The organism is Leeuwenhoekiella sp. H156 (assembly GCF_052218455.1).
Lineage (GTDB): Bacteria > Bacteroidota > Bacteroidia > Flavobacteriales > Flavobacteriaceae > Leeuwenhoekiella > Leeuwenhoekiella parthenopeia.
This window is the reverse complement of record NZ_CP197499.1, coordinates 2982318-3032500: the sequence shown is the minus strand read 5'-3', so window position 1 is coordinate 3032500 and position 50183 is coordinate 2982318. Positions and strand designations below refer to the sequence as shown.

Here is a 50183-nt window from a genome sequence, read left to right as displayed (position 1 = left end):
GGTTTGGGCTAATCCGAGTTCGCTCGCCGCTACTATCGGAATCACTTTTGTTTTCTCTTCCTCCGGGTACTTAGATGTTTCAGTTCCCCGGGTTTGCCTCCTTGCGGATACTATACCTTCAGTATAGTGGGTTGCCCCATTCGGATATCTGCGGATCAATTTGTATGTGCCAATCCCCGCAGCTTTTCGCAGCTTATCACGTCCTTCTTCGCCTCTGAGAGCCTAGGCATTCCCCATACGCCCTTATTTAGCTTATTGTACTTCTTGCTCTTATAAGGACTATAGTATTGCTACTAAGCCTTTTATTATTGTATTCTAATGAGTTCTATCTATAATATATAATTAACTATCGCTAGCTAACTAAAAATTTGTTTCTCTCGTATTCTTATTATTTCCCAATATGTCAATGAACGTTCTGCCCCCTAGCCCCCAAAGGGGGAACTAAGCTTTAAACCCTCCCCCTTCGGGGGTCGGGGGGCTTTTGTGGAGAATATCGGAGTCGAACCGATGACCTCCTGCGTGCAAGGCAGGCGCTCTAGCCAGCTGAGCTAATCCCCCATTTCTTATAGCCGGCAGTTTCAGTATTCAGTACACAGTCTATGATTACTGCTAACTGTTGCTGCTTACTGCAAACTGGGTTACCCAACTTCTAAAATTTCCTTCAATCTGTGTGTATGAACTTCCTCTAAAACCAAAGTCTGTGACTTTAATCTTAAAGATATCCGCCTGCGCGGATATACTTCGTACCTTCGGTACTCAGTAGTCTCAGGCAGACTCGAACTGCCGACCTCTACATTATCAGTGTAGCGCTCTAACCAGCTGAGCTATGAGACTGTCCTATTGATCAATTGAATGATCCCGATTTGTATCGGGACCATCAACTGAAAAATATCTTGAATTGACAACTAAAACCAAAACGAGTCCTTTCCTTATAGTCGTGTCTTTGTCTGCTAAGCAGCAAAGCTCTAGAAAGGAGGTGTTCCAGCCGCACCTTCCGGTACGGCTACCTTGTTACGACTTAGCCCCAGTTACCGGTCTTACCCTAGGCCGCTCCTTGCGGTGACGGACTTCAGGTACCCCCAGCTTCCATGGCTTGACGGGCGGTGTGTACAAGGCCCGGGAACGTATTCACCGCATCATGGCTGATATGCGATTACTAGCGATTCCAGCTTCACGGGGTCGAGTTGCAGACCCCGATCCGAACTGTGATAGGTTTTATAGATTCGCTCCCCCTTGCGAGGTGGCTGCTCTCTGTACCTACCATTGTAGCACGTGTGTGGCCCAGGACGTAAGGGCCGTGATGATTTGACGTCATCCCCACCTTCCTCACAGTTTGCACTGGCAGTCTGGCTAGAGTTCCCGACTTGACTCGCTGGCAACTAACCACAGGGGTTGCGCTCGTTATAGGACTTAACCTGACACCTCACGGCACGAGCTGACGACAACCATGCAGCACCTTGTAATCTGTCCGAAGAAAAAGGTGTTTCCACCCCTGTCAGACTACATTTAAGCCCTGGTAAGGTTCCTCGCGTATCATCGAATTAAACCACATGCTCCACCGCTTGTGCGGGCCCCCGTCAATTCCTTTGAGTTTCATTCTTGCGAACGTACTCCCCAGGTGGGTTACTTATCACTTTCGCTTGGCCACCCAGCTCTCAATTGAGCCGGACAGCTAGTAACCATCGTTTACGGCGTGGACTACCAGGGTATCTAATCCTGTTCGCTCCCCACGCTTTCGTCCATCAGTGTCAATATATTGTTAGTAACCTGCCTTCGCAATCGGTATTCTATGTAATATCTATGCATTTCACCGCTACACTACATATTCTAGTTACTTCACAACAATTCAAGACTAACAGTATCAATGGCAATTCTACAGTTAAGCTGCAGACTTTCACCACTGACTTATTAGTCCACCTACGGACCCTTTAAACCCAATGATTCCGGATAACGCTTGCACCCTCCGTATTACCGCGGCTGCTGGCACGGAGTTAGCCGGTGCTTATTCTTACGGTACCGTCATCGTGCTATACATAACACTTATTCTTCCCGTATAAAAGCAGTTTACAACCCATAGGGCCGTCTTCCTGCACGCGGCATGGCTGGATCAGGCTTTCGCCCATTGTCCAATATTCCTCACTGCTGCCTCCCGTAGGAGTCTGGTCCGTGTCTCAGTACCAGTGTGGGGGATCTCCCTCTCAGGACCCCTACCTATCGTTGCCTAGGTGTGCCGTTACCACACCTACTAGCTAATAGGACGCATGCTCATCTTGTACCGTAACCTTTACTATATAAATGATGCCATCAATATAGACTATGGAGGATTAATCCAAGTTTCCCTGGGCTATACTCCAGTACAAGGCAGATTGCATACGCGTTACGCACCCGTGCGCCACTCGTCAGCAGAAAAGCAAGCTTTTCCCTGTTACCGTTCGACTTGCATGTGTTAGGCCTGCCGCTAGCGTTCATCCTGAGCCAGGATCAAACTCTTCATCGTAGTGTCTTATATAATATCCCACGATATAAGGAAATTTAATCACCTTCTTATTCCTAAGAAAGCTCAAAATGGTCGTTCTAGTTTTAATTCAATCCCGATATAAAATCGGGACGCGTTGTCAATTCAATATGTCAAATAACTTTTCTCCTAATATCTCAAGAAGAAATTTTCTCGCTAAGTGTCAGGGAATCGAACCCCATTTCTAAATCACCAAATCACTCTATTTCATCGTGCGTTGCTCTCTGCGAAAGCGGCTGCAAATATACAACCTTTTTTTTGATTAACAAAGAAACTTTTTTAAAAATATTTTTTCTTTTGTTTGACAACTCTTTTAAGGAACGTAAACCGCTTTTTTATCAGCGATTTTGGAGCGGCAAATATAGAACGAATATCCAACCCTGCAAGGGCTTTTTCAAAACTTTTTTACCACCATTCAACTAAAGCCTTATTACCAAATACTTAGGCCCTGAAATAATTTTAAAATTTTCTAAAATCTAAGCTCTATAAGAGTATCTGCTAAATCTACCAACATCCTAAAATCTGCAAATACCCTGATATTCCCTCAAAAAAACGTCAAAATGCAATTCGCCATTTTAAGACTCAAGATTTACTTAATTACCTATAAAGTTTACAAACAGCAGCCGGCATCTTTCTAAAAGACGTCAACAACAGACAAAAGCCTACTAAAAAACAATGCATCATCTTAAACTCATCTATCTGCAATACGGCTTAGCGATGGAGCGGCATGTGTGAGCTCTTTTTTACGACCGAAGGGAAGTGAAAAAAGCGAGTAGCGACAGCGCGGTGATTGCCCAAAGCAATCAAAGCCCCACGAAAAGCTAAGAAAGCAACAACTCACACCTTATATATGACAATTGAGCACAATAAAGTTTCCGGTTAGATTTAATGCGGTTAGTTTAGCATTCAAATAAACTTAAACACTATTATCATGAAGACTCTTATTACTATTTGTTTAATTGCTTTGAGCCTTAATGCGTTTTCTCAGGAACCGGTAAAACTTGAGGTAAAGGTTACAAACGCCACGACTGATGAAGGTACCGTCCAATTTGGCCTGTACACCCAGGATAACTTTATGAAAGCTCCCCCATTAAAAAGTGCAGGCAGCCTTATTAAAGACGGAAAAGCTTCTGTGGTATTTGAAAATCTGGAACCCGGTATTTATGCGGTCATTTCATTTCACGATGCCAACGCCAACAATAAGATGGATTTTGAAGCAAACGGGATGCCTAAGGAATCCTACGGCACTTCAAATAATAGTATGACAATGGGCCCGCCAAGCTGGGAGGATAGTAAATTTGAGATCGGTAACGAATCTGTTTCAATTGAGATCCGGTTTTAGGCTGAGTACGTTGATGGGAAAATTTAAAAAAAGCCGGGGGTTTAATTTCCCTTTGTTTTTCATTAAAAAACCAAATGGTCACTCTATTTTTGAAGTATAATATATAAGTATGACCATTACACAACTGAAATACGTTTTAGCTGTTGCCGAAAATCAAAATTTTACCAAAGCCGCCGAAAAGACTTTTGTAACCCAGCCTACTTTAAGTATGCAAATACAAAAACTGGAAGACGAACTGGATATTTTGATCTTTGACCGAAGCAAAAAGCCTATAGAACTCACCGATGTGGGGCGAAAGATTGTTCAGCAGGCGCGAAATATCGTTAATGAAGCAAACCGTATCAGCGATATTGTTGATCAGCAAAAGGGTTATATAGGCGGAGAGTTTAAACTGGGTGTCATCCCCACCGTGATGCCCACCCTGCTCCCCATGTTTTTGCGAAATTTCATCAAGAAGTATCCCAAAGTAAAGCTTAAGATTGAAGAGTTGCCAACCGAAACCATTATTGAGCGACTGGAAGAAGGACATTTGGATGCTGCGATTGCCGCGACGCCTCTGCACTTAGAAAACATCAAAGAACGCCCGCTGTACTACGAACCTTTTGTAGCCTACATACCCGAAAATCAAAATCTTCAGGTAAACGAAAAGATCGATGTTGCCAGTCTGAACCTGGATCATATGCTGCTTCTGGAGGATGGACATTGCTTTAGAGACGGGGTTATTAATCTATGCAAGGCCAATAGAAATTATGAGGAGGAAACCTTTTCGCTGGAAAGCGGAAGTTTTGAAACCCTCGTCAAACTTGCGAACGAAGGCCTTGGCATGACCTTATTACCTTACCTGCACACGCTGGAAATAAAAAGTGAGGAGCAAAAGTACCTGCACCATTTTAAGGATCCCGCGCCTGCCCGGGAAGTGAGCCTGCTGTATCATAAAAGCGAACTTAAAATGCAGATTATTGAAGCCCTGCGCAATACCATCGCCGGGGTGGTCAAAGGAGCCATTACCTTTCAAAATGTGCAAATCATTAGTCCGTTGCCACAGGGCAAACCTATCAAAAATTAAAAAAGGCTTCTCGATCGAGAAGCCTTTTTATTTTTTTAGTTAAGATAAATGATACATTGATTTAATTCAGGATTTGCTTTGGTAAGGTCCTGAATCCAAACCCGTAGTTCCTCAATTTCATAAGGAAGTAAACGTTTTGCAGCCTTTTGTAATTCTTTGCAAAAAAGCACACTATCAAAACTCACTTTTTTTAAGACAGTTTTGGTGTACTCAAACATTGCTCTTGCCATCTTTGAATAGTTTTTGGTTAAAGTATTGTTTAAGTAGTTTTGGGTCTAATAGGCTATAGGATTTCTTAATTCCTCTTAAAAATAACACTTTAAACCTTAAATAATTGTTAACAGTTTAAAATCCTATTAACTAAATCGGATTAGTTGTAAACTTTAAAGATTCCACTTCAACTAAACAGTTAAGTTTCAGAGCGCTGTTAAAAGTTAAGACGAAAAACTAGAAAAATAGCTTCGAAATCCGTTCTGGAAATACCTATAATTCCAAAACTTAATTCCGTATAATTTCATTAAAAACGATTATCGCCATCGAGCAAATCGCCAAGTCCTCCCAGAATACTGCCTTCCCCTTTATCTTTACCACCTCCCTGCGGTGCTGCTGCCCAAACGCGTTTAGCCAGACGACTAAACGGAAGAGATTGCACGTAAACCGTTCCGGGACCGGTAAGGGTTGCAAAGAAAACTCCTTCACCACCGAAGAGTGTATTTTTAATACCGCCTACAAACTCAATATCGTAATTGACCGTATGGTCAAAACCTATAATACAGCCGGTATCTACTTTAAGCTTTTCGCCGGGATGCAATTCTTTTTTAAAGGTTGTACCGCCGGCGTGCACAAAGGCCATCCCGTCGCCATCAAGCCGTTGCATAATAAAACCTTCACCGCCAAAAAGTCCGCGGCCCAGTTTTCTGGAAAACTCGATTCCTATTGATACACCTTTAGCTGCGCAGAGAAAAGCATCCTTTTGACAAATAAAACGGCCTCCGTTTTTAGAAAGGTCAATGGGAATAATTTTACCGGGATAGGGAGAGGCAAAGCTTACGCGCTTTTTGCCCATTACGGTATTGTAATAGACCGTCATAAACATGCTTTCACCCGTAAGCAACCGCTTTCCGGCACCAAAGATCTTATTTAATAAGCCAGTATCGTTTTTAGAACCGTCGCCAAAGATGGTTTCCATCCTGATCCCGTCTTCCATCATCATAAAAGTTCCGGCTTCGGCAATAACGCCTTCCTGAGGATCGAGTTCGATCTCTACATATTGCATTTCTTCACCAAAAATCTGGTAGTCTATTTCGTGTGCTTCCATAGTATATTCGTTTTTGATTGGATTGATTTACCAAATAGGTAGCGCGAAATTTGATTTTGTTACAATGGCTTTTTCAATACAATCGGAAAAATCCAGAAAAAAAAAAAGGGAGACACAATCAGATGGATGAAAAATTCCGGATTAAAGTTCTCGACCTCGAATTGAATTTTGAGCTTTAAACTCTGAATTCTTAATTCTTAACCCGTACGGTCCACTCAAAATCAAAGGTGCTTACCACTACCCCATCTTTATTTGTGCCAACACTTTGCATCCAGAAGGTTTGGCCTTCTCCGGTTTCTAGCGTGGCACGAATAGCTTTTTCGATCTTATCCCCGTCTTTACAAACAAAGGTGATTTTACCGGTTGCTTTCTTGGTAAACGAAGCCTTGTTGTTGGCGACCAGCATCGAAATTTTATGACCGCTGTTGCGTATCTGATCAATAACCATAGTCCCGGTGCTTAATTCTGCAGCCATACCCTGCACTGCCCAAAACATAGAATTAAAAGGGTTTTGGTTAATCCATCGGTGCGTGACGGTGGTGGTACAGCTTGTCGCAGAAATTGCACGCACCCGCACGCCACAAAGCCAGGCAGACGGCAACTTAAACATTAAAAAAGTATTGAATTTCCCCGGAGTAACAGCCATAACTAGTGGTTTTAGATTCCAAAAATAGACTTCTGAAATGACATTACACAGCTTTTTAATATGTTAAGTAAAAGTTAATTTTAAGTACTTTGTATTGCATAATACCTTCTTTTAGATATATATTTGCATAAGAAATTAATAAGCAATGGAAACTAGTATTACCACAAGTCAAAAAAACACCGCTACTTTTATACACCTTTCGGTGTTTAGTCAGTTCCTTTTTCCTTTAGGAAATTTTATCGCGCCGCTAATAATCTGGGCAGCTTTAAAAAGGGATTCGCTATTTGTAGACAATCACGGAAGACGCGCACTGAATTTTCAGATGAGCACTTTTCTCTACGCTATCGGCTTAGTACTTATAGCCATTCCCTTTCTGGTTTGGCAGGGTCTTATAGCGGCCGGGGAGCAAGGCTATATCAGTGAGGAGACTTTTGCAAACATGGTTTTTCCGGGACAGGCCAGCGGACTCATCATTACTGCACTGGTATTTGCCCTGCTCCTGCTCGCGCTATTTGTCATCACGCTATTCTCGGTTATTTCGGCTGCAGTTAGCGCCAGTAATGGAGAAGAATACAAATATCCGCTTAGTATCAATTTTTTAAAACCGCTTGGGGCTTCTGAACAGGAAACCGCTTCAGCCTCATCATCTGAAGTTTAAGCAACCATCATCAATCAATTTCCGCTTTGCGGAACAAAACGAACAGTTATTAATCGCTTAACAATGAAAATCTATGAAGATTGAAAACACAAAGGCGCAAATGCGTAAAGGTGTTTTGGAGTACTGCATTCTTTCTATCTTAAAAGATGAAGATGCCTACGTAGCCGAAATACTAGACACGCTTAAAGATGCCAAGCTACTGGTAGTTGAGGGTACTATTTACCCGCTTCTTACCCGCCTCAAGAATGCCGGCCTGCTCAATTACCGCTGGGAAGAATCAACCAGCGGACCACCCCGTAAATATTACGGACTAACCGACACCGGCAAGCTCTTCTTAAATGAACTATCATCAACCTGGGACGACCTTCAAAAGGCCGTAACCCTGGTAACCAATCAAAAAGCCAAAAAAAATGAATAAGACAATTAATATAAATCTAGCAGGGCTCTTTTTTCACATTGATGAAAATGCTTACGCCAAGTTGCAACGCTATCTCGAAGCTATAAAACGCTCGTTTACCGATGCACAGGGTCGCGATGAGATCATACAGGATATTGAAGCCCGAATTGCCGAACTTTTTACCGAGCGTATCAAAACCGAACGTCAGGTTATAGGTCTCACCGATGTAGACGAAATTATCAACATCATGGGGCAGCCGGAAGATTACCGTCTGGACGAAGAATTGTTTGAAGACGAACCGGCTAAAAAACAAAGGTATACTCAGGAATCTGGTAAAAAACTCTATCGGGATACCGAAAAATCCTATATAGGAGGTGTCTGTGCAGGTCTCGGTCATTACTTTCAGATTGATGCCGTCTGGTTGCGCATCGCACTGATCCTTCTTACCATATTTTCCTGGGGTGGCTTTATATTGATTTATATCGCTTTCTGGATTTTTGTTCCGGAAGCGAAAACCACCTCAGAAATATTGGAAATGCGGGGAAAGCCCGTCAACATAGACAATATTCAGCGTAAGGTCAAGGAAGGTTTTGACACAGTTGCCGAATCGGTAAAAAATGTTGACTATGTTAAGTATGGGAATAAAGCACGCGAAGGTGCAGGTTCTATTGCCGATGCGCTGGGCAGGATAATTCGGTTTATTCTTAAAGTCATTGTCAAGTTTGTTGGCATTTTACTCATACTTATAGGTGGCAGCACGTTAATTGCACTCTTTGTAGCCTTATTTTCCGCAGGAAGTTTAGATTTCTTTGGGGGCAGTGTAGCAGATTATGTAGATATGGCCAATACTTCAGGAGCACCTTTATGGCTTCTGGTAATTCTGGCTTTTATCGCAGTGGGCATACCCTTTTTCATGCTGTTCTACCTGGGTTTGCGTATCCTGGTCAATACGCTCAAAAGATTAAGCCTTACGGCGAAATTAAGCCTGCTTGGTGTTTGGCTGGTGACCGTAATTACCATCGCAGTCTTAGGAGTGCGTCAGGGAATTGCCACAGCTGTAGAAGGAGAATCTGTCACTACTGAAGTTTTACAAATTCAACCCAACGATACGCTGACCGTCAGGATGAAAACCCAAAATAAATACGGGGCAGACAAGTACCACAATCGAAGCTGGAAAATTCGCGTTGATGCTGATGGAAACAAGGTGATCTACAACAGAGATGTCGATTTAAGTATTCAGAAAAGTGACTCTCCGGAAGCCAAGCTAATTATCAAAAAACTGGCTCAGGGAAGTTCCTATGACGAAGCACAGGCACGTGCAGAGAATATCATTTACAACTTTGAGACTGTAGGAAACACCGTGTTACTGGATAACTTTTTTATCACCGAATTAAAAAACAAATATCGTGATCAGCAGATAGATCTTATTCTTGCGATCCCTGAAGGAATGACCGTGTTTACAGACGAAAACATCGCGAGCTACCACAGAAACTGGTATTCCGATTTACTCGATCGCAAATTCATAGGCTATTACTCGATTATGCAGGATTCTAAACTCATCTGTACCGATTGTCCGCCTGAGGAACTGGAAGAAGAGTCTAATGAATGGGAGTATTCTGAAACTGTTGAGGATTCTACGGTAACCAATAATCCGGCTGAGTATAAAGAACAGGTAGCTCCTGATCGTGATGCAGTTAAGGTTAAAGAAACTGTAACAAAACGGGATTCTTTAGACTAAAAAACTAAACTGAAATCATCAACCAAAAAACCAATCAAAAATGACAACACTAATCAAAATTATCGTCACTGCACTTACCGCGGTATTTATGACCTCCTGTAATTTCAGTCTTGAAATGGGGCAAATTGAAGGTACCGGTAATGTAAAGACCAAAGACCTCAACATGACCCAGGCATTTACTAAAGTGCACAGCAGCAACGGCTGGGATGTTGTGCTTCAGAAAGGCACTTCTCCTTCAGTTAGCGCAGAACTTGATGAGAACCTCTTCGAATATCTGGATGTACATTATGAAGGAAACACCTTGCGTATCGAGTCTACAGATAATTCAAACATAGGCAGTGCGACTTCACGAAAGGTTTTCGTTACGTATGTTGATGCTCTTGAAAGCCTTAAAGCCAGCAGTGCCTCAACCATTATTTCTGAAAGTACGCTGACCGGAAGTCATATTGATCTGGACGTCTCGAGTGCAGGTACCATTAAGATACCGGTTGAAATACGCGAGATCAATGCCGAGGCAAGCAGCGCGGGAACCCTGAATCTGAACGGTGAGGCTCAAAGCCTCAAGTTTGAAGCCAGTTCGGCCGGAACCATTAATGCCAAGGATCTAAAAGCACAGGTGTGCAATGCCCAGGCATCAAGCGCTGGTACTATTAAGGTGTATGTAACCAAAGAGCTCGAAAGTCAGGCTTCAAGCGGTGGTGATATCAACTACTGGGGCGAACCTGAAAAAGTTGCGGTTTCTGAAAGTTCCGGTGGAGACGTAAGCAAACAATAAAAAAATTCATCAATCAAAAATCAATCGGGGAAAGCCATCTTAAATCATTAAGGTGGTTTTTTCTTTTTGTACTATTATCAGTACCAACCCACGATCACCTACCCTAAATTACTATATTTGGATTTTTACTAATTCCTTCCTTTGGCATTATTACATTTAATACGCTTTAAAAATCTGTTGATGATCCTGCTCACGCAGGTGCTGGTGCATTACGGCTTTTTAAAAGCACTTGATATTCCTGTTGCACTTACAGACCTTCAGTTTTTGCTTCTAGTTGTTGCCACACTTTGCATTGCAGCCGCCGGTTACATCATCAACGACATCAATGATGTCGAAAGTGACCGCATCAACAAACCCGTTAAAACCTATATCCCAAAACCCTTTTCAGAATCTGCAGCTTTTAATCTCTACCTCGTTTTTAATGTTAGCGGTGTGGGACTTGGCTTTTTGCTGAGTTATCAGATGGGTTTGACCAATTTTGCTACCGTTTTTGTTCTCATTTCGGCATTGCTTTATGTGTATGCCAACTTTTTAAAACGGGTCATTTTGGTGGGAAACCTCGTCGTAAGCATCGCAGTAGCAGCTTCTATTTTTATCCTGATCATTTACGATATGCTTCCGCTGCTCAACCAGTATCGAGAAGAACTTGTGACACCTGTTTCTGTACTCAGAGACTATGCGCTTTTTGCGCTGATGCTTAATTTTTTACGGGAAATCATCAAAGATATCGAGGATGCCAAAGGGGATTATGCCGTAGGTATACAATCGCTGCCTATCGCGCTGGGCTTGGAACGCACTTCGAAGCTTTCGGCTTATATCGCTGTGGTGTATATTTTCACCATTCTGGGATATATCTACGTATGGCTGCAAACAAACGTATGGACTTCGATCTACCTGGTTGCTGCAGTAGTTGTTCCCCTGGTTTATTTTTGTATCAAAGCCCGATATGCCGATAAACAGGCTCATTATACACACCTTTCTTCAGTGTTAAAGCTGATCATGTTTCTGGGCATTTTAAGTTTGGGTGTATTGACGTTGACTTTAAAATTTTGAACATGCTCCAAGACCTTTTAAAATCAAAAAAACTCATTCTCGCTTCGCAATCGCCACGCCGGCAGGAATTACTCGCTGCGCTGGAAGTGAATTTTGAAGTCCGTCTTAAGCCGGTTGATGAATCCTTCCCTCCCGGTATGCAACCCGGGGAAATCGCGGAATATATTGCCCAAAAGAAAGCCGCGGCTTTTGAAGCAGATTTGCAGGCTTACGAAATTCTGATTACCGGAGATACCCTTGTTTTTAAAGGCCATCAGGCTCTGGGGAAACCTAAAGATGCTGCAGAAGCCAGGCAGATGCTACAGTTGTTGAGCGGTACTTCACACGAAGTTATTTCTTCCATTTGCGTGACGACCTCAACTCAACAAGTTATGGATCACGATAAGGCCACGGTTCATTTTAGAACATTTACAGAAGCAGAAATTTCACATTACATCAACACCTACAAACCTTTTGACAAAGCCGGTGCCTACGGTATTCAGGAGTGGATTGGCCATGTGGCCCTTCAGAAATTAGAGGGTTCGTACAACACGGTTATGGGCTTGCCCACACACCTGCTTTATGATTTGCTAAATAAGGTGGTAGTCTAAAGACTTTTAGTAATTTAGATAAAAATTACGCCATGCAAAAAAAGCTGTTTTCCTTCAGTTCGTTATCCCTGTTCCTGTTATCTGTACTGGTACTTTCCTGTAAAAATCAGGAAAACTTTGAGTCGGTCGCCCGCGCTGAAGACCGCCAGCTTTCTCAGGAGTTTAAAGACTATTGGTATTCCGGCGAAGCCGAAATCACCTCCTATCAACTGCAACAACCCCGCTATGGCGAATTACGCAGTGGCAATGCCGTTTTAATTTTTGTTACCGAAGATTTTCTGCCGAAGGTTCAGGTAAAGGCCAATGCGCAAAACCCGGAAAATCTGCCCGTTTTAAAACTCAATACCACCAAAAATTACGTGACCGGCATCTACCCCTACTCCATTATGAGCAGCGCGTTTTTACCTTTGGCAACAAAAAATCACGCCATAAAAGTGACCAACAGCACTCAGGAATGGTGCGGGCAAATGTACACCCAGCTGAATAATCGCGGGGAATATTACGTAGAATCACACAGCTATTTTGAAGGAGAAGCCGATCAAAAGTTTACGCTGCCTCGTGGTACGGTTGAAGATGAAATCTGGGCGCTTCTGCGGGTTGACCCCAATGAGTTACCTCAGGGAACAAAAAAAATCATTCCCTCTATAGAATACCTGCGCCTGCATCATCTGGAGCTCAGACCGTATAAGGCTGTTTGTACCTTGTCAAACGGCAGCTACAGCATAGAATACCCCGAGCTCAGCCGCACGCTCACCATCAATTTTGAGAAGACTTTCCCCTACGCCATCACCGGCTGGACCGAGCGTTTTCCAAGTGGAAATCAGGAGATGACCGCTACCGCCACACGCATCAAATCGCTCAAAACACCGTATTGGAAACAGAACGCTGAAAAATTCACTAACCTGCGCGATAGTTTGGGACTTTAGAATTGTTAAAGAAGCTTTAATAGAACAGGCTTAGATAGCGTTTTACCTATCTTTGAGAGCATCTCAAAAATCCTTTAACCCGTTCATATCATGCGCTTTTTAATCGTTCTGCTCTGTTGTGTTTCGTTACCGCTACACGCTCAAAAACCCAAAAAGCCATCGTCTTCAGAAATCTACGAGCAGCTGCAGCAGCTCAATTTTTTAGGCACCGCCTTATACCTTGCGGCACATCCCGATGATGAGAACACTGCGCTTATTTCGTATCTGGTCAACGACGTTCACGCACGCACCGGCTATCTGGCACTTACACGGGGCGATGGAGGTCAAAACTTAATTGGTCCTGAAATCAGAGAACTTCTGGGCGTCATCCGTACGCAGGAATTGCTGGCGGCACGGCGCACCGATGGCGGCGAACAGCGTTTTACACGCGCAAATGATTTTGGCTATTCTAAAAACCCTAAAGAAACGCTCGAGTTTTGGGAAAAAGATGAAGTTTTACGTGACGTGGTTTGGGCGATTCGCAATTTTAAACCCGATGTGATCATCAATCGTTTTGACCATCGCTCTCCCGGAAGCACCCACGGCCATCATACGCTCTCGGCGATGCTGGGTGTTCAGGCTTTTGATTTGGTAGGTGATGCTTCGGTTTTTCCCGATCAGTTGAAATATACCGAAACCTGGCAACCTAAACGCTTATTTTTCAACACTTCGTGGTGGTTTTACGGCAGCCGTGAAGCCTTTGAAGAAGCCAACAAAGACAATCTGGTTTCGGTTGATGTAGGCAGCTACTACCCCGCTTACGGACTCAGCAATACCGAAATTTCGGCCCTCAGCCGCAGTCAGCATAAATCCCAGGGGTTTGGAAATACCGGTTCGCGTGGCGAGCAAATAGAATACCTTGAACTGCTTAAAGGAGACCTGCCTTCAAACGGAAACCTTTTTGAAGGTATTGACACTTCTTGGAATCGTGTAAAAGATGGTGCGGCAATCGGCGAAATTCTAAATGAGGTTGAAGCAAATTACGATTTTAAAAATCCGGCGGCAAGTTTGCCGGGTCTGCTTGAGGCTTATCCGCTGATCCAAAACCTGGAAGATACGCACTGGCGCGAACTCAAAACCAAACAACTTACCCAGCTCATCAAAGCCTGTGCAGGTCTGTATGTAGAAGCCGCGACAGGCCAACAGACCGCAGTGGCTAATGAAAACATAAGCCTCAATCTGGAAGCCATCAATCGCAGTGACTTCCCTATACGTTTACAAAATGTGGTATTGCCTGGCGGCGAAAAGATTGAAGTGGCTGAAAACCTGGCATTCAATAGCGACTTTGAAAAACAGGTAAACATCAATACCGGCGCTGCCGATCTTACCACGGCGTATTGGCTGAAAGACGAAGGTTCGGTAGGCATGTATAAGGTTACCGATCAAAAACTCATTGGTCTGCCCGAAACACCCCGGGAATTTAAGGCGGTTTTCAATCTGCAAATAGGAGATCAGCTCATCCCCATAACTACTGATTTGGTGTACAAATACAACGACCGTGTAGATGGAGAAGTTTATGAGCCTTTCGAGATTGTTCCGGAAGCTTCAGTAGCCGTGAAAGATCCCGTTATTATTTTCGCGAATGCGCAACCCAAAACCATTACCGCTGAAGTCACGGCCTATACTTCCAATCTTAAGGCTCAGGTTATGCTTCAGGTACCACAGGGCTGGCAGGTAAGCACACCTCAGCAAATTAGCATTGCTCAGAAAGGAGAAACCAAAGGAGTTGATTTTACGGTTACGCCGCCCGCAAAAGCGAGCGAGGGCGAACTCAAACCCCAACTGCAGATCAATGGAAAGACCATCACGACCAAAACGGTTACCATTGATTACGATCACATCCCGTTGCAAACTTTGGTACTGCCCTCCACCAATAAACTGGTACGGCTTGACATCGCTAAAAAAGGAAATTACATTGGCTATATCGCAGGCGCCGGAGACGTGATTCCTGAAAGTTTACAGCAAATAGGCTATACGGTTGTGACGGTAGATCCCGGGCAAATCACTCCAGAAAATCTTGCGGAATTTGATGCTGTGGTAATGGGCGTACGGGCGTATAACGTTGTTGAAGAACTTCAGTATAAACAACCCATCCTGCTCGATTATGTAAAAAATGGCGGGACTATGGTTGTACAATACAACACCGCCCGGGGTTTTAATTTCCCCAATCTGGGACCCTACCCGCTTCAGTTGAGCAGCGACCGGGTTACCGATGAGACGGCAAAAGTGAAGGTTCTTAATCCCGACGCCGAAATTTTAAACTACCCCAATAAAATAACCCAAAATGATTTTGATGGCTGGGTACAGGAGCGCGGTCTGTACTTTCCGGACCAGTACGACTCCTCTTATGAGCCTGTGATTTCCATAGGCGATGAGGGCGAAAAACCGAGCGAAGGCAGTTTACTGATAGCGAAATACGGTGAAGGTCATTATATTTATACCGGCCTCAGCTTTTTCAGGGAATTACCTGCCGGGGTTTCGGGAGCCTACCGGCTTTTTGCCAATATGCTTTCGATAGGAAAGAACGATCAAAAAATCAAACAATGATAGAACCAAAGCGAGAAGGCTGGTCTAACTTTTACACGCTCGTACTCGTACTGAATGTCGTGTACATCATTGTATTTTTAATACTTATGAATACTTACGCCTCCTGATATGCAAGATATAGACTGGATTGTTCTTGTTGCTACACTCGCTTTTATCGTCATCTACGGGGTGTATAAAACCCGGGGGCGTAAAAACGTTCAGGATTATATACGCGGAGGTAATGAATCGAAATGGTGGACGGTAGGTCTGTCGGTAATGGCAACACAGGCCAGTGCCATTACTTTTTTAAGTACACCGGGGCAGGCTTTTAATGATGGAATGGGTTTTGTTCAATTCTATTTTGGGCTTCCCATTGCAATGGTCATCATCTGCCTGTTTTTTATTCCCATTTACCACCGGCTGAATGTCTACACGGCTTATGAATATCTCGAGAACCGCTTTGACCAGCGCACGCGGTCTCTGGCTTCAGGCTTGTTTTTACTGTCCCGTGGCCTGGCAGCGGGGATTACCATTTTTGCACCTTCGATAATTCTATCAGCCGTTCTGGGCTGGGATCTCAATACCCTTAACATCATTATTGGTTCGCTGGTGGTAATCTATACCATTTCGGGAGGAACCAAAGCGGTTACCGTTACGCAAAAGCAACAAATGGCGGTCATCTTTTTAGGAATGTTTGTCGCCTTTTTTCTCATCATCAGCTACCTGCCGCAAGACATCAATTTTGCCAATGCATTAGAAATCGCCGGCGCAAGTGATAAGATGAATATTCTCGACTTTTCGTTTGACTTTGATAACCGCTATACTGTCTGGAGCGGTATTCTGGGCGGAACCTTTTTAATGCTGTCCTATTTTGGAACCGATCAAAGTCAGGTGCAGCGCTACCTGAGCGGTAAGTCTATGCGCGAAATGCAATTGGGTCTGATCTTCAACGGCATCCTCAAAGTACCTATGCAGTTCTTTATCCTGCTTGTCGGCGTCATGGTTTTTGTATTTTATCAATTCAATCCTACCCCGCTTAACTTTAATCCCGCCGCGACGCAAGCCATACAGGGTACACCTTTCGAAAAAGAATACAACCTGCTTCAAAACGAACTTAACGAACTGCGCTCTGACAAGTCTGAACTGAGTCATAAAGTGGTTTCCGCTCCTGATGTCAACATTATACAGCCCGATGGCAGTGAAGTTTCGGTTTCAGAAGCTTTACAGGATATTAATAAAAAGGAAAATGCCATACGGGAGAAAGCCCGAATAGTTATAAGCCAGGCTGATAAAAACGTGGAGACTAATGATAAGGACTACGTATTCATTCACTTCATATTAAATAATTTACCGCGTGGTCTCATAGGACTTTTACTCGCAGTGATTCTTTCGGCAGCGATGTCATCTACCGCATCAGAGCTCAATGCACTTGCTGCGACAACAACTGTAGACTTTTACCGGCGTAATCTGGACGAGGAGAAAGACGAAGCCCACTTTGTGGGAGCAACCAAATGGTTTACGCTAAGCTGGGGAATTCTCGCTATTTTAATCGCCTGTACCGCAAATCTTTTTGACAACCTCATACAGCTGGTAAACATCATTGGTTCCATTTTTTACGGAACGATTCTGGGGATATTTATGAGTGCTTTTTTCATCAAAAAAATAAAAGCCAAAGCAGTGTTCATCTCTGCCCTGATTACGCAGGCCGCGGTTATTTTACTCTTCTGTCTTGACTATTATGAGGTGATCAGACTGCCGTATTTATGGCTCAATTTTGTAGGTTGTGGCCTGGTTATTTTACTGGGATTGATTCTGCAAGGCTCTATGGGTACCGAAGAAAAACAACTAACAAACTAATCTTATTTACCTATTCATGAAAACGATACGCTGGGGAATTCTGGGGCTTGGAAAAATTGCAAACAGTTTTGCTACAGATATGCAAATTGTAGAAGGATCTGAAGTTTATGCCGTAGCCTCGCGCTCGCAGGAAAAAGCGGATGAATTTGGTGCCAAATACAAGGCTGTACATTGCTACGACAGCTACGAAAAGCTGGCTCAGGACCCCAATGTTGATGCCATTTACATTGCAACTCCGCACGTACGGCATCATGAAGACACCTTACTCTGCCTGAAGCACGGGAAAGCGGTTTTATGCGAAAAGCCTTTTGCAATGAACCTGGGTCAGGTTGAAGAAATGATCGCCACCGCAAAACAGCATAAGGTCCTGTTGATGGAAGCGCTCTGGACGCGCTTTATGCCGCATTTCAAATTTGTACAGGACGAATTGGCCTCCGGAAAATATGGTGCTGTAAAAACACTTACTGCAGATTTTTGCTTTGATGCCCCCTTCAATCCCGAAGGCAGATTGTACAATAAAGACCTGGGTGGCGGTTCGTTGCTGGACATTGGTATTTATCCTGCCTTTCTGGCTTTAGCTATGCTGGGTAAACCCGAGACTATTTCAGCGAAAGCCAAAATAGGAAAAACCGGGGTTGATGAAGAAACCGAAATGACCTTTACCTACGCCTCCGGCACTAAAGCGCATTTAGCTTCGAGCATTAAAATTAAAACCCCGTCGCTCGCAACCTTTGTTTGTGAAAATGGGATGATCATTATGCAGGGACAATTTCATATGAAAGATAAAGTCACCACCGTGCTTGATGGTGTTAAAGTAGATCACGATTTTGGCTATAAGGCAAAAGGTTACCACTTTGAGATTATGCATTTTGCCGACCTGCTTAGGGCAGATAAAAAAGAAAGCCCTATCATGACCTATGATTTCAGCCGGACACTCATACATACGCTAGATACAATACGCCAGCAGATAGGCCTTGAATACGACCTTAAAGCTTAACTCCTAATTTTGAAGCATAAAAAAACCGCCGGATCACGAAGTGAACGGCGGTTTTATCTTTTTAGGAACTGCGATTACATCGCTCCCCATTCTTTTAAGGAGTCGGTATTCATTTTAATGTAGTCTGCGTTTCCGGCAGTTTTAGCACCTTCCAGTGATTTCTTGGCAGCCTCAATCGCAGCTTTCTTATCTCCTGCCTTAGCGAGGATCAACGATTGCTGACGGTATTGCCAGAAGCCCGGTTTTTCGGTCATATCCATTGCCTTATTCATCCACGTCTTGGCTTTCTCGATATCCTTTCCTGAGTTTAAGTAATAAACAGCCGCGTTGTAATAGTCACCGGCGCTTGGTCCTGCAAGTGCACGATCGATGTTTTTCATCACCTCAGCATCGGTCATCACATTAAATTTAATAGGTACCACCGTATTTGCCCAAAGCAGATTAAGTACTGCGCTATCTGCCATTACATCATCGATAACAATGGTAAAGGTTTCCATATTCATAGGCATTTCCATAGGCTCAACCATAGTGCGTAAGGCTACTTTGTCATCCTCAAAAGTGTTAATTAATGGGTTAGAATCGTCTGTATAAAAAACCACTTCCCACATATCTTCACCGGGAACGGTGTACAGGCTGTAAGTTCCTGGCTTTAATTCCTTTCCGGAAATCATTACCGGCTTGTCGATCATAAACTTGGTGGTGGCATTTGCACCCGTACGCCAGATTGATCCGTAAGGAATCATGCTGCCAAAGATCTCACGACCTCTCATATTGGGTCTTGAGTAATCCACTTTTACAGTAGTTAAACCTACGGTCTGCTCCAGTGATGCGTGCGCACTGGCAGCAGGAGTTTGTATCTGCGCCTGAGTCGAGAAGCCGAGGGCGATAAAGCATGCTAAAAGAATTCGTTTCATTTTCAATTTGTGTTTTTAATTAATTATTTGAAAATCAGAGTTTTGTTTTAAAATGATTTCGCAGTCAAGATAAGTCAATAAATATTCAGTTTTCGTTAACATTTTATTAATTACTGAATTCGAAATACTAACCTAAATAACTAATTGCCAAAATATTAAAAAGTCTCTTGAATTTAAAAAACAAACCGGCTAACAAACGTAACTTTAGATTTTGTTTAACTTCAAAGTCTTTAGGTTAAACAAAACACCCATTATCTTTACACAACTTGCTTAAATCAGCGGGTTTCTCTATTTAGATTTCAGCTTTATGAAAATTTATACACTTCACGAAAAACAAAAACTTCCCATAACTCTTAAAGAGGCCTGGGATTTTTTATCAAACCCCGCTAATTTAAAAACCATCACGCCAGACTATATGGGTTTTGAGATCCAGTCGGGTGCTGACCGGCCTATGTATGCGGGACAACTCATACAATACATCGTTACCCCTATAGCCGGTATTAAAACCAAATGGGTGACAGAGATTACCCATGTACAGCATTTAGAATTTTTTGTAGACGAGCAGCGCTTTGGGCCTTATGCGCTTTGGCACCATAAGCATTTTATCAAAGAAATTCCGGGTGGTGTGGAGATGGAAGATATTGTAGATTATAAATTACCTATGGGTATTCTGGGTCAATGGGCGCATCCTTTTCTGGTAAAACCCAAGCTTCAGGAAATATTTGAATACCGAAAGAAAAAATTGACAGAACTTTTTGGCACCTATTCTGAGAAAATCAATACTGAAGACGGAATAACCCGGCACGACATTTTAAACTAAATCCTATGAAAAAGAATATTTTACTTATTGGCGGTTCGCACGGAATTGGCCGTGCTATCGTTGAACACCTGCAAAATGACCACAATCTTTTTGTGGCTTCACGAACCAGCGATGAACTGGGCGATGCAGATGTTACACACATCGAATATGATGTTAACAGCGGAAGCCTGGACACAGCAGCACTACCTGAAACTCTGGATGGCTTTGTCTACTGCCCGGGCACCATAAATCTTAAGCCTTTTAAAATGCTGAGCGAAGAAACCTTTGCAGAAGATATGCAGCTTAATTTCTTTGGTCTGGTTAAATCCCTAAAAACGGTCACAGATCGTCTTAAAAAATCAGAACAGGCCAGTCTGGTATTTTTCAGCACGGTGGCTGTAAAAATAGGTATGCCTTTTCATACCAGTGTGGCAGCTTCAAAAGGTGCTATTGAGGGCTTTGCAAAAGCTCTTGCGGCAGAGTACGCACCGGCTTTTCGTGTAAATGTGATTGCACCATCCCTTACCGATACACCATTAGCCGAAAAACTTTTGGGCAACGATAAAAAACGCGAGAAGATGGATGAACGCCATCCATTAAAACGCGTGGGTACAGCCGATGATATCGCAAGGGTAGCCAGCTTTTTATTAAGCGATGACAGCAGCTGGGTTACCGGTCAGGTACTGGGTATAGATGGCGGTATGTCTACCCTGAATGTAAATTAAGTCGAGGTCCCTAAACCCGATTGACCAACCTAACCAACCGATATTAAAAAGCATGAGTACAGTAAACATATTTTGGTTCCGAAGAGATCTGAGATTGGATGACAATGTGGGCTTCCTGGAAGCTTTAAAAGGTAATCATCCGGTTTTACCTCTTTTCATTTTTGACAAGGAAATTCTTGACAAACTCCCGGAAGATGATGCCCGGGTGACTTTCATTTTTGAAACACTCCAAAAAATGCGAAATACCTTGCAGGATGAACACGGCAGTTCGCTCGCGATGTACTATGGCAAACCTGAGGAGATTTGGAAACAAATACTGAAAGAGTTCACGGTTAATAGCGTGTTCACTAACAGGGATTATGAACCCTATGCGAAAGAACGCGATGAAGCCATTGAGAAATTACTGAAAGACCATGAAATCGAATTCAAAACTTTTAAAGATCAGGTGATTTTTGAAAAAGATGAAGTCGTCAAAAACGATGGTGATCCCTATATAGTGTATACGCCGTATAAAAATAAATGGAAGGAACACTTCGATGCAGATGCGCATTTAAAAATACATTATACGAGTCAGCACCTGAATAATTTAATCGAAAACAGTCGGTTGCCAAATCTCAGCTTAAGCGATATGGGCTTTAAGAAATCAAGCCTTGAGGTGCCCGATTACGACGTTACCCCTACCCTGATTCAAAATTATGAAGACACCCGAAACTTTCCGGCTCAGGAAGGTACTTCGCGCCTGGGACCGCATCTGCGATTTGGCACCGTGAGTGTACGTAAAATGGTGAAGAAAGCCATTGCGGAGAAAAACGAAGTGTTTTGGAGTGAACTGATCTGGCGGGAGTTTTTTATGCAAATTCTGTATCACTATCCCGAGACGGTAGACAATGCTTTTCATAAAAAATACGACCGTATTGAATGGCGCAATAATGAAGACGAATTTGAAAAGTGGAAAAAAGGCGAAACCGGTTTTCTGCTGGTAGACGCCGGCATGCGCCAACTCAACAAAACCGGATATATGCACAACCGGGTGCGTATGCTGGTAGCAAGCTTTTTATGCAAACATTTATTGATTGACTGGCGCTGGGGCGAAGCCTATTTTGCCGAAAAATTACTGGACTATGAGCAGGCCAGCAACGTTGGCAACTGGCAATGGGCAGCCGGTAGCGGTGTAGATGCAGCACCCTATTTTCGCATATTTAATCCGATGACGCAGGTAGATAAATTTGACAAAGACAAAAAATACATCAAAGCCTTTGTACCCGAATACGATACTGACGATTATCCCGATAAGATGGTAGACCATAAAGAAGCCCGTGAGCGTTGCCTTGAAACCTATAAAGCTGCGGTTTCTTAAAACCTGCTAAAGTTCTTCTAAGCTTTACTTAATGAGCGCGGTATGTTCTTTGAAGCTTTATAACTTTACTAATAAAGAAAAAGTTATGAGAAAATTGATCGTGATATTGAGTATGGGTGCATTTTTATTGACCGGTATATCGTGCTCCAGCACCTACGGAGTGAACCGCTCTAACGGAAATAACGCCGCACCCGGCCAGGTAAAGAAATACTACGGAGCCCAAAGTGCTAAAGCTTTCGCTCCCGGGCAGCAGAAGAAACGCAAGAAAAATAAGAAGAACTAATATGTTTCTTACATACAATACAATCCCGGCTATCAGGTCGGGATTTTTATTTTAGGCAGTTTTCCAACCCGCAGTACTAACGGAAATTCAAACATTCTGTATTCATCAGGTCCCCAGTTTTCCTTTACTGCTTCAGCTATTAAAGCCATTGGATTTGAATGATGCTCCTTTTCATAATGTTTTACGGCAGACCAGGTATTGAGATAATTAAGAAGTTGGTCCTGAGTCCAGCATACCTGCATTTGGAGCTTCGGGAGTTCTACTTCTTCAAACGGAAACGGAATACTTTGATAGTTCTCATCCAGATACCTACGCTCGGGATCCCAATACTCATTAATTATTACAGTATAAAAATGCTGAATGACCTCATTGAGTTTTCCGTCGGTTTCTAAGACGGAATAGCCAATTACCGCCAAAATACCTTCCGGTTTTAAATGCCGGTAAACCTGTTTGTAAAACGTTTCAAAATCAAACCAGTGAATCGCCTGTGCCACGGTTATTAAATCAAATTGCTCATTCGCATCAAAATCTTCCTCGGCAGTTTGCACGCGATAATCAATGTTAGGCATTTTAAGGGCCTGCTCCAGTTGTTGTGCGCTAAGATCTGTGGCTAAAACCCGTTTAAAATGTTGAGCCAAAACAGCCGCTACCTGACCGTTGCCCGTCGCAACATCCCAGGCCGCATCAGTATTCTTTAATAAACTAAAAAGATGTTTATATAATACCTCAGGATAAACAGGGCGGTATTTTGCATAGTCCGCAGCGTGGTTTGAAAAATTATCTTTCATCCTTTAATTAATAGATCGTAAATATCCGGCCTGTATCAATTCTTCCGGTTGTGTAATGGAAGTCAGCTTACCGCTTTTCAACACCATTTTTCGATCTGATAATTGCCAGACATCCTGATAATAATGATCAGTTACCAAAATGCCCTTTTGAACTTTAAGCGAAATCAAAAACTCGTGAATTAAATCTTTAAATAGGGGTTCTACCATCGAAAAGGGTTCGTCGAGCAGCAGAAAAGGATGGTCCAGATTACCAATGAGCAGTACTTCCAGATAGCGCCGTTCACCCATGGAGAGTTCCCCTACTTTTCTACCTGCAATTTTGGGCATACGCGGTGCCTGAAACACCAGATCCTGCTCCTGCCCCTTAAAGTATTGCGGAATGATATCCCAAACTTTTACACGCTGCGGCAGAAAACTGAATTGCGGCAGATATCCTATTTGCTGACTTTCAATAATTCGGGATTTGTGCCAAATATTCTTACGAACCGGATAGTAACGCTCATTTATTTTGAGCCTTCCGGCTTCAGCAGTTTGGGTACCAAAAAGAATTTTTAAAAGTGTACTCTTTCCGGAACCATTTCGCCCAAAAACTCCCAGAATTTCACCGGTTTGCAACTCAAAATCCACCTCATTGAGAAGTGATTTGGCACCGAAGCTTTTCTGTATCGAACTAACCTTTAAGAGCGCCAAAACCAATCAGTTTAAAGATTAAAAAAACAACAAGCAGCAACACGGGACTCACTAAAAAATTAATCAGCCACGTGCGTAAAATGAGGTAATGTCTGGTAAAGCCGCGATTGTAATAGCCGTAGAACTCGTGCCTGTGAAAATAATTAAACATCAGCAGGCCCACGGGAGTACCAAAAATGCCAAATACCATCACCGCACCATATAAACCCGCCAGCGGGATGCTGACTACTGCAAAAAGCAAGGCATAAAACGTGATATCCTTATAGAATTGGATCATAGGATTGGCTGGGCTATTAAAAATAGCCAATTTCAGAAGCATTTAGCGCTTTCCAACCGATTTTTAAGGAGAATTTAAAATCGGTTTCAATTCAAAAATGTATTTTGGCAGCTTACCTAAACTCTAAAAAATTATGACCCTATTTGTAGATATGGACGAGGTGATCGCAGATACGTATCAGGCGCACATCGATTTGTACAACAACAAATACAACGCAAACCTAAAAAAAGAAGATTGCTTGGGCTCTGAAGTCTGGCAAATGGTTCCAAAAGAGCATCAGCATTACGTGCGCAATCACGCTAACGAAAGAGGCTTCTTTATCGATCTTAAGGTGATCAAAGACAGTCAGGAAGTTTTACGGGCCCTGCAGGACAAATATGAGGTGTATATCGCTTCGGCTGCGATGCAGTTTAAAACCAGTCTTGAAGAAAAAGCCGACTGGCTAGATGCGCACTTTCCGTTTATTCCGTGGCAAAACCGAATCCTTTGTGGACACAAACATATTTTGAAAGGCGACATCTTAATCGATGACCGCTCCTACAATCTGGAAGCTTTTGACGGAAGAGGGATTCAGTTCTCTTCGCCTCATAATGCCCATACTCAGGGTTTTGACCGTGCAGATACCTGGGAAGCTATTGCGAAGATGTTGTTATAAAACGCTCATTCTTCAAAGAATACCCAATTTTCCCGTACCGCTTAAGCATAAAAAAAACCTCACCCGTTTCTAAAACCGGTGAGGTTTATGTTTTAAACCAACAGGCTATTAGGTAGTACGTATGATTTTGGCACCAATGGCTCGTAAACGCTCATCGATGTTTTCATAACCGCGATCAATCTGTTCGATGTTGTGAATAGTCGAAGTTCCTTTGGCACTCAATGCAGCGATTAAAAGCGAAATACCGGCCCGGATATCGGGCGAGGTCATTGTAGTTGCTTTTAAGGTTGACTTGAAGTTGTGACCAATTACAGTAGCACGGTGGGGATCACACAAAATAATTTTGGCCCCCATATCAATAAGTTTATCCACAAAGAACAAACGGCTTTCAAACATCTTTTGATGTATGAGCACTTCACCTTTAGCCTGCGTTGCCACCACGAGCACGATACTCAGCAAGTCGGGCGTAAAACCGGGCCAGGGTGCGTCACTAATGGTCATAAACGAGCCGTCTATAAACGTTTCGATCTCGTAGCCGTCTTTATGTGCCGGGATATAAATATCATCGCCTTTTTTCTCCAAGGTAATCCCAAGCTTTCTAAACGTTGCGGGAATAAGTCCCAGATCGTTCCAGCTTACATTTTTAATGGTGATCTCACTGCGGGTCATCGCTGCAAGACCTATCCAGGAACCAATTTCGATCATATCGGGCAGAATGGTGTGCTCGCAACCCGTTAAGCTTTCCACGCCTTCGATCTTAAGCATATTTGAGCCAATGCCACTTATCTTGGCGCCCATCTTGTTAAGCATCTTACACAGTTGCTGCAAATAAGGTTCGCAAGCGGCGTTGTAGATGGTGGTTTCGCCTTTGGCCATAACCGCAGCCATAAGGATGTTTGCCGTACCGGTTACCGAAGCTTCATCGAGCAGCATAAATGTACCACGCAAGCCTTCGGGAGCTTCCACCCCGTAAAAACGTTCTTCTTTGTTGTAGCGGAATTTCGCCCCAAGCTTAATCATTCCCTCAAAGTGGGTATCCAGACGGCGGCGACCTATTTTATCACCCCCGGGACGTGGGATATAACCCTTGCCAAAACGGGCAAGTAAAGGGCCCACGACCATAATTGAACCGCGCAAACCGCCTCCTTCTTTTTTAAAGCGTTCGCTCTCGAGGTATTCCAGGTTTAGAGCATCGCTCTTAAATGAGTATTTGCCTTTACCCAGTTTTTGGATTTTTACACCTAAATTACTCAGGATATCAATGAGCTTGTTTACGTCAACGATATCGGGTATGTTGTTTATAATGACTTCGTCAGGAGTTAGCAATACGGCACAAAGTATCTGTAAAGCTTCATTTTTTGCGCCTTGCGGCTGGATGGATCCTTTAAGCTGATGCCCTCCTTCTATCTGAAATGTTCCCATGTAATTGTAATACTAGAAATTAGTAACGCTTTTTACCGCGTCCTGATTTTTTTCGGTAGTTAGACTTACCGGAATTGGATTTGCCTGTTTTTTTGCTGCGCATCAGTTTTTGCGCTTCCTTAAGGTCTTCGTCTTTTTTAGCCAAATTGATTTGCCCGTCACTGAGTTCAAACAAGTGCTTAAAGATTACTTCGTCATCAACGGTATCTTTATTCCAGTTGAGGAAGCACTTTTTCATATGATTGGCGATGGTAAACTCAAGTGCTTCGCGTTTTTGTCCTTTATCCCATTGTACCGCAACATCAATCATACGCTTGATGTTGTTACCGTAAAAACGGTATTTAGGATGGTTTTGCGGGTAATCTAAAGGCTCAGGACGCTCTTCGAGTTTTTCACGGGAAGGTTTCCCATAAGGAGAAACCACATCCAGTTTAAAATCACTGATGATAAACAGCTGATCCCAAAGCTTGTGCTGAAAATCGGGCACATCCCGCAGGTGTGGTTGCAAATTACCCATTACAGCGATGATGCTTCGGGCAATGATGTTGCGTTTTTTCTCGTCTTCTTCGGCTATTGCCTGATTGACCATTTTTTGCAGATGGCGGCCATATTCAGGGATAATGAGCTGTTCGCGCTCAGTATTGTATTCTAATTGATCTATCAATTGTAAAATTTTAAATGAATTTCTTCGGAGGTAATCCCACAAACTCTAAAAGTCTTCGCATTTTGTTACGTGGTAAGCCACCGGGCAATCTATCTCGATAATCGAGTGAAGTATGTTTCCGCAGGAAAACATTTGGCAAAGTACTAAAAATTGTCTAAAAGCCCACAAGGAGCATCAATTTTAGCCTTCTTATAACGAAATTACCCCTTCTACGACCGAAACTTCCTTGTACTTGGCGATTACAGCATCGGGATTTTCCATTTTCACGTGAATAGACACACTGGTATACGTACCTTTGCTGGAAGCTTTGGTATTGATTACTGCGCCCATATTATCAAAAATAGCCTCAATCTCTGCAATTTTCTGACTATCTGAAGGTACGATGAATTTATACAAATAATCCAAAGGCCATTTTGCGGTGGTCTCTTCTAATCTTCCTTTTAATTTTGCGTAAAACTCTTCCGGATTTTGTTCGGTGCTCATAGCCTGATTTTAGGCTGCAAAGATACCATTCTCATCCTAATTTTAGAATCGAATGCTATTTGAGTATTTTTACCGGCATTTGTACAGTACAAAGCTTTTATTTGTGCTTCCTGTTTGCTCAAAATTCTAAATCCTAAAAATTTGATACCACAACGCATCGTGTTGATCGGCGGGCCGGGTACCGGCAAGACCACTCTTTTAAATGCTCTCAAAAGCATGGGATACCATTGCCTTGAGGAGGTTTCCCGCCAGGTTACTCTGGCTGCCCAGCAAGAAGGGATTGAACAGCTTTTTTTAACGGAGCCCCTGCTTTTTAGCGATAAATTGCTCGAAAGCCGCATTGCGCAGTATTTTGAAGCTGCAAAAATCAAGGCCAATTTTGTATTTATCGACCGCGGCATACCCGACGTAAGCGCGTATATGGATTTTATAGGTCAAAATTACCCGGAGCGTTTTAAGAAGGCTAACACCAACTACGTGTATGACCGGGTTTTTGCGCTGCCCGTTTGGGAAGAAATCTATGAGACCGATAATGAACGTTATGAAAGCCTTGAGGAAGCCCAAAAAATACAGGAAGAACTTCTCAATACCTACACAGGTCTGGGCTATGACTGTGTCGAGGTTCCTAAGACATCGGTAGAAAATCGCGTAAACTTTATTTTACAACAACTCAACCCATGAACCTACGCCCCCTCGATGTACTCAAATCCTACTGGGGTTACGATTCGTTTAGGCCCGGTCAGCAAGAGCTGATTGATGCGGTGCTCGAGGGACGCGATACCTTTGCCCTGTTGCCTACCGGTGGCGGAAAATCGGTTTGTTATCAAATTCCCGCTTTGCTGAAGCCCGGTATAAGCCTGGTGATCTCGCCCCTGCTTTCTTTGATGCGTGATCAGGTAATGCAGTTGCAAAAACGCAACATCAAGGCTCTTTACATTCCCGGCGGAATACCCTATCATGAACTCGACACCTTACTCGACAATTGCATCTACGGGAATTATAAACTGCTTTACCTCTCTCCCGAACGTTTACAAAACGAACTGGTGCTGGAGCGCATCAAGCAGATGTATGTATCGCTGATCGCTATTGACGAGGCGCACTGCATTTCGCAATGGGGGCACGATTTCAGACCGGCCTATCGTATGATTTCACGCTTTCGCGAAAGCCTTCCCGATGTAAATTGCATTGCACTTACTGCAACGGCAACAGGAAAGGTACAGGAAGATATCATAGAACAATTGCAGCTCAATGAACCCGCTGTATTTAAAAACTCGTTTGAGCGGAAGAATCTGGCTTACCGCGTTTTGTGGGAAGAAGATAAGCGCAACAGGCTGGTACAACTCTTTAAACACGTTAGCGGAAGCGGTATCGTCTATGTGCGCAGCCGTAAAACCGCAATGGATTATGCGGCATTTTTGCATCAAAGCGGTGTTTCTGCACACTTTTATCACGGTGGTTTGAGCAGCGCAGAGCGACAAACGCGGTTTGAAGCCTGGTCTTCTAATAAGGTCCAGGTTATGGTAGCAACCAGTGCTTTTGGGATGGGAATTGATAAAGCCGATGTTTCTACGGTAGTGCACGTAGAGCTGCCCGAAAGTATGGAAAGCTATTTTCAGGAAGCGGGACGTGCGGGACGCAACGGAGAACCTGCCCGAAGCTTAATTTTCGTCAATCCTTCAGATGAGTCACGGCTGGCCAATCAATTTCTGAATGTGTTGCCTTCGGTCTCCTTTGTAAAAAAAGTGTACAAAAAGCTCAACAGCTTTTTTCAGGTTCCATACGGTGGCGGCGAGCAGGAAACCTTCCGCTTTGATTTCAGTTCGTTTTGCAAGACCTACGCCTTCAATACACTCATCACCTATAATGCCCTGCAGCTTTTAGACCGCAACAGCATCATCATACTTTCGCAGGAATTCTACCGCAAGGCAACCCTGCAATTAAATATTTCGCCTGTACAGCTCACCTATTACCTCATTCAGAATCCGGCTTTAGAAAGCGTCGTTAAAAGCGTGCTTAGAACCTATGCGGGTATTTACGACCAGCCTATGCCGGTAGACCACGTTTTGATCTCAAAAAAAGCAGGGGTCGCGCTGCCACAGGTACACGAGGCCTTTCTGCAACTGGAAAAAGATGAACTGGCTGTATACGATCATACGCAGTTTGATACCGCAATAACCTTTCTGGTACAGCGGGAAGATGATTTTAGCATCAATCCCATCGCTCCTGCGATCAAAGCTCAAAATACCCGTAAACTGAAACAGGTTCAGGCGATTTTAAGCTATGTGAAAAACAAGGAGGTTTGCCGTAGCAAACAATTGTTGGCCTATTTTGAAGAACATCAGAAAGAAGCCTGCGGAATCTGTGATGTATGCCGCTCCCGAAAAAAGCAATCTGCGCAACCCGCAGCCCCCCGGTTAAAAGAACACCTGCTTTTGCTCCTGAGCAAACAGCAGTACACCTCCCGCGAACTGGCTGATGTATTGAAAGACTACGAGGAAAAAGACATCTTAAAGGCTTTAAAAGACTTATTGAATACCCATAAAATAAAACTCACCCCAACCAACCGATATACTATACTATGAAAGATTTACGAATTGTATTTATGGGCACGCCCGAATTTGCCGTGGCCGGTCTCCAGAAACTATTAGAAGAGCAATATACCATTGCAGGTGTAATTACCGCTCCCGATCGTCCTGCAGGACGTGGTCAAAAGCTTCAGGAAAGCGCGGTAAAACAATTTGCCGTAAGCCATAACTTAAAGGTATTGCAACCTACAAATTTAAAAGACCCTTCTTTTTTAGAAGAATTAAAGTCGCTTAATGCCAACCTGCAAATCGTGGTGGCCTTTAGAATGCTGCCCGAAGCGGTGTGGAAAATGCCCGAATACGGCACGTTTAACCTGCACGCATCCCTCCTGCCCGATTACCGGGGTGCTGCACCCATAAACTGGGCGATTATAAATGGAGAGACCGAAACCGGCGTCACCACATTTTTTATCGACGAAAAGATTGATACCGGCGCCATCCTGCTTCAGGAGAAAACAAAAATTGAACCGGATGAAGATGCAGGCAGTCTGCACGATCGTCTGATGCATTTAGGAAGCAAACTTATTGTAGAGACCGTAAAGCAGATTGAAGCAGGTACCGCCAGAACCCAAAAACAGGCAGATCACAAAGAACTGAACACCGCTTACAAATTAAACCGGGACAATACTCGCATCGACTGGGATAAACCGGCTGAAACGATTTACAACCTGATTAGGGGTTTAAGCCCATATCCCGTAGCCTGGACGCTTTTTACAAACGGAGACGATACCGGGCAGCAGCTTAAAATCTACAAAGCTTCTTTGGAGGAAGCCCGTGAGAACGATCAAAAACAAATCGGTAAACTTATTGCTAATGGCGACAAACTGTATATACCTTTAGAAAATGCCCGTTTGATGCTGGAAGAAATTCAGCTTCCGGGCAAGCGAAGAATGCCGGTAAAAGATTTATTAAATGGATTTAGTTTTTCTGAAAAGGCAAAAGTTATCTAAGACCGCATCAATACTAGGCTGGTTGAAATTTTGTTAAAATACGCAATCGTTATCAACAAAAAGTTAAAGTTATCAACATAATACCCGATTTCCTGCGCTATTGCTTGCGTGGATGAATTATCCGTCTAAATTTGTTTAAACAATAAACAAAAGTTTAACCGACAATTAATTTTTTAATTTTTTACATTATGAACAAATCAGATTTAATCGACGCAATGGCAGAAGATGCTGGTATTACTAAAGCAGCAGCTAAAAAAGCCTTAGAATCTTTCTTAGGAAATGTTGAGAAATCACTTAAAGGTGGTGACCGTGTTTCATTAGTAGGTTTTGGTTCTTGGTCTGTATCTAAACGTGCAGCTCGTGAAGGAAGAAACCCACAAACCGGAAAAACCATTCAAATAGCAGCTAAAAACGTAGTTAAGTTTAAAGCAGGTTCAGAATTATCTGATGCAGTAAACTAATCGTTCTGCCTATACAATTTAGAAAAGCCCTCTCGTGAGGGCTTTTTTTATGTATGTTATTTTTTTGTTAATATCAAAAAATAGCTTAGTTTAGAAGAAATTGTTTTCCCCATGACTACAAACAAACCACAAAAAGGCAACCTACTTATAGCTGAACCGGCGATCATCGGGGATATTTCATTTAACCGTTCGGTCATTTTGCTGGCCAATCATAACGAGGACGGCTCGGTAGGTTTTATACTCAACAAACCTCTTAATTTTACCTTAGATGAACTTATACCTGAAATAGAGGTAGAAATGCAGATCTACAACGGGGGGCCCGTAGAACAGGACAATTTGTATTTTATACACAAGGTCCCGGAGCTTATTCCCGATAGTATTGAGATCAGCAGCGGCATTTACTGGGGAGGAAATTTTGACACCGTTATAGAGCTTATCTCTTCCAAAAAACTCTCTGAAGATCAGATTCGGTTTTTCCTGGGCTATTCCGGCTGGGACAGCGATCAGCTGGAGCACGAACTCAATGAAAATGCCTGGATCGTTGCCGAAAACAACTATCATAAGGAAATCATCAACAAATGCTTCCCGGATTTCTGGAAAGAGAAAATGATTGAGCTGGGCGGTGAATACCTGATCTGGTCAAACGCACCCGAAAACCCCAGTTACAATTAACTAATTTGCCAGACGCACCTTAGCGTTGAGCTTACCCAGCAAATCTTTAGCAACTTTTGTATCGTAGGTTTTTTTGCGGTATTTGGTCACAGGCACAATACCCTGTATGGAATTGGTAATAAACAATTCATCTGCCTTCTGAAGCTCAAAAGGCGAGATTGAAGCTTCCTCAAGCGTATAAGTATCCAGCTTGCCCAAAATCTCAATCAACTGTTTACGAATGATGCCGCGCAGGCAACCGTCTGTAAGCGGTGGTGTTTTTATAGTAGTCCCTTTTACCAAAAAGAGATTTCCATTGAGGGCTTCGGCAACAGATTTATTGGTGTTTAAGAGCAGGCAATTTTGAAAACCGTTTTCCTCAGCAAAAATACTTCCGGTGACGTTGATTAACTTATTGGCCGTTTTTAAAGTCGAAAGCAGATCTGCATTCAGATAATGATCTTTATACAGCTCTACTTCATAAGGCTTATCGCTTAAAACGTAAAAAGCCTGGTCCAGTTCACCGGCCAGGGCATAATAAAAAACGCCATTGTCTGTAGGAAGGTAAGTGCCTCCCTCATTTCGTATAACCGTAAGTCTAATTCTGGCGGGTTTTCCGGTTAATCCGCAGGCTTCAATTAAGCGGATTAGTTCTTCCTGAAAATATTCGGGGGTGTACTGCATGGGGATTTGCATGCGTAGAATACGCATTGAGGCCATCAGTCTAAAATAATGATCTTCCCAGAATACGATTTTATCACCCGAGTAGCGCAGGGTTTCAAATACTGCATCCCCGTAAAACATACCCCTGTTATTAGGCGAAAACTGTGGATTATCGGTAAGTGTTCCGTCAAAATTTACCATAAAAAAAGTCCCTTTTTTTAGAAGGGACAAATATACGTTTTATGTACTGCTTTCTAGTTAGAACCGATGATGTGTTTCAGTTCTGAGATCTGGTTTTCCCAGAACATCTTGCCTTCATCAATTTCATCAGGTTCGGCAAAGTCTGTAACGATCAGGGAAACATCTTTAGTGATCTCATCTACTTGGATGCGTAATTCAAAGAAATACAGGTTTTCATCTTCCACATCATCCATCCAACGGAATTTAATGCGCTCGTCGCTCTTTTTACCCAGCAGTTTTGCTTTCTCTTCACTCCCATTCCAAATAAAGGTATAGTACTCTCCACGAGAGTTTACATTATCTGCAAACCACTCAGACATACCTGAAGGTGAGGACATATATTGATATAATAAAGACGGTGAGGCCTGTATAGGGAACTCGATTTCAAATTTTACTTTTTCTTCCATGGTCATTTATTCGGTTGGGTTGCCAATATAAATATTAATTGTACAGTAAAAAAGATTAGGGGTATTTTTTTATTTTATCGATGCTTTCCAAAGGCTTCTTCGATGATTTACGAAAGAACCTACAATTAATACTACTACCAAATAAATTTTAATGATATGATCTAATATATTCTTTAGGCTTCTTTTTCTTCAGCATAGCAAAAGATCCCCGTTAAAAATTTTCGAAGCCCTGGAGAAAATTTAGGGGAGTTTTTGCGGTTTTGCCTGATAAGGCAAAAATGCCTAAGAAAAAGTGTCCTTTCTTTTGGTTCGTTTTCTTTGGACAAGCAAAGAAAATGAACAAAATACTATATCACACTAATCACATTCTTAATCGAAGTGTTTTCTATAGAACTCAAAGCGATTCTTATATCATAATAAGTTCACAAACCTCTTACTAAAAGAAATTTCTTACAGATGTAGTTTTATTTAATAGCAAGGTGTTATTTTATAAATATCCTGCTTGCCAGCTAAACAAATGTTTTTATATTTGCACCCGCTTAGGGAAGGCCTGAGCACATTTACATTTTGGCGAGGTAGCTCAGCTGGTTAGAGCGTCGGATTCATAACCCGGAGGTCGGGGGATCGTGCCCCCCTCTCGCTACACATTTTAAGAAAGCAGTTGCAGTTGATGCAGCTGCTTTTTTTATTCCGGTAAATCGGAAGTGAATCTTTTTATTTGTCTAAAACCAATGGGTTTAACTTTGTCCCATATATAAGTGAAAGTCATTCCTGCAAATCGCTTATTCTCCAGCACGGCCCTGCTCCTGAGTTCTTACGTGCACTGGGCCTTTTGGGGACTACACTTCTTTTTTTAACCAATTGAAACCTCAACTACTAAAAAAATAAACCTAACTATCTGGCATATTGATTATTGTATTACTTTAGTCATAGTGCAGGTGCTACCACACTGCAACCACAGTGCTACCACACTGCAACCACAGTGCTACCACACTCCAACCACACTTTACCACAGTTTTTGTGGGTGAAATTGGTTGAAATCAAGTAGCACTCTATTATCATATATAAATTAACACCTCCAGGCTATGGCAGAGCTCGATTCCAAGACCGGCCTTAAAGGCAACATCGGTGATCTCGTATTTAGAAATGTGAATGGTAAAACCATTGTACAGTCACGGCCCGATACCGGCGGTAAAGCCCGAAAAGGACGCGCAAAACAAACCGCTACCGATTTTGGGCGCGCCTCCCGAACCACCAGCAGTATCATCAGGGGGTTACGACCTTTTATAGGCAGTATGTACGATTCCCAGTTTTTTAACCGCTTTCGCAAAGCAGTGTATCAGGGAATGAAAATGAACGACAGCCTCCCCCAGGGCAGTCTGGATCTCTGGCAGGGGGAGCCCACCGTATTGGAAGGTCTGGAAGCCGACCTGAAAAATCAGTATCCGCGATACGTGCAAATGCCCGGGCTGGAGCTAAGCCTCGAAGCGGGAACTTTGGAAATCAGCGTACCTGAATTTAAAGCGGATAACCACCTCCAATGGCCGGTAAAGACCAGTGAAGCCGAACTGGGATACTGGATCAGCGTCTATGACTCCAAAACCTACCAGGTGCTGCGTCACGAACTCTTTTGTATTCCCATTCCCCATAAAACGCAAAGTATCCCTGCAACCCAGTACACCACGACTGCATTGCCTGCAGAGGCCCTGCTTTTGGTTACAGCAGGGGTGTTTTACTATACCGCAGACTTTCGGATGGGGAAAGTATGTATGAATTCAAAAGATTTTAATCCCACGCAGGTGCTGAAGGTGTTTAGGACGTAATCTGTTAAGATTCTTTATAAAATTATTTTTATGAGCTTATTAATAATTAAGTGCACAAAAGTCACTTGATTAGAAAGTTACGGCCTATCAGGAGGTTCTCGTGAAATTTGACGTGAGCGCAACGTCGCAGGCGGTTCTGTTTGAGGGCGCGATAGCAACCGAGTTAAGCGCATGCAGTGCAGCGAACGATAAATTTAGAGAACCTCCTGTAAGCCTTGATTTTCTTGCCCGGCTGACTAGACGGGTTGTTTCTTTTTTGAGCGATGCAAAAAAGAAAGGGAATATGAACTGAAGTTGTAACTAGTCTTCTTTGCTCACCTGATTATTATTTCAAGGGAGCTCGTGAATCTATTATGGTTGGTTTGAGGAATTAGTTTATCAATGATTGTTCCTTACTTTTCTTTGCTTGTCCAAAGAAAAGTAACAAAAGAAAAGACACCTTTTGGATAGGTATTTTTCGCCTTAAGGGCGAAAACCGCAGCAGTGCCCCTAAATTTTCTCCAAGGCTTCAAAAATTTTAACGGGGCACCGCCGCTATACTGACCAAAAGGAAACCTGCTATTGTATATTTCTGTAAAGAGGAATAATTCGGGAAGGGTCTAAATGCGTATTCTAAACCTAGGGAGAGCTATCCGTTTACCTTATGGGAAGTGAGTGCGAAAGATAGAATTAGAAACATTACTTGCACGCGATGCAATCTCGCGCGAAGGATGAGTTGTACTCTAATTAAAAAGCAGAAAAACATCCCTCCAAACCTCCCTTCAAAGGGAGGCTTTAAGTTTAGCGAAAACACTCCCTTCCTTTGAAGGAAGGGCCGGGGATGGATGTTACCTGAAATTCACTTCGATTTATAATGTAAGTCTGTCGGGCAGCCTTGATTATCAGGAATGTCATTTCGATCGTATCACACGGAAGTTGCTCGTCAGGAGAATTAATTTAACACTAAGAATGTCAATTAGTACATAGTATCGGCCTATCAGGAGGTTCTCGTGAAATTTGACGTGAGCGCAACGTCGCAGGCGGTTCTGTTTGAGGCCGCCAGAGCGGCCGAGTTAAGCGCATGCAGTGCAGCGAACAATAAATTTAGAGAACCTCCTGTAAGCCTTGATTTTTTGGTTCTTTTGTATCAAGACAAAAGAACAGAAATACAATTAGCAGTTGGAATTATCATTTAATTAAAATTTAATCTCTTTAGTAGCTGGAGCGTGTCAAACTGAGCGCAGTCGAGAAGTAAGGGCGTTCGAAACGAGCGGTGAGACCGATGTATCCAAAATCTACTTTGCAGGAAACATCCTAAAAAGAAAACAGAAAAACATCCCTCCAAACCTCCCTTCAAAGGGAGGCTTTAAGTTTCGCGAAAACACTCCCTTCCTCTGAAGAAAGGGCTTGGGATGGATGTTACCTGAAACGCTCTTCAGTTTATAATATAAGCCTGTCGCGCAGCCTTGATTATCAGAAATGTCATTTCTATCCTATCACAGTTCCTCGTCAGGAGAATTAATTTAACACTAAGAATGTCAATTAGTACGCCAGTATCGGCCTATCAGGAGGTTCTCGTGAAATTTGACGTGAGCGCAACGTCGCAGGCGGTTCTGTTTGAGGGCGCGATAGCAACCGAGTTAAGCGCATGCAGTGGAGTGAACGATAAATTTAGAGAACCTCCTGTAAGCCTAGATTTTCTTGCCCGGCTGACTAGACGGGTTGGTTCGTTTTTTCATCGATGGAAAAAATGAACAGGAATATGAATCGAAGTTATAGGTTCTAAATCATCTTCCGTTCATTTTCTTTACTCGCATGATTATTATCTCAAGGGAGCTCGTAAACTCAAACGGTAAAAATCAAAGACTTGCAGGAGCGGTTGCTTAAGGTAGAATGGGAATTACTATTTGCACGCGATACAATCGCGCGCGAACGTAATGCAGCTGGTTTTTTTAAGAAAATGAGGTATTCCGTAACAGACTTATAATCTGCTGGTTTATATTTACGGGAACTGTAAAGTGGATATAACACAACTGGTTGTGTTATACGTACGTTGTAGTGCATTTAAAACAAACATTGTGAAACAGATTTTAATAGTAATAATTATGTTCTCTTTTTTCGGTTGTGGTAAAAACAATAAGTCAAAATCAAACGAAAAAAATGCATCGGAAACGGAAATTAAAAGCGGAACCGAAATGCTTCCGTTTTTTGGAGAAATAACTCTTTCAAACGCTCGTGGTTACGAAATTGATGATGTAAAAATCAACGACAATATCGTTTCAATTGACCTAAATTTTGAGGAAGACAAAATAAACCCAGAGTCATTAAAAAGTGTTCGCAAAATTTTAAACAACATTTCGGACATTGATAAAAAAATAAAAAAACAAATACTTGAATATCTTGACGAAGATGGAGTGGTTAAAGAATATTTTAAATTTCATATTGACGAAATCGATTCTGAAACACTTAATGATTATATAAAAGATACTGACCAAAACCTATCGATTGAATTGCGATTATTTAGTAAGACTAAACTTAAACGAATTGGATTTTATCCTGATAGTCCAAAATCAATTGCTGTTTTTGACTATAGAGTTTTCAGTGAATTATCTGATGAAATTTTAGTTATTGTTCTCGACAGGAACGGAGAAATTGAAAAAATAACAATTGAAAGTTGAAATAAAAAAACGCACTACAACATTGGCTATAAGTAATTGCTTGTTCTCGCCTACTTCTGAAAATCCTCGCGGATTTTCAGTTTGATATGTACTTGTAACGTTAAGTGCTAAACCACGCAACTACTCATAGCCGATACCGTTAACCAAAATATGACCAAAACCCAAATCAAAGATATAATTACCAAGATCCATTTCTATCTTTTGGGATTTACTTTACTGAATTTTACTCTGAAAAACACAATTGAAATAAGTCTAAATTACAGATTCGCCTATTTAATAACGATTTTGATTTATACAAGTGGAATTATTCTCTTTTTCTTGAATTTCAAGCCATTCAAAAAACGAGTAACCTATTTTAGTATTTATTTCATAACACCAATTTTGACTTTACTTTTTTGGTTGTTTGGTGGAATATATTTTGGCCTTTTAGCCTCGATTGTCCTCTACCCAATTTATCCGAAAGAAATAAAATTGGAAAATGACAAAATTGTGATTTACAGCAAATACAATGGCTTTATAGGAGCTTGTTGTCCGTACGAAGTGACTGAAAAGAAATTTTGGTTGCTGGAAAATAAAATAACGGAAATAAATCTTAATGAATCTATTGACTTTGACAAAGCCTCTCTAAAAAGTAAAAATGGAAAGATTGAATTAAAAGTCAGGTATAATAAATACGAATTTGGACCTGACATAACTGTAGAAACAGATACTATAATTAAAATAAAAACGAAATAAATACTGTGGCTAACATTGGTAATCGTCGCACAAGCCTCTAATCCCTAAAAAGATACTATCTTATACCCAAGAATACGAAAAAGAAGCATCAGGCTTTGGGAGCACTACCTCCAAACTAAAACATACACAGCTTAAAAGCCTAGGCTTTCCGCTTTATATATCCCTTCAAAATCAAAAGCTTTTTTGTCTTCAAGGGATATTATAGTATATTCGACTATTAGTATCTCTGGTTCCGCAAAAGCTATGAATTGTAAGTCCCCTACCCTGTTGATTATTTTGCAGTTGCTCATTGTCAGCTCCTGTGAGCATACCACTTCCAAAAAGAGTGATATGACGTACGATACCCTATTCACCAAAGTACCCGCAGAGCAGACCGGTATAGGCTTTACCAATTTGGTAAAGGAGACTGAAGATTTTCATCCCTTTAACTATCCCTATATCTATAACGGCGGCGGCGTGGCCATTGGTGACATCAACAACGACGGTCTGGACGATCTGTATTTCACCGCAAATCAAACAGCAAACAAACTCTACCTTAATAAAGGAGACCTTAAGTTTGAGGACATCACAGACCGGGCCGGAGTCGCAGACGCGCAGGGTTGGACCACCGGCGTTTCGATGATCGATATCAATAACGACGGCTGGCTCGATTTGTATGTATGCAAATCGGCTTCGCGAAATGAACCTGCATTGCGCAAAAACCTATTGTTTGTCAATCAACAAAACGGCACCTTTAAAGAGGAAGCTAACCGATGGGGCATTGACGATGACGGCTTTTCGGTACAATCCTATTTTTTGGATTACGATAACGATGGAGATCTCGATTTGTTCCTCATCAATCACCGGGACGACTTTTTCAATTCCATAGATCTTGATGCGCTTTTGGCCGATAAAGACTTTTTTCCGCAGACTTCAGACCATTTGTACCGCAATGAGGGTTCGTTTTTTACCGATGTCACCCTCGAAAGCGGCATAATAAATAAAGAATTTAGCCTCAGTGCTTCGATAGGCGACTTTAATAACGACGGCTGGCCCGATATTTTTGTGGCAAACGATTTTATCACGCCCGATAAATTGTACCTCAACAACCGGGACGGCACGTTTAGCAATCACATCAACACGCGGGTTAAGCATACCTCGTATAGCAGTATGGGTTCTGACTATGCAGATATCAACAACGATTTGCTACCCGATTTACTCGTGCTTGATATGTCTGCCGAAGATCACCAGCGCGGCAAGCAGAATATGCCCAGTATGGACACAAACGGGTTCCTGAAGACCGCCCTATCCGGATATCACTACGCTTACATGTCTAATGTGCTTAACCTCAACAACGGCAATGGCTATTTTAGCGATATCGCGCAGTACGCCGGCGTTGCCAAGACCGACTGGAGCTGGGCGCCGCTCTTAGCCGATTTTGATCAGGACGGTCATAAAGATATTTTTATCACTAACGGAATCAGGCGCGAACTGGGCAATCAGGATTTTGGGAATCTCATTCACAATTCGGGTAAATTCAATGTGGGCGAAACTCCTATTGCAACCATTTTAGAGCAATTACCCAGCAATAAACTCAAGAATTACGCCTACAAAAACACCGGCCTGCTTGATTTTGAAAATGCCATCACCGCCTGGGGATTTGATGAGGCCCTAAATTCAAACGGCGCCGCCTATGGCGACCTCGATAATGACGGTGATCTGGACCTTGTTCTCAACAATATGGATGACCGGGCCTCGGTGTATCGCAACAATTCAACTGCTAATTTCCTTTCGGTAGAACTTAAGGGCCCCGGTAAAAACAATCTGGCCCTGGGCGCAACTGTGAGCATTTATACAGACAGCACCCAGCAACAGCAGCACTTGTATCTTTCAAGAGGCTTTCAGTCTTCGGTATCGCCCAGGCTTATTTTTGGTCTTGGTTCCGAAGAATACATCACCAGAATTGAAGTCGCATGGGGTGATGGTAAAATCTATACAGCAGAAAATCTGGACGTCAATCAGTTTTTACAAATCGATTACAAAGACTCTAATCCTGCTGCTAAATCGCTACAACAGCCAATCCCTGAAAACTGGAAATCTATAAATCCCAAAAGTCTTGGCCTGGAGTATGCGCATCGCGAAAATTACTACAATGACTTTGACCGGCAGGTACTTTTGCCTCAAAAACAATCGCAAAAAGGCCCGGCCTTTGCTGCAGCTGACCTCAATAATGATGGTCTGGAAGACTGGTTTATAGGAGGTGCTAAAGATCAACCCGGCATCATTTATCTGCGGGAACAATCGGGCACGTTTAAGGCACTGGCACAGCCGGCATTAGAAGCTGACCAAAAATACGAAGATCAGGACGCCGTATTTTTTGATGCTGATGCTGATGGCGATCTCGACCTTTATGTAGCCAGCGGAGCCTATGAGTTGGACGAAAACGCTGCGCTGCTTCAGGACCGCCTTTACCTCAATGACGGGAAGGGCAATTTCTCAAAAACCGGTGCATTGCCAAAGATGCTCACCAATACCAAAGCAGTCGTAGCTTACGATTACGACAGGGATGGGGATCTAGATTTAATTGTGGGCGGTCACGTGATTCCCGGAAAATATCCCCTGAGCGCACGCTCTTATGTTTTGCAAAATACAAACGGAAGCTTTACAGACGTGACCCGCGAGATAGCACCTCAATTTGAGAATTTAGGCATCCTAAACGATTTGCTTATCAGCGATTACGACGGCGATGGCATAGGCGAATTGATCGTTGTTGGCGAGTGGATGCCCATTCAGTTTTTTGATCTTGAGGATTCAAAATTTTCAAGAAAAGAGGTTGACGCCTTAATGAATACTTCAGGCTGGTGGAATACCATTGCCGAAATGGATTTTGATGGCGACGGTGACCTCGATTATTTTGTAGGCAATCTGGGCGGAAATAATAAATTTCATCCTACACCTGAAAAACCGCTGTACATTTTTGGCAGCAACTTTGACAACGACAAAACCTACGATATGGTGCTCAGTAAAACCTATCAGGGTAATCTGGTTCCCGTGCGCGGCAAAGAATGTTCGACAGCTCAAAATTCATTTGTAAGCGAAAAAATTAAAAGCTTTAAAGAATTTGCGAGTTCGTCTATGGAAGATATCTATGGAAGCGATCAGCTTTCCAATTCGTACAGGCAGGAAGTCACAGAGTTTCGGTCTGTGTATTTAGAAAATACCGGAAACGGAAACTTTAATCTGAAATACTTACCGGCAACCGCCCAACTGGGACCTACTATGTCGTTTGCCTTTGCTGATGTAAATAAAGATGGGTACACCGATATTATTGGTGCGGGAGGCATTTATGAAGCCGAAGTAGAGACCGTGCGCTACGATGCCAATGTGGGCTATATTTTGCTGAATGATACCAAAGGAAATTTCAAGCCCTACAAAGACCGAAATTTTTACACAGGTGCAAATACACGCCACCTTCATCCGTTTACCACAAAGACCGAAAATTATCTGCTCGTAATCAATAACGACCGGCCTCTTTCGGTTTTTCAATATTAAAACTGTCCGGTTTATTTAAGACTCAGGTTTTCAGTAAATCAAAAAAATCAGCGATTAAAAAACTTCAACCAGCCGCAAAATCATGAAAATCGGGTACTGTACATAACTTATGCTTTTTCAGCAATGACTTTCTAAAAAGCTATATTTGTTTTGCTAACCACCCTAAAAAATGAAAAAAAAGAAATCTTTTACGATTTACGACCTGGCGCGTAAACTCAATTACTCTCCAAGTACGATTTCACGAGCGCTGAAAAACCATCACAGCATCAGCGAGAAAACCATCGAAATAGTTAAAAAAGCTGCCGAGGAAGAAGGCTACCGCCCCAATATCCTGGCGGCGAGTCTGCGTAACAATCAAAGCAAAACCATAGGGGTTTTGGTCACCCGCATCAACCGCCCATTCAGTTCGTCACTCATCAGCGGGATTGAAAATGCCGCAAGTAAAGAAGGCTACAACATTCTCATCAGCCAGTCTAATGACCTGTATAAAAACGAGGTGGCCAGTGTAAAAGCGCTGTTCGACTCCAGAGTTTGTGGTATTATCGCCACTCTGGGAATGGAAACCGAAAACGTCAAGCATTTTGACCAGTTTGCAAAGATTGGGGTCCCCGTGGTTTTTGTAGATCGCGTGCCGGCAGATTTTGAAAGCTATACCGTGGTTATTGATAATTATACCGCCGCGTTTAATGCCACAATTCACCTCATAGAGCAAGGTTGCACACGCATTGCCCATTTTGCAGGTGCTCAGCATCTCAATGTTTACAGAGGCCGAAAGAAGGGCTATGTAGATGCTTTGATAAAAAATGGCCTTGCTGTTGACGACTCGCTAATCATTACCATGAAGTCTTTAAGCGCCGAAGAAGGGGAAACCGCGACCGAACAACTGATGCAAACCGCCAACCCACCCGATGGTATTTTTTGCTCTAACGATACCACGGCTGTTAGCGCGATCTTAACGCTTAAAAAGCTGGGCGTGAAAATTCCGGAAGAAGTGGCCGTAATCGGCTTTAACGACGATCCCATTGCTTCTATTGTAGAACCAGCGCTCTCTACCGTCTCGCATCCTGCGCAGGAAATGGGCGAACTCTGTACCCGACGCATTTTACAACATGTGCTTAAAAAAGAAGGAACACCAAAAATTGAGGAACGCAGCGTGCTCGATACCCATCTCATTATCAGAGCTTCGAGCAACCGCAAAAACAATCCATAAAAACAGAATCGCACTTGAAATACTTACACGATAACGCAATCGATTGTTTAATTTTCAGTAAATTTCCATTTTAAACCACTTTTCAATCGATTGAGAAAAAATGTCGATCCCGCTATGAAACAAAAAATTGCGCTTCTTGTATTGCTCCTTGTTCAGGGCCTTTCCGCTCAGGATGGTTATAAATTATGGCTTCAGTACTCCAAAATAGAACAGCCTCAACGTGCAGAGCAGTACACCGCTTACAATAAAAACCTAAAACTCGACACCGGCAGTGCCACTGCAAAAGTCATACACGAAGAGCTCAACACCGCTTTTGAAGGTATGCTGAATCTTAGCCCTGAATTAAATGGGGACGCACCGGGACTGCTTATTCTTAAAACATCGGCTCTTCCCGAAAAGCTTCAGAACCAATTTAAAGCACTCGAAGACCTGCCGGAAGATGCGTATGCAATACGCGCAACGCGCCTGGATAAACGTGATGTGATCGTCATTAGTGCTGCTTCTGAAAAAGGTTTGCTTTACGGCACGTTTGCCTACCTGCGGGAAATGCAGCAGCACAAAGACCTGTCGCAGCTGGACATCACCGATGCTCCAAAAATCAAAAAACGATTGCTCAACCATTGGGATAATCTGGACCGCACCATAGAGCGCGGTTACGCCGGCTTCTCGATCTGGGACTGGCATCTGTTGCCTAACCTGATCAAAGAAGAATATATAGATTATGCCCGCGCCAATGCGTCAATCGGCATTAACGGTACGGTTTTAAACAACGTAAACGCCAGCGCCTACATCCTTCAGGACGATTACCTGCAAAAAGTAAAAGCGCTTGCAGACGCCTTCAGACCTTATGGAATACAGGTGTACCTAACCGCTCGATTTTCGGCACCCCTGGAAATTGGCGGACTCCAAACTGCAGATCCGCTTAATGCCGAAGTTCAAAACTGGTGGAATGAAAAAGCCAAAGAAATTTATACGCTGATTCCTGATTTTGGCGGGTTTCTGGTAAAAGCCAATTCGGAAGGACAACCGGGACCTAACAATTACGGCAGGTCTCACGTAGACGGCGCCAATATGCTGGCTGAGGCCGTGGAACCCTATAACGGAATTGTAATGTGGCGTGCTTTTGTGTATTCCGATGAAAAGCCGGAAGACCGGGCAAAGCAGGCCTATAGTGAGTTTGTTCCCTTCGACGGAAAATTTAAAGATAACGTACTGGTTCAGGTAAAAAACGGGGCTATCGATTTTCAGCCGCGTGAGCCTTTCCATCCTTTGTTTGGCGCGATGCCCGAAACTCCGTTGATGATGGAATTTCAGATCACTCAGGAATATCTGGGCGGAATGTCTCATCTGGCATTTTTACCCAAACTTTTCGAAGAAACCCTGCAGGCAGATACCTACGCCAAAGGAGCCGGAAGCACGGTAGCAAAAGTGGTTGACGGCAGCCTTACCAACACCCAATTAACCGGGATGGCCGGTGTCTCAAACATCGGTAACGCGCGTAACTGGACCGGGCATCCCTTTGCACAGGCAAACTGGTACGGCTTTGGCCGCCTGGCCTGGAATCCTGAACTCAGCGCCAAAACCATCGCTGAAGAATGGCTGGCACAGACCTTTACGCCTAATCCCGAATTTGTAAAGCCAATGACCTCCCTCCTGCTCGATTCGCGCGAAGCGGTGGTAAACTATATGACGCCGCTGGGACTGCATCACATCATGGCCGAAGGGCATCATCAGGGTCCGGGACCCTGGGTTAAAGATTTGGGCAGGGAAGACTGGACTTCGGTGTACTATCACAAGGCAGACAGCCTTGGGATTGGTTTTGACCGCACCTCCACCGGTAGCGATGCGCTTGCTCAATACGCTCCTGAAATTGAAAAAGCCTACGAAAATATAGAAACAACACCACAGCAATACCTGCTTTGGTTTCACCATGTGCCCTGGGATTATAAACTCGATAACGGTGAAACGCTTTGGTACAACCTGGCACGAAAATACCAGGATGGCGTGGAAGAAGTTGAAGCCATGATCAACACCTGGCAGGAAATGAAGCCTTATGTAGGCGAACAGGTTTATGAAAAAACCCGTATGCTTTTGAGCATTCAGCTTGAGGAAGCCCAGTGGTGGCGCGACTCGTGCCTGCTGTATTTTCAGCAGTTTTCAAACAAAGAAATGCCGGAATTCATTCCGGAAGCCAAACACACTCTTGATTATTACCAATCCATCCGGGACCCGTATGCGCCCGGTATAAAACCTTCATGGGATTAATATGAAACAACTTGTAGCATTAGTTACCGGCGGCAATGCCGGTTTAGGTTTCGCAACCGCAAAAAAACTCTGTGATGAAAACATCATCACCTACATCATAGGCCGCAACGCCGAAAAAACGGAGCAGGCCCGGCAGGAGCTGGGTCCCAACGCCCGGACGTATATTCTGGATCTGGCGGAACTCGATAAAATTCCGCAGGCCATCGCACATATTGCGGAAGAAGCAGGCAGCATTGACATTTTGGTGAACAATGCAGGCATCAATATGAAAAAAGACTTTCTTGAGGTTACCGATGACGAATTTCAACGCATCATTCACACCAACCTGACCAGTGTGTTTGTGGTAACCCGTGAAGTGACCAAAGTGATGAAAAGTCAAAATTCGGGCAGCATCATCAACATCAGTTCGATGGCAGCCCAGTACGGGATTCCCAAGGTCGTTGCCTACACCGCCAGCAAATCGGCGATTGAGGGAATGACGCGCTCCATGGCCGTCGACCTGGCGCCCTTTGGCATACGTGTGAACTGCGTGGCACCCGGTTTTATCAAAACCAATATGTCGAGCAAAGCGCTTGACAGTGACCCGGAACGAAAAAACAAGGTATTGGGCCGTACCCCGATGGGCAAGCTGGGAGAACCGGCAGACATTGGCGATACCGTTTATTACTATGCTTCCGACCTTTCTAAATTTACAACTGGCACCGTGCTTTGTGTAGACGGTGGAAACTCAATAGGATTTTAAATGAATACAACCATTATCAAAACGATGCGCTGGTATGGAGAGCGCGATTTATTAAGCCTTGAAGACTTACGTCAGGCAGGTATTACCGGTATTGTAACCGCTTTGCATCACATTCCGGTTGGGGATATTTGGTCTCCCGAAGAAATCAAAAAAACCAAAGATAAGATCGAAGCCGCCGGAATGAGCTGGGATGTAGTCGAGAGTTTACCTGTGCACGAAAACATTAAAAAACGCACCGGCAACTATGAAGAGCTTATTGAAAATTATAAAGTAAGCCTGAAGAATCTGGCCGATCAGGGCATTTACACAATCACCTATAACTTTATGCCCATTCTGGACTGGGTGCGCACCGATCACCGCTTTAAAAATGCGGTAGGTGCCGAAATTTTAAAATACGATCCCGTAAAGTTTAAGGCTTTTGATCTGTTTATGCTGAAAAGACCCGGAGCCGAAAGCGATTATACCGAAGCGCAGATTGCCGAAGCTAAAGAGAAATACGACTCGCTATCTGAAGAAGAGCGCGACGTGCTTAAAAAGAGTGTGATGCTGGGCTTACCCGGCAGCACCGTAGATTTCACTACCGAAGATCTCCTGAATCAACTCGCCGAATATAAGGATATTGATGAAAGCAAATTGCGCGAGCATCTGGTACTGTTCTTAAAAGCCGTAACGCCTACTGCAGATGCAGTGGGTGCCAAACTGGCCATTCACCCGGATGATCCGCCGTTTTCGGTACTGGGATTACCACGCATTGTGAGCACCGCAGAAGACCTTAACTACATTTTTTCGCAGATCGAATCAACCTCCTGCGGCCTTTGCTATTGCACCGGTTCGCTAGGCGCCAACCCGGCGAATGATTTGCCTCAAATTTTTGACACGCATAAAGAGCGGGTGCATTTTCTGCATCTGCGCAACGTACAGAAATTTGAAGACGGTTCGTTTTACGAATCAGATCATCTGGACGGCGACGTACCTATGAAGCAGGTGATGCGCCAAATCATCGATTACACTACCGCCAACGGTAAACGAATCCCAATGCGCCCTGACCACGGGTATTTACACGCCCTGGAGAAGCACAAGCCCTATTATGTAGGCTATTCGTTTATAGGCAGACTGAAAGGTCTGGCTGAACTCACCGGTCTGGAGCTGGGATTGCAGAAAAATTAAAATCTAAAATCGGGTGTAGAAAACCTAAAAAATTCAACTTATGTTTTTAAAATCATTCAGGCTGAACCTCGAAAAACTCGTAGTCCTTGTTGCCCTGGTCTCTTTTCAAGGACTCCTTGCTCAGCAAAATCTGGTATCAACCACACCTGTTAGCGAAGGCTTTACGCTAAGTGATTCTAAAACCACCGCAAACCTGATTGTCGATGCTGCAGATTATGAAGGCGTGCATATCGCCGCTAAAAACCTGCAGCTCGATCTGGAGCGGGTCACCGGCAAAAAACCAGAAGTTTTCAATAAGCTTTCGGGCAAACCGCAATTGATTATCGGTACGCTTGGAAAGAGCAGCTTTATTGACTCGCTGGCACAAACCGGTAAGCTGAATGTTTCCGCTATTAAAAACCAGTGGGAAGCCTTCAGCATTCAGCAGGTAGACGGAAATCTGGTTATCGCAGGTAGCGATAAACGCGGTACGATTTACGGTATTTACACCCTTTCTGAAGCCATAGGCGTATCGCCCTGTTACTGGTGGGCAGACGTACCTGTTAAGAAATCGGAGCAGCTTTATGTAAATGCTGCAAACTACACCAACCCCGGACCTAAAGTGCACTACCGCGGTATTTTCATCAATGATGAAGCCCCTGCCCTATCGGGCTGGGTGGGTGAAAATTACGGCAGCTTTAACCACGAATTTTATGAGCACGTATTTGAACTGATTTTAAGACTGAAAGGCAATTACCTCTGGCCGGCGATGTGGGGACGTGCCTTTTACGACGATGATCCTGAAAATGCCGTACAGGCCGAAAAATACGGCGTGGTGATAGGTACTTCACACCACGAACCCCTGATGCGGGCTCACGTAGAATGGGATCGTTACGGGAAAGGCGACTGGAACTATGCCACCAATCCCGAAGTTTTACGGGACTTCTGGAAAGCAGGGATTGAGCGTATGGGCGACAACGAAAGTATTGTAACCGTTGGAATGCGTGGCGATGGCGACGAACCCATGACCGAAGGAACCGCTATCGAACTGCTGGAAGGGATTGTAAAAGACCAACGCCAAATTATTGAAGACGTTACCGGAAAGCCTGCAAGTGAGACCCCACAACTCTGGGCGCTTTATAAGGAAGTGCAGGATTATTACGATCAGGGGATGCGTGTTCCTGATGATGTTACGCTGCTCCTGGCCGATGATAACTGGGGAAATATCCGCAAACTGCCCAATCCGGAAGATGCCGGGCGCACCGGAGGTTACGGTATCTATTATCATTTTGATTACGTGGGAGGGCCGCGCAACTACAAATGGCTCAACACCAATCAGATTTCCCGTGTTTACGAACAGATGTCTCTGGCTTACGAATATAATGCCCGCAAAATCTGGATTGTAAACGTGGGCGACATTAAACCGATGGAATATCCCATCAGCTTCTTTCTGGACTATGCCTGGAATCCGGAAAGCTTCGACCTTGCTGATTTAAAAGAATATCCGGAGCAATGGGCTGCAGCGCAATTTGGCGACACTTACGCTTCTGAAATTGCCGGGTTGATTCAGAACTACAGTACATTGGCCAGCCGTCGCAAACCCGAGCTATTGAGTCCGAAAACCTTCAGCCTACATCATTTTAATGAAGCTCAACGTATTCTGCAGGAATATGACGAGCTGGAGCAGGAGGCTAAAAGAATAAAAGAAGAACTTGACGATTCGTATCAATCGGCTTATTATCAATTGGTTTTGTTTCCCATTGAAGCGATGGCAAATCTCAACAGATTGTATATCGCCGCAGCAAAAAACCACTTATATGCCGAGCAGGGCCGAAATACCACAAACGCCTATGCGGAACAGGTAGCCGAATTTTTTGAGAAAGACAAAGAACTCACCCGGGCCTATCACAGTCTGAATGATTCAAAATGGAATCATTTTATGGATCAGACCCACATTGGTTATACGTACTGGCAGGAACCCAGGCAAAACGTCATTCCTGAAACCAAACAGATTGAAATTCCGCAGGAAGGACATTTGGGGATCTCCATTGCAGGAACCGAAGCCTATTTCCCGAAAGATCAGGTTTTAAATGTGTTGCCCTTTGACCAGTCGCATCAGCATCAGCAACTCACCCTGTTCAATACCGGAAAGGAAGAGGTTGACTACAAAATCAAGAAATTACCAAAATGGCTGAAAGTTGATCAGAAAAAAGGTGCCGTAAAAACCGAAGAGCAACTTACTTTGAGTTTAATTCCCGGTAAATTACCTGCTTCAGATCAGGAGGGCGTCATCAGTATTCAGTCAGATCACGGAATGGCGACCCTACAGGTAAGCTACAATCCCTATCCTGCCGGTACTGAAGGTACCGTGTCTTACGCCGGCTTGATCAGCATACCGGCTACAGCATTTACAGCAAACACAGGCTGGGAGCAAATTCCCGATCTGGGCAGACAGGACAACGCCTTGCGACCTGAGACTAAATTCTCAAAAGGTATAACACCTGAAAACACCGCTCTTACCTACGAGCTTTACGCAAACGAGGCAATTGATGGAACCATAACCTTTAACCTGTCTCCCACCCTCGATTTTAAAAATCAGGGCGGACTCAAATTTCAG

43 protein-coding genes, 3 tRNA genes and 2 rRNA genes (2 of these 48 cut by a window edge) are annotated in these 50183 nt (G+C 43.4%); 32 read left to right on the top strand and 16 right to left on the bottom strand.

Annotated elements, in window-relative coordinates:
* The 4 genes from ACSSS3_RS13000 to ACSSS3_RS12985 form a co-directional block, all read right to left on the bottom strand.
* Positions 1-257 (bottom strand): 23S ribosomal RNA (locus ACSSS3_RS13000) (it extends 2562 nt beyond the left edge of the window).
* A gap of 227 nt (positions 258-484) precedes the next feature.
* Positions 485-558, bottom strand: a tRNA-Ala gene (locus ACSSS3_RS12995).
* 202 nt (positions 559-760) lie between these two features.
* A tRNA-Ile gene (locus ACSSS3_RS12990) sits at positions 761-834 on the bottom strand.
* Between the two features lie 135 nt (positions 835-969).
* A 16S ribosomal RNA gene (locus ACSSS3_RS12985) occupies positions 970-2497 on the bottom strand.
* Together the 16S and 23S rRNA genes with 2 tRNA genes alongside form the textbook arrangement of a ribosomal RNA operon.
* Positions 2498-3446: 949 nt before the next feature.
* On the opposite strand from ACSSS3_RS12985, the gene ACSSS3_RS12980 reads away from it, so the two are divergent.
* Together ACSSS3_RS12980 and ACSSS3_RS12975 are read left to right on the top strand one after the other, a co-directional pair.
* A complete protein-coding gene (locus ACSSS3_RS12980) occupies positions 3447-3857 on the top strand; it encodes a DUF2141 domain-containing protein (RefSeq protein ID WP_442844970.1) in 411 nt (136 codons plus the stop codon).
* A 109-nt stretch (positions 3858-3966) separates the two neighbouring features.
* Positions 3967-4923: a LysR substrate-binding domain-containing protein gene (locus tag ACSSS3_RS12975; protein ID WP_442844969.1), complete on the top strand. Its 957-nt coding sequence runs from the start codon at positions 3967-3969 to the stop codon at positions 4921-4923.
* Positions 4924-4958: 35 nt separating this feature from the next.
* Here ACSSS3_RS12975 and ACSSS3_RS12970 read toward each other — a convergent pair whose 3' ends face one another.
* The 3 genes from ACSSS3_RS12970 to ACSSS3_RS12960 all read right to left on the bottom strand — a co-directional run bounded on the left by ACSSS3_RS12970 (position 4959) and on the right by ACSSS3_RS12960 (position 6887).
* Positions 4959-5153 (bottom strand): hypothetical protein, encoded by a 195-nt coding sequence (locus ACSSS3_RS12970; protein WP_228231702.1) that lies wholly within the window; start codon positions 5151-5153, stop codon positions 4959-4961.
* Positions 5154-5440: 287 nt separating this feature from the next.
* Complete coding sequence (locus ACSSS3_RS12965; protein WP_099646456.1) at positions 5441-6241, bottom strand: TIGR00266 family protein; 801 nt, start codon at positions 6239-6241, stop codon at positions 5441-5443.
* A gap of 190 nt (positions 6242-6431) precedes the next feature.
* Complete coding sequence (locus tag ACSSS3_RS12960; protein WP_442844968.1) at positions 6432-6887, bottom strand: DUF4442 domain-containing protein; 456 nt, start codon at positions 6885-6887, stop codon at positions 6432-6434.
* Between the two features lie 145 nt (positions 6888-7032).
* On the opposite strand from ACSSS3_RS12960, the gene ACSSS3_RS12955 reads away from it, so the two are divergent.
* From ACSSS3_RS12955 to ACSSS3_RS12910, 10 genes are all read left to right on the top strand, one after another.
* Positions 7033-7545, top strand: a complete 513-nt coding sequence (locus ACSSS3_RS12955; RefSeq protein WP_442844967.1) for a DUF4870 domain-containing protein — start codon at positions 7033-7035, stop codon at positions 7543-7545.
* Between the two features lie 73 nt (positions 7546-7618).
* Positions 7619-7963: a PadR family transcriptional regulator gene (locus ACSSS3_RS12950; protein WP_228231698.1), complete on the top strand. Its 345-nt coding sequence runs from the start codon at positions 7619-7621 to the stop codon at positions 7961-7963.
* Positions 7956-9680, top strand: coding sequence for a PspC domain-containing protein (locus ACSSS3_RS12945; protein WP_442844966.1), 1725 nt, complete (start codon positions 7956-7958; stop codon positions 9678-9680). Before ACSSS3_RS12950 ends, ACSSS3_RS12945 begins: the two co-directional genes overlap by 8 nt.
* A gap of 40 nt (positions 9681-9720) precedes the next feature.
* Positions 9721-10455, top strand: coding sequence for a head GIN domain-containing protein (locus tag ACSSS3_RS12940; protein ID WP_228231696.1), 735 nt, complete (start codon positions 9721-9723; stop codon positions 10453-10455).
* A gap of 141 nt (positions 10456-10596) precedes the next feature.
* Positions 10597-11508, top strand: a complete 912-nt coding sequence (locus ACSSS3_RS12935) for a geranylgeranylglycerol-phosphate geranylgeranyltransferase (RefSeq protein WP_442844965.1) — start codon at positions 10597-10599, stop codon at positions 11506-11508.
* 2 nt (positions 11509-11510) lie between these two features.
* The gene (locus ACSSS3_RS12930) at positions 11511-12098 is read left to right on the top strand and encodes a Maf family nucleotide pyrophosphatase (RefSeq protein ID WP_442844964.1); all 588 of its coding nucleotides are present in this window, start codon (positions 11511-11513) and stop codon (positions 12096-12098) included.
* 32 nt (positions 12099-12130) lie between these two features.
* Positions 12131-13024 carry a septum formation inhibitor Maf gene (locus ACSSS3_RS12925; RefSeq protein WP_442844963.1) on the top strand — a complete coding sequence of 298 codons (894 nt, stop codon included), beginning with the start codon at positions 12131-12133 and terminating at the stop codon, positions 13022-13024.
* Between the two features lie 90 nt (positions 13025-13114).
* A complete protein-coding gene (locus ACSSS3_RS12920; protein ID WP_442844962.1) occupies positions 13115-15610 on the top strand; it encodes a PIG-L family deacetylase in 2496 nt (831 codons plus the stop codon).
* A gap of 108 nt (positions 15611-15718) precedes the next feature.
* Positions 15719-17446, top strand: coding sequence for a sodium:solute symporter (locus tag ACSSS3_RS12915; protein WP_442844961.1), 1728 nt, complete (start codon positions 15719-15721; stop codon positions 17444-17446).
* 16 nt (positions 17447-17462) lie between these two features.
* Positions 17463-18443, top strand: coding sequence for a Gfo/Idh/MocA family protein (locus tag ACSSS3_RS12910; protein WP_442844960.1), 981 nt, complete (start codon positions 17463-17465; stop codon positions 18441-18443).
* Positions 18444-18517: 74 nt separating this feature from the next.
* Here the strand turns inward: ACSSS3_RS12910 and ACSSS3_RS12905 are convergent, their stop codons facing one another.
* Positions 18518-19357, bottom strand: coding sequence for a DUF2911 domain-containing protein (locus ACSSS3_RS12905; protein ID WP_442844959.1), 840 nt, complete (start codon positions 19355-19357; stop codon positions 18518-18520).
* Between the two features lie 307 nt (positions 19358-19664).
* Here ACSSS3_RS12905 and ACSSS3_RS12900 point away from each other — a divergent pair, with 307 nt between their 5' ends.
* From ACSSS3_RS12900 to ACSSS3_RS12885, 4 genes are all read left to right on the top strand, one after another.
* Positions 19665-20177: an SRPBCC family protein gene (locus ACSSS3_RS12900; RefSeq protein WP_442844958.1), complete on the top strand. Its 513-nt coding sequence runs from the start codon at positions 19665-19667 to the stop codon at positions 20175-20177.
* Positions 20178-20182: 5 nt separating this feature from the next.
* Positions 20183-20881 carry an SDR family NAD(P)-dependent oxidoreductase gene (locus ACSSS3_RS12895; protein WP_228231687.1) on the top strand — a complete coding sequence of 233 codons (699 nt, stop codon included), beginning with the start codon at positions 20183-20185 and terminating at the stop codon, positions 20879-20881.
* Between the two features lie 52 nt (positions 20882-20933).
* Entirely contained in the window at positions 20934-22238 is a 1305-nt protein-coding gene (locus ACSSS3_RS12890; RefSeq protein WP_442844957.1) for a cryptochrome/photolyase family protein, read from the top strand.
* A gap of 85 nt (positions 22239-22323) precedes the next feature.
* Entirely contained in the window at positions 22324-22521 is a 198-nt protein-coding gene (locus ACSSS3_RS12885) for a hypothetical protein (protein ID WP_442844956.1), read from the top strand.
* A 32-nt stretch (positions 22522-22553) separates the two neighbouring features.
* On the opposite strand, the gene ACSSS3_RS12880 is transcribed toward ACSSS3_RS12885, so the two are convergent.
* Genes ACSSS3_RS12880 through ACSSS3_RS12870 form a run of 3 tightly spaced genes read right to left on the bottom strand, consistent with a single transcriptional unit; the run spans position 22554 to position 24276 of the window.
* Positions 22554-23309 carry a class I SAM-dependent methyltransferase gene (locus ACSSS3_RS12880; protein ID WP_442844955.1) on the bottom strand — a complete coding sequence of 252 codons (756 nt, stop codon included), beginning with the start codon at positions 23307-23309 and terminating at the stop codon, positions 22554-22556.
* Between the two features lie 3 nt (positions 23310-23312).
* Complete coding sequence (locus ACSSS3_RS12875; RefSeq protein WP_442844954.1) at positions 23313-23999, bottom strand: ATP-binding cassette domain-containing protein; 687 nt, start codon at positions 23997-23999, stop codon at positions 23313-23315.
* Positions 23980-24276 (bottom strand): hypothetical protein, encoded by a 297-nt coding sequence (locus ACSSS3_RS12870; protein ID WP_442844953.1) that lies wholly within the window; start codon positions 24274-24276, stop codon positions 23980-23982. Before ACSSS3_RS12870 ends, ACSSS3_RS12875 begins: the two co-directional genes overlap by 20 nt.
* A gap of 133 nt (positions 24277-24409) precedes the next feature.
* On the opposite strand from ACSSS3_RS12870, the gene ACSSS3_RS12865 reads away from it, so the two are divergent.
* A complete protein-coding gene (locus ACSSS3_RS12865) occupies positions 24410-24931 on the top strand; it encodes a 5' nucleotidase, NT5C type (RefSeq protein WP_442844952.1) in 522 nt (173 codons plus the stop codon).
* A 108-nt stretch (positions 24932-25039) separates the two neighbouring features.
* Here ACSSS3_RS12865 and murA read toward each other — a convergent pair whose 3' ends face one another.
* The 3 genes from murA to ACSSS3_RS12850 form a co-directional block, all read right to left on the bottom strand.
* On the bottom strand, positions 25040-26353 hold the full coding sequence (gene murA, locus ACSSS3_RS12860) for a UDP-N-acetylglucosamine 1-carboxyvinyltransferase (RefSeq protein WP_442844951.1): 1314 nt from the start codon (positions 26351-26353) through the stop codon (positions 25040-25042).
* Positions 26354-26372: 19 nt separating this feature from the next.
* Positions 26373-27017 carry a DUF4290 domain-containing protein gene (locus ACSSS3_RS12855; protein ID WP_228231679.1) on the bottom strand — a complete coding sequence of 215 codons (645 nt, stop codon included), beginning with the start codon at positions 27015-27017 and terminating at the stop codon, positions 26373-26375.
* Between the two features lie 189 nt (positions 27018-27206).
* Positions 27207-27500: a DUF493 family protein gene (locus ACSSS3_RS12850; protein ID WP_228231678.1), complete on the bottom strand. Its 294-nt coding sequence runs from the start codon at positions 27498-27500 to the stop codon at positions 27207-27209.
* 141 nt (positions 27501-27641) lie between these two features.
* Here ACSSS3_RS12850 and ACSSS3_RS12845 point away from each other — a divergent pair, with 141 nt between their 5' ends.
* The 5 genes from ACSSS3_RS12845 to ACSSS3_RS12825 all read left to right on the top strand — a co-directional run bounded on the left by ACSSS3_RS12845 (position 27642) and on the right by ACSSS3_RS12825 (position 32168).
* On the top strand, positions 27642-28181 hold the full coding sequence (locus ACSSS3_RS12845; RefSeq protein ID WP_442844950.1) for an AAA family ATPase: 540 nt from the start codon (positions 27642-27644) through the stop codon (positions 28179-28181).
* Positions 28178-30082: a RecQ family ATP-dependent DNA helicase gene (locus ACSSS3_RS12840; RefSeq protein WP_442844949.1), complete on the top strand. Its 1905-nt coding sequence runs from the start codon at positions 28178-28180 to the stop codon at positions 30080-30082. The genes ACSSS3_RS12845 and ACSSS3_RS12840 overlap by 4 nt, the downstream gene beginning before the upstream one ends.
* Positions 30079-31035 (top strand): methionyl-tRNA formyltransferase, encoded by a 957-nt coding sequence (gene fmt / locus ACSSS3_RS12835; protein WP_442844948.1) that lies wholly within the window; start codon positions 30079-30081, stop codon positions 31033-31035. Before ACSSS3_RS12840 ends, fmt begins: the two co-directional genes overlap by 4 nt.
* Positions 31036-31223: 188 nt before the next feature.
* Positions 31224-31496, top strand: a complete 273-nt coding sequence (locus ACSSS3_RS12830) for an HU family DNA-binding protein (protein WP_099646430.1) — start codon at positions 31224-31226, stop codon at positions 31494-31496.
* A 111-nt stretch (positions 31497-31607) separates the two neighbouring features.
* A complete protein-coding gene (locus tag ACSSS3_RS12825) occupies positions 31608-32168 on the top strand; it encodes a YqgE/AlgH family protein (protein WP_442844947.1) in 561 nt (186 codons plus the stop codon).
* Here the strand turns inward: ACSSS3_RS12825 and ACSSS3_RS12820 are convergent, their stop codons facing one another.
* Positions 32169-33011: an aminotransferase class IV gene (locus tag ACSSS3_RS12820; RefSeq protein ID WP_442844946.1), complete on the bottom strand. Its 843-nt coding sequence runs from the start codon at positions 33009-33011 to the stop codon at positions 32169-32171.
* 53 nt (positions 33012-33064) lie between these two features.
* Positions 33065-33457 (bottom strand): START-like domain-containing protein, encoded by a 393-nt coding sequence (locus ACSSS3_RS12815; protein WP_228231705.1) that lies wholly within the window; start codon positions 33455-33457, stop codon positions 33065-33067.
* A gap of 569 nt (positions 33458-34026) precedes the next feature.
* On the opposite strand from ACSSS3_RS12815, the gene ACSSS3_RS12810 reads away from it, so the two are divergent.
* The 10 genes from ACSSS3_RS12810 to ACSSS3_RS12765 all read left to right on the top strand — a co-directional run.
* Positions 34027-34100 (top strand) — tRNA-Met (locus ACSSS3_RS12810).
* 442 nt (positions 34101-34542) lie between these two features.
* Positions 34543-35280 (top strand): hypothetical protein, encoded by a 738-nt coding sequence (locus ACSSS3_RS12805; RefSeq protein ID WP_442844945.1) that lies wholly within the window; start codon positions 34543-34545, stop codon positions 35278-35280.
* Positions 35281-37337: 2057 nt separating this feature from the next.
* On the top strand, positions 37338-37937 hold the full coding sequence (locus ACSSS3_RS12800) for a DUF2004 domain-containing protein (protein ID WP_442844944.1): 600 nt from the start codon (positions 37338-37340) through the stop codon (positions 37935-37937).
* Positions 37938-38318: 381 nt separating this feature from the next.
* The gene (locus ACSSS3_RS12795; RefSeq protein WP_442844943.1) at positions 38319-38672 is read left to right on the top strand and encodes a hypothetical protein; all 354 of its coding nucleotides are present in this window, start codon (positions 38319-38321) and stop codon (positions 38670-38672) included.
* 243 nt (positions 38673-38915) lie between these two features.
* Positions 38916-42203 (top strand): VCBS repeat-containing protein, encoded by a 3288-nt coding sequence (locus tag ACSSS3_RS12790; RefSeq protein WP_442844942.1) that lies wholly within the window; start codon positions 38916-38918, stop codon positions 42201-42203.
* Positions 42204-42372: 169 nt separating this feature from the next.
* Positions 42373-43413 carry a LacI family DNA-binding transcriptional regulator gene (locus ACSSS3_RS12785; RefSeq protein WP_442844941.1) on the top strand — a complete coding sequence of 347 codons (1041 nt, stop codon included), beginning with the start codon at positions 42373-42375 and terminating at the stop codon, positions 43411-43413.
* A gap of 114 nt (positions 43414-43527) precedes the next feature.
* Positions 43528-45678 carry an alpha-glucuronidase family glycosyl hydrolase gene (locus ACSSS3_RS12780; RefSeq protein WP_442844940.1) on the top strand — a complete coding sequence of 717 codons (2151 nt, stop codon included), beginning with the start codon at positions 43528-43530 and terminating at the stop codon, positions 45676-45678.
* A 1-nt stretch (position 45679) separates the two neighbouring features.
* The gene (locus ACSSS3_RS12775) at positions 45680-46420 is read left to right on the top strand and encodes an SDR family NAD(P)-dependent oxidoreductase (RefSeq protein ID WP_228230697.1); all 741 of its coding nucleotides are present in this window, start codon (positions 45680-45682) and stop codon (positions 46418-46420) included.
* A complete protein-coding gene (gene uxuA / locus ACSSS3_RS12770; protein WP_442844939.1) occupies positions 46421-47587 on the top strand; it encodes a mannonate dehydratase in 1167 nt (388 codons plus the stop codon).
* A 40-nt stretch (positions 47588-47627) separates the two neighbouring features.
* Positions 47628-50183: the 5' portion of a glycosyl hydrolase 115 family protein gene (locus ACSSS3_RS12765; protein ID WP_442844938.1), read on the top strand. Its footprint extends 249 nt past the window's final position; 2556 of the gene's 2805 nt are visible here — the first part of the coding sequence; the start codon lies at positions 47628-47630; the stop codon falls past the right edge of the window.

Excerpts from the sequence above, each read along its gene's own strand:
- ACSSS3_RS12980 (WP_442844970.1), top strand. The coding sequence starts at position 3,447 with ATGAAGACTCTTATTACTATTTGTTTAATTGCTTTGAGCCTTAATGCG.
- ACSSS3_RS12975 (WP_442844969.1), top strand. The coding sequence starts at position 3,967 with ATGACCATTACACAACTGAAATACGTTTTAGCTGTTGCCGAAAATCAA.
- ACSSS3_RS12970 (WP_228231702.1), bottom strand. The coding sequence starts at position 5,153 with ATGGCAAGAGCAATGTTTGAGTACACCAAAACTGTCTTAAAAAAAGTG.
- ACSSS3_RS12965 (WP_099646456.1), bottom strand. The coding sequence starts at position 6,241 with ATGGAAGCACACGAAATAGACTACCAGATTTTTGGTGAAGAAATGCAA.
- ACSSS3_RS12960 (WP_442844968.1), bottom strand. The coding sequence starts at position 6,887 with ATGGCTGTTACTCCGGGGAAATTCAATACTTTTTTAATGTTTAAGTTG.
- ACSSS3_RS12955 (WP_442844967.1), top strand. The coding sequence starts at position 7,033 with ATGGAAACTAGTATTACCACAAGTCAAAAAAACACCGCTACTTTTATA.
- ACSSS3_RS12950 (WP_228231698.1), top strand. The coding sequence starts at position 7,619 with ATGAAGATTGAAAACACAAAGGCGCAAATGCGTAAAGGTGTTTTGGAG.
- ACSSS3_RS12945 (WP_442844966.1), top strand. The coding sequence starts at position 7,956 with ATGAATAAGACAATTAATATAAATCTAGCAGGGCTCTTTTTTCACATT.
- ACSSS3_RS12940 (WP_228231696.1), top strand. The coding sequence starts at position 9,721 with ATGACAACACTAATCAAAATTATCGTCACTGCACTTACCGCGGTATTT.
- ACSSS3_RS12930 (WP_442844964.1), top strand. The coding sequence starts at position 11,511 with ATGCTCCAAGACCTTTTAAAATCAAAAAAACTCATTCTCGCTTCGCAA.
- ACSSS3_RS12925 (WP_442844963.1), top strand. The coding sequence starts at position 12,131 with ATGCAAAAAAAGCTGTTTTCCTTCAGTTCGTTATCCCTGTTCCTGTTA.
- ACSSS3_RS12920 (WP_442844962.1), top strand. The coding sequence starts at position 13,115 with ATGCGCTTTTTAATCGTTCTGCTCTGTTGTGTTTCGTTACCGCTACAC.
- ACSSS3_RS12915 (WP_442844961.1), top strand. The coding sequence starts at position 15,719 with ATGCAAGATATAGACTGGATTGTTCTTGTTGCTACACTCGCTTTTATC.
- ACSSS3_RS12910 (WP_442844960.1), top strand. The coding sequence starts at position 17,463 with ATGAAAACGATACGCTGGGGAATTCTGGGGCTTGGAAAAATTGCAAAC.
- ACSSS3_RS12905 (WP_442844959.1), bottom strand. The coding sequence starts at position 19,357 with ATGAAACGAATTCTTTTAGCATGCTTTATCGCCCTCGGCTTCTCGACT.
- ACSSS3_RS12900 (WP_442844958.1), top strand. The coding sequence starts at position 19,665 with ATGAAAATTTATACACTTCACGAAAAACAAAAACTTCCCATAACTCTT.
- ACSSS3_RS12895 (WP_228231687.1), top strand. The coding sequence starts at position 20,183 with ATGAAAAAGAATATTTTACTTATTGGCGGTTCGCACGGAATTGGCCGT.
- ACSSS3_RS12890 (WP_442844957.1), top strand. The coding sequence starts at position 20,934 with ATGAGTACAGTAAACATATTTTGGTTCCGAAGAGATCTGAGATTGGAT.
- ACSSS3_RS12885 (WP_442844956.1), top strand. The coding sequence starts at position 22,324 with ATGAGAAAATTGATCGTGATATTGAGTATGGGTGCATTTTTATTGACC.
- ACSSS3_RS12880 (WP_442844955.1), bottom strand. The coding sequence starts at position 23,309 with ATGAAAGATAATTTTTCAAACCACGCTGCGGACTATGCAAAATACCGC.
- ACSSS3_RS12870 (WP_442844953.1), bottom strand. The coding sequence starts at position 24,276 with ATGATCCAATTCTATAAGGATATCACGTTTTATGCCTTGCTTTTTGCA.
- ACSSS3_RS12865 (WP_442844952.1), top strand. The coding sequence starts at position 24,410 with ATGACCCTATTTGTAGATATGGACGAGGTGATCGCAGATACGTATCAG.
- murA (WP_442844951.1), bottom strand. The coding sequence starts at position 26,353 with ATGGGAACATTTCAGATAGAAGGAGGGCATCAGCTTAAAGGATCCATC.
- ACSSS3_RS12850 (WP_228231678.1), bottom strand. The coding sequence starts at position 27,500 with ATGAGCACCGAACAAAATCCGGAAGAGTTTTACGCAAAATTAAAAGGA.
- ACSSS3_RS12840 (WP_442844949.1), top strand. The coding sequence starts at position 28,178 with ATGAACCTACGCCCCCTCGATGTACTCAAATCCTACTGGGGTTACGAT.
- fmt (WP_442844948.1), top strand. The coding sequence starts at position 30,079 with ATGAAAGATTTACGAATTGTATTTATGGGCACGCCCGAATTTGCCGTG.
- ACSSS3_RS12830 (WP_099646430.1), top strand. The coding sequence starts at position 31,224 with ATGAACAAATCAGATTTAATCGACGCAATGGCAGAAGATGCTGGTATT.
- ACSSS3_RS12825 (WP_442844947.1), top strand. The coding sequence starts at position 31,608 with ATGACTACAAACAAACCACAAAAAGGCAACCTACTTATAGCTGAACCG.
- ACSSS3_RS12820 (WP_442844946.1), bottom strand. The coding sequence starts at position 33,011 with ATGGTAAATTTTGACGGAACACTTACCGATAATCCACAGTTTTCGCCT.
- ACSSS3_RS12815 (WP_228231705.1), bottom strand. The coding sequence starts at position 33,457 with ATGGAAGAAAAAGTAAAATTTGAAATCGAGTTCCCTATACAGGCCTCA.
- ACSSS3_RS12805 (WP_442844945.1), top strand. The coding sequence starts at position 34,543 with ATGGCAGAGCTCGATTCCAAGACCGGCCTTAAAGGCAACATCGGTGAT.
- ACSSS3_RS12790 (WP_442844942.1), top strand. The coding sequence starts at position 38,916 with ATGAATTGTAAGTCCCCTACCCTGTTGATTATTTTGCAGTTGCTCATT.
- ACSSS3_RS12785 (WP_442844941.1), top strand. The coding sequence starts at position 42,373 with ATGAAAAAAAAGAAATCTTTTACGATTTACGACCTGGCGCGTAAACTC.
- ACSSS3_RS12780 (WP_442844940.1), top strand. The coding sequence starts at position 43,528 with ATGAAACAAAAAATTGCGCTTCTTGTATTGCTCCTTGTTCAGGGCCTT.
- ACSSS3_RS12775 (WP_228230697.1), top strand. The coding sequence starts at position 45,680 with ATGAAACAACTTGTAGCATTAGTTACCGGCGGCAATGCCGGTTTAGGT.
- uxuA (WP_442844939.1), top strand. The coding sequence starts at position 46,421 with ATGAATACAACCATTATCAAAACGATGCGCTGGTATGGAGAGCGCGAT.